Source organism: Achromobacter sp. D7-1 (assembly GCF_059760445.1).
Genome location: NZ_JCBAMT010000057.1, coordinates 1 through 46,286, shown reverse-complemented (window position 1 = coordinate 46,286; position 46,286 = coordinate 1). Strand labels below are relative to the sequence as shown.

At 65.7% G+C, this 46,286-nt stretch carries 43 protein-coding genes; 23 read left to right on the top strand and 20 right to left on the bottom strand.

What is annotated here, in order from left to right; all coding sequences use genetic code 11:
* Window positions 1-81 precede the first annotated feature (81 nt).
* The 3 genes from AC6LKD_RS22045 to AC6LKD_RS22035 all read right to left on the bottom strand — a co-directional run bounded on the left by AC6LKD_RS22045 (window position 82) and on the right by AC6LKD_RS22035 (window position 2,975).
* On the bottom strand, window positions 82-1,281 hold the full coding sequence (locus AC6LKD_RS22045; protein WP_013391396.1) for an MFS transporter: 1,200 nt from the start codon (window positions 1,279-1,281) through the stop codon (window positions 82-84).
* Between the two features lie 98 nt (window positions 1,282-1,379).
* Window positions 1,380-1,886 carry a hypothetical protein gene (locus AC6LKD_RS22040; RefSeq protein WP_498117452.1) on the bottom strand — a complete coding sequence of 169 codons (507 nt, stop codon included), beginning with the start codon at window positions 1,884-1,886 and terminating at the stop codon, window positions 1,380-1,382.
* A gap of 189 nt (window positions 1,887-2,075) precedes the next feature.
* Window positions 2,076-2,975, bottom strand: coding sequence for a LysR family transcriptional regulator (locus AC6LKD_RS22035; RefSeq protein ID WP_088138264.1), 900 nt, complete (start codon window positions 2,973-2,975; stop codon window positions 2,076-2,078).
* A gap of 85 nt (window positions 2,976-3,060) precedes the next feature.
* Between AC6LKD_RS22035 and AC6LKD_RS22030 the strand changes: the two genes are divergently transcribed.
* Together AC6LKD_RS22030 and AC6LKD_RS22025 are read left to right on the top strand one after the other, a co-directional pair.
* The gene (locus AC6LKD_RS22030) at window positions 3,061-3,906 is read left to right on the top strand and encodes an alpha/beta fold hydrolase (RefSeq protein WP_498117451.1); all 846 of its coding nucleotides are present in this window, start codon (window positions 3,061-3,063) and stop codon (window positions 3,904-3,906) included.
* 60 nt (window positions 3,907-3,966) lie between these two features.
* Window positions 3,967-4,932 carry a Bug family tripartite tricarboxylate transporter substrate binding protein gene (locus tag AC6LKD_RS22025; RefSeq protein WP_498117450.1) on the top strand — a complete coding sequence of 322 codons (966 nt, stop codon included), beginning with the start codon at window positions 3,967-3,969 and terminating at the stop codon, window positions 4,930-4,932.
* A gap of 45 nt (window positions 4,933-4,977) precedes the next feature.
* Here the strand turns inward: AC6LKD_RS22025 and AC6LKD_RS22020 are convergent, their stop codons facing one another.
* Window positions 4,978-5,427: an Lrp/AsnC family transcriptional regulator gene (locus AC6LKD_RS22020; RefSeq protein WP_008159001.1), complete on the bottom strand. Its 450-nt coding sequence runs from the start codon at window positions 5,425-5,427 to the stop codon at window positions 4,978-4,980.
* A 129-nt stretch (window positions 5,428-5,556) separates the two neighbouring features.
* On the opposite strand from AC6LKD_RS22020, the gene AC6LKD_RS22015 reads away from it, so the two are divergent.
* The 5 genes from AC6LKD_RS22015 (at window position 5,557) to AC6LKD_RS21995 (ending at window position 15,352) form a co-directional block, all read left to right on the top strand.
* The gene (locus AC6LKD_RS22015; RefSeq protein WP_498117449.1) at window positions 5,557-9,063 is read left to right on the top strand and encodes an indolepyruvate ferredoxin oxidoreductase family protein; all 3,507 of its coding nucleotides are present in this window, start codon (window positions 5,557-5,559) and stop codon (window positions 9,061-9,063) included.
* A 303-nt stretch (window positions 9,064-9,366) separates the two neighbouring features.
* Window positions 9,367-12,297 carry a ribonucleoside-diphosphate reductase subunit alpha gene (locus AC6LKD_RS22010; protein WP_492276908.1) on the top strand — a complete coding sequence of 977 codons (2,931 nt, stop codon included), beginning with the start codon at window positions 9,367-9,369 and terminating at the stop codon, window positions 12,295-12,297.
* Between the two features lie 20 nt (window positions 12,298-12,317).
* Complete coding sequence (locus tag AC6LKD_RS22005; protein WP_498117448.1) at window positions 12,318-13,517, top strand: ribonucleotide-diphosphate reductase subunit beta; 1,200 nt, start codon at window positions 12,318-12,320, stop codon at window positions 13,515-13,517.
* 420 nt (window positions 13,518-13,937) lie between these two features.
* Window positions 13,938-14,609, top strand: a complete 672-nt coding sequence (locus AC6LKD_RS22000) for a histone H1-like DNA-binding protein (RefSeq protein ID WP_498117446.1) — start codon at window positions 13,938-13,940, stop codon at window positions 14,607-14,609.
* A gap of 182 nt (window positions 14,610-14,791) precedes the next feature.
* On the top strand, window positions 14,792-15,352 hold the full coding sequence (locus AC6LKD_RS21995; protein WP_013391387.1) for a YggT family protein: 561 nt from the start codon (window positions 14,792-14,794) through the stop codon (window positions 15,350-15,352).
* Window positions 15,353-15,384: 32 nt separating this feature from the next.
* Here AC6LKD_RS21995 and AC6LKD_RS21990 read toward each other — a convergent pair whose 3' ends face one another.
* The 13 genes from AC6LKD_RS21990 to AC6LKD_RS21930 form a co-directional block, all read right to left on the bottom strand.
* Window positions 15,385-16,830, bottom strand: a complete 1,446-nt coding sequence (locus AC6LKD_RS21990) for a D-alanine--poly(phosphoribitol) ligase (protein ID WP_498117445.1) — start codon at window positions 16,828-16,830, stop codon at window positions 15,385-15,387.
* Window positions 16,831-16,846: 16 nt separating this feature from the next.
* Window positions 16,847-17,974 (bottom strand): MBOAT family O-acyltransferase, encoded by a 1,128-nt coding sequence (locus tag AC6LKD_RS21985; RefSeq protein WP_498117444.1) that lies wholly within the window; start codon window positions 17,972-17,974, stop codon window positions 16,847-16,849.
* Between the two features lie 7 nt (window positions 17,975-17,981).
* Complete coding sequence (locus tag AC6LKD_RS21980) at window positions 17,982-18,191, bottom strand: hypothetical protein (protein WP_013391384.1); 210 nt, start codon at window positions 18,189-18,191, stop codon at window positions 17,982-17,984.
* Window positions 18,188-19,375 carry a D-alanyl-lipoteichoic acid biosynthesis protein DltD gene (locus AC6LKD_RS21975; protein ID WP_498117443.1) on the bottom strand — a complete coding sequence of 396 codons (1,188 nt, stop codon included), beginning with the start codon at window positions 19,373-19,375 and terminating at the stop codon, window positions 18,188-18,190. The genes AC6LKD_RS21980 and AC6LKD_RS21975 overlap by 4 nt, the downstream gene beginning before the upstream one ends.
* Window positions 19,353-19,592 (bottom strand): acyl carrier protein, encoded by a 240-nt coding sequence (locus AC6LKD_RS21970; protein ID WP_006226661.1) that lies wholly within the window; start codon window positions 19,590-19,592, stop codon window positions 19,353-19,355. The genes AC6LKD_RS21975 and AC6LKD_RS21970 overlap by 23 nt, the downstream gene beginning before the upstream one ends.
* A gap of 417 nt (window positions 19,593-20,009) precedes the next feature.
* A complete protein-coding gene (locus tag AC6LKD_RS21965) occupies window positions 20,010-20,513 on the bottom strand; it encodes an outer membrane lipoprotein (RefSeq protein ID WP_013391382.1) in 504 nt (167 codons plus the stop codon).
* A 195-nt stretch (window positions 20,514-20,708) separates the two neighbouring features.
* Window positions 20,709-21,650, bottom strand: a complete 942-nt coding sequence (locus AC6LKD_RS21960; RefSeq protein WP_013391381.1) for a carbohydrate kinase family protein — start codon at window positions 21,648-21,650, stop codon at window positions 20,709-20,711.
* 12 nt (window positions 21,651-21,662) lie between these two features.
* The gene (locus AC6LKD_RS21955) at window positions 21,663-23,084 is read right to left on the bottom strand and encodes a DUF3426 domain-containing protein (RefSeq protein ID WP_498117441.1); all 1,422 of its coding nucleotides are present in this window, start codon (window positions 23,082-23,084) and stop codon (window positions 21,663-21,665) included.
* Between the two features lie 22 nt (window positions 23,085-23,106).
* Window positions 23,107-24,036: a 50S ribosomal protein L11 methyltransferase gene (prmA, locus tag AC6LKD_RS21950; RefSeq protein ID WP_207471042.1), complete on the bottom strand. Its 930-nt coding sequence runs from the start codon at window positions 24,034-24,036 to the stop codon at window positions 23,107-23,109.
* Window positions 24,037-24,140: 104 nt separating this feature from the next.
* Window positions 24,141-25,487 (bottom strand): acetyl-CoA carboxylase biotin carboxylase subunit, encoded by a 1,347-nt coding sequence (gene accC / locus AC6LKD_RS21945; protein ID WP_498117439.1) that lies wholly within the window; start codon window positions 25,485-25,487, stop codon window positions 24,141-24,143.
* A 9-nt stretch (window positions 25,488-25,496) separates the two neighbouring features.
* A complete protein-coding gene (gene accB / locus AC6LKD_RS21940) occupies window positions 25,497-25,952 on the bottom strand; it encodes an acetyl-CoA carboxylase biotin carboxyl carrier protein (protein ID WP_013391377.1) in 456 nt (151 codons plus the stop codon).
* Between the two features lie 87 nt (window positions 25,953-26,039).
* Window positions 26,040-26,474, bottom strand: coding sequence for a type II 3-dehydroquinate dehydratase (gene aroQ / locus AC6LKD_RS21935; RefSeq protein WP_013391376.1), 435 nt, complete (start codon window positions 26,472-26,474; stop codon window positions 26,040-26,042).
* Window positions 26,475-26,563: 89 nt separating this feature from the next.
* Window positions 26,564-27,097 (bottom strand): TlpA family protein disulfide reductase, encoded by a 534-nt coding sequence (locus tag AC6LKD_RS21930; RefSeq protein WP_013391375.1) that lies wholly within the window; start codon window positions 27,095-27,097, stop codon window positions 26,564-26,566.
* Window positions 27,098-27,189: 92 nt separating this feature from the next.
* On the opposite strand from AC6LKD_RS21930, the gene mpl reads away from it, so the two are divergent.
* The 4 genes from mpl (at window position 27,190) to AC6LKD_RS21910 (ending at window position 32,679) form a co-directional block, all read left to right on the top strand.
* On the top strand, window positions 27,190-28,560 hold the full coding sequence (gene mpl, locus AC6LKD_RS21925; protein ID WP_498117437.1) for a UDP-N-acetylmuramate:L-alanyl-gamma-D-glutamyl-meso-diaminopimelate ligase: 1,371 nt from the start codon (window positions 27,190-27,192) through the stop codon (window positions 28,558-28,560).
* 29 nt (window positions 28,561-28,589) lie between these two features.
* Entirely contained in the window at window positions 28,590-29,192 is a 603-nt protein-coding gene (locus AC6LKD_RS21920) for a YqiA/YcfP family alpha/beta fold hydrolase (RefSeq protein WP_492276900.1), read from the top strand.
* A 73-nt stretch (window positions 29,193-29,265) separates the two neighbouring features.
* Complete coding sequence (locus AC6LKD_RS21915; protein ID WP_013391372.1) at window positions 29,266-31,170, top strand: ribonuclease catalytic domain-containing protein; 1,905 nt, start codon at window positions 29,266-29,268, stop codon at window positions 31,168-31,170.
* A gap of 225 nt (window positions 31,171-31,395) precedes the next feature.
* On the top strand, window positions 31,396-32,679 hold the full coding sequence (locus AC6LKD_RS21910; protein ID WP_498117436.1) for an IS256 family transposase: 1,284 nt from the start codon (window positions 31,396-31,398) through the stop codon (window positions 32,677-32,679).
* A 54-nt stretch (window positions 32,680-32,733) separates the two neighbouring features.
* On the opposite strand, the gene AC6LKD_RS21905 is transcribed toward AC6LKD_RS21910, so the two are convergent.
* Window positions 32,734-33,291, bottom strand: coding sequence for a hypothetical protein (locus tag AC6LKD_RS21905; protein ID WP_498117435.1), 558 nt, complete (start codon window positions 33,289-33,291; stop codon window positions 32,734-32,736).
* The gene (locus AC6LKD_RS21900; RefSeq protein ID WP_013396483.1) at window positions 33,291-34,226 is read right to left on the bottom strand and encodes a LysR substrate-binding domain-containing protein; all 936 of its coding nucleotides are present in this window, start codon (window positions 34,224-34,226) and stop codon (window positions 33,291-33,293) included. The genes AC6LKD_RS21905 and AC6LKD_RS21900 overlap by 1 nt, the downstream gene beginning before the upstream one ends.
* Before the next feature lie 167 nt (window positions 34,227-34,393).
* Here AC6LKD_RS21900 and gtdA point away from each other — a divergent pair, with 167 nt between their 5' ends.
* The 12 genes from gtdA to AC6LKD_RS21840 all read left to right on the top strand — a co-directional run bounded on the left by gtdA (window position 34,394) and on the right by AC6LKD_RS21840 (window position 45,472).
* On the top strand, window positions 34,394-35,446 hold the full coding sequence (gtdA, locus tag AC6LKD_RS21895; protein ID WP_498117434.1) for a gentisate 1,2-dioxygenase: 1,053 nt from the start codon (window positions 34,394-34,396) through the stop codon (window positions 35,444-35,446).
* A 77-nt stretch (window positions 35,447-35,523) separates the two neighbouring features.
* Window positions 35,524-36,222, top strand: a complete 699-nt coding sequence (locus AC6LKD_RS21890; protein WP_013396485.1) for a fumarylacetoacetate hydrolase family protein — start codon at window positions 35,524-35,526, stop codon at window positions 36,220-36,222.
* Between the two features lie 17 nt (window positions 36,223-36,239).
* Complete coding sequence (gene maiA / locus AC6LKD_RS21885) at window positions 36,240-36,878, top strand: maleylacetoacetate isomerase (protein WP_013396486.1); 639 nt, start codon at window positions 36,240-36,242, stop codon at window positions 36,876-36,878.
* A complete protein-coding gene (locus AC6LKD_RS21880; RefSeq protein ID WP_498117433.1) occupies window positions 36,875-37,258 on the top strand; it encodes a chorismate mutase in 384 nt (127 codons plus the stop codon). The genes maiA and AC6LKD_RS21880 overlap by 4 nt, the downstream gene beginning before the upstream one ends.
* A complete protein-coding gene (locus AC6LKD_RS21875; RefSeq protein ID WP_013396488.1) occupies window positions 37,251-38,240 on the top strand; it encodes a Bug family tripartite tricarboxylate transporter substrate binding protein in 990 nt (329 codons plus the stop codon). Before AC6LKD_RS21880 ends, AC6LKD_RS21875 begins: the two co-directional genes overlap by 8 nt.
* Window positions 38,241-38,285: 45 nt before the next feature.
* Window positions 38,286-39,638 (top strand): FAD-dependent oxidoreductase, encoded by a 1,353-nt coding sequence (locus AC6LKD_RS21870; protein ID WP_498117432.1) that lies wholly within the window; start codon window positions 38,286-38,288, stop codon window positions 39,636-39,638.
* Between the two features lie 18 nt (window positions 39,639-39,656).
* The gene (locus AC6LKD_RS21865; protein WP_498117431.1) at window positions 39,657-40,868 is read left to right on the top strand and encodes a 3-hydroxybenzoate 6-monooxygenase; all 1,212 of its coding nucleotides are present in this window, start codon (window positions 39,657-39,659) and stop codon (window positions 40,866-40,868) included.
* Window positions 40,869-40,897: 29 nt separating this feature from the next.
* Window positions 40,898-42,073 carry an ABC transporter substrate-binding protein gene (locus AC6LKD_RS21860; protein WP_013396491.1) on the top strand — a complete coding sequence of 392 codons (1,176 nt, stop codon included), beginning with the start codon at window positions 40,898-40,900 and terminating at the stop codon, window positions 42,071-42,073.
* Window positions 42,074-42,140: 67 nt separating this feature from the next.
* Entirely contained in the window at window positions 42,141-43,055 is a 915-nt protein-coding gene (locus AC6LKD_RS21855; protein WP_013396492.1) for a branched-chain amino acid ABC transporter permease, read from the top strand.
* A gap of 11 nt (window positions 43,056-43,066) precedes the next feature.
* Window positions 43,067-44,035 (top strand): branched-chain amino acid ABC transporter permease, encoded by a 969-nt coding sequence (locus AC6LKD_RS21850; RefSeq protein WP_498117430.1) that lies wholly within the window; start codon window positions 43,067-43,069, stop codon window positions 44,033-44,035.
* Window positions 44,028-44,780 carry an ABC transporter ATP-binding protein gene (locus tag AC6LKD_RS21845; protein WP_498117429.1) on the top strand — a complete coding sequence of 251 codons (753 nt, stop codon included), beginning with the start codon at window positions 44,028-44,030 and terminating at the stop codon, window positions 44,778-44,780. Before AC6LKD_RS21850 ends, AC6LKD_RS21845 begins: the two co-directional genes overlap by 8 nt.
* On the top strand, window positions 44,780-45,472 hold the full coding sequence (locus AC6LKD_RS21840; protein ID WP_492274097.1) for an ABC transporter ATP-binding protein: 693 nt from the start codon (window positions 44,780-44,782) through the stop codon (window positions 45,470-45,472). The genes AC6LKD_RS21845 and AC6LKD_RS21840 overlap by 1 nt, the downstream gene beginning before the upstream one ends.
* On the opposite strand, the gene AC6LKD_RS21835 is transcribed toward AC6LKD_RS21840, so the two are convergent.
* A complete protein-coding gene (locus AC6LKD_RS21835; RefSeq protein WP_041654407.1) occupies window positions 45,469-45,840 on the bottom strand; it encodes a glyoxalase superfamily protein in 372 nt (123 codons plus the stop codon). The genes AC6LKD_RS21840 and AC6LKD_RS21835 overlap by 4 nt on opposite strands.
* Window positions 45,841-46,286 lie beyond the last annotated feature (446 nt).

Sequence of the window (46,286 nt, the reverse complement as noted above, 5' to 3'; positions counted from 1 at the left end):
GCCTTGCTCATTCCAGGATGAGCAAGGCCCGCGGTGTTTTCAGTCTGGCTGCCTGTTTGCCTGTTTACTTGCGACAACCCCTCAGGCCTGCTGGATCGCCGCGCGCGCCTTCAACGCACGCGCGAAGAACGCACCCAGCAGCGGCAGCAGCGCCGCCGAGCCGCCGAACAGCGCGCCGGGGCCGATCTCGTCGACCACCGCGCCCGCCAGCGCCACGCCAGCCGCCTGACCCATGAACAGGCAGGATGCGAACCACGCCACCGCCGTGCCGCGTGCCGAGGGCACCATCTGGGTCGCGTTGGTCTGCAAGGTGGCGTGCAGCAAGTAATAGCCGAAGCCCGCCAACACGCTGGCCAGCAAGCTCCACATCCAGACCGGCCCCAGCAGATAGGACAGGAACGCCACGCCCAGCACCAGCCCGCCGGCGATCGCCAGGCCGCGTTCGCCCAGGCGCTTCAGGATGCGGCCGGCCACCACCGTATAGATCAGGCCGCCCACGGCGTACACGGCCACCAGCGCGCCCGCGGCGGTCAAGGAAATATCGAAGCGTTCATGCAGATAGGAAGGCGCGAAGGCCAAGGCGCCGAAGACCAGCAACCCTTCGACGAACACGGTCGCCAGCACGATGCGGGCCCAGGGCGTGCCCAGCACCAGCCGCGCCTGCGCCACGAAACCCTGGCGCACCGCGCCCGGGTCCACCCGGCCCAAGCCCGAGACCTGCTGGCGCCGCACTTCCAGCAATAGCAGCACGCCCACTATCAGGTAGCCGCCGACCAGCGCGGCGAACGCCCAGCGCCAACCCACCGTGTCGGCGAACAGGCCACCAGCCAGCTGGCCGGCCGACATGCCGAGGATGGTGCCGGTCAGGAAGCGCGCCAGGGTCGCCTGGCGGCGTTCATATGGAACGTTGTCGCCGATCCAGGCCATGGACAGCGGCACGATGCCCGCCCCCGCGGCGCCGGACAGGACGCGGCAGAACACCAGCACGTCCAGCGAGCCGGCCATCACGGCGCCGGCGCTGCCCAGGGCGCAGGCAAAGGTCGCGATGCTGACGACGCGGTACTTGCCGTAGCGGTCGCCCAGGGGGCCGAAAAACATCTGCAGCACGCCATAGGCCACGGCGAACGCGGTCACCGCGCGCGCGGCCTGCCCCGTGGTGGTGCCGAATTCCGCCGCGAGCTGCGGCAACATGGGATCACAGATGCGGAACGCGCTGGCGCTGACGAAGGCGGCCAGGGCAAGCAGCGCGATGGCGCGCGCTTCGGAGGAAAGGGCGGGCATGGATGACCGGCGACGGGGCGGTGGCTGAAGACCGCACCTTACCCCAGCCCGGCCGTCCTGGCTTTGCCGCCGGGCAGAATGTCCGCCCGGCGCAACGCTCAGTAAGGCAGGCGGTAGCCCGCGGGCATGCGGCGCGCGGTCATGACCTGGCCGCCGCTTTTGAGCTCGCGCATCGTCAGGCGGGTCTTCTCGACCTTTTCGACGCGGTAGCGGTTCAGGTAGATAGGATCGTTGGCGTCCACGAGTTCACCGGCGGACTTGGTGGTCTGCATCGTGTAGATGCCGTCCGCCACGCTCCAGCAGCCGGTCTCGCGCAGCGCGGGACGCGTCTTGCGGCCGATCTTCAGCAGGGATTCGTAGGCCATGGTGCCGTCGGGGGACAGCACGATCAGCGATTGCAGATCGCCGCTGACGTCGCGCGGGCGGGTGTTCGACAGCCACGTGCCTATCATCGGATCGCCGGCCTTGGCGGGCACGCAGGCCACTGGCTTGGGCGGTTCCGCGGGCTGGGCCTCGGTGATGGTGGCGGGTTTCCTGGCGGCGCAACCGGCCAGGATCAGAACGGCGCAGGCGATGCCCGCCGTACGCAAATACACACTGCTCATGACTTCCTCAACACGTCTGTCGACGCGCCGCGCCGATCATCCCGGCACATCCCTCGCGCAGCAAACATCACGCACTCTAAAGAGCCGTTTGCGAAGAATCAACGGCGATCCGCAGCGCGTGCAATTGCGCAACAGTCGCCCCCGGAATTGGCCTGTTTTATGGCCGTAAATCGCAAAAATGCGTTGGTTTCAAGCGACAGTGCGGCCGCGTTTGGCAGCCTTCGCGCGCAGCATTTCCTCCATGCGCGCGGCAGCCGGAGACAGGCTGCGGCCGGCCAGCCGGGTGATGCCCAATTCACGCTCGATGCGCGGGCCGGACAGCGGCACAAAGGCCAGGCCGCGCGAGTCCGGCGGCACGCCCAGCCGCGCCAACACCGTGACGCCGACGCCGCGTTCCAGCATGGCCAGCAGCGACATCATGTTGGACACGAAGACCTGCCGGTCCAGCATGAAGGCCGCCTGCGGATAGCCGGCAAGCTGGCGGTGCGCGATGGTGCCGACCAGGGGCAGGTCCTCGATCTCGCGCCAGGTCACCGACTTGCGCCTGGCCAGCGGGTGGCCGCGATGGCACACCAGGCCGAAAGCGTCGCGCAGCAAGGGCTCGAACGACAGCCGCCGATCCTGCGACACCGGGCTGCATACGCCCAGCTCCGCCTCGCCCGCCAGCACCATGCGCTCCACGCCTTCCGAGTTGTCGTCGAACAGGCGCAGCGCCACCGCCGGATAGCGCTCGCGGTACACAGCTACCAGTTCCGGCAGCCAATGCGTGGCCACGGTAGCCACCGACGCCATGGTCAAGGTGCCGGCCTCGTTACTGGCCAGTCCCGACAGCGCCCCCGCCACGCGGTCGTGGTGCTGCACCAGTTCGCGCGCCAGCGGCAGGCAGTCCTGCCCGAAACGCGTGAGCGTGCCGCGGTTGCCCGGCTCGAACAGCGGCTGCCCCAGGCGCTGTTCCATTTCGCGGATGGACAGCGACAACGCCGGCTGCGAGCGGAAGGCCCGGGCTGCCGCCGCGCGGAAACTGCGCAGCTCGGCCACCAGCAGGAAGTGGCGATAGTGCGTGATGGAAATCTCAGGCAAGGGGCGCATGGCTGGCATCGATTAGTCAAACTTATCCAATCATATGAAAAATAAAGTTTTCTCATCGAATCACCCCACCTAAGATGACCGCATCATGAATGCCGACTCCTTGCTGTTCCCACCGCCCGCCTGCACCGACCCGCTGGATTTCAGCCTGATCGACCGGCTGCCCGACCGCCCTGCCGGCCAGGGCCGCCTGATCCTCGGCGCCGCCCCGCAAGACGACAGACCCGGCCTGCTGTTGGTGCCCGGCGCCTACCACGGCGCCTGGTGCTACGCGCACTACCTGGATTATTTCGCCCGCGCCGGCCTGGCCTGCGCGGCGCTGGACTTGCGCGGCCATGGAGCCCTGCCGCAGGATGACGCGTTTACGTCGGCCGGCATCGCCGATCTGGGCCAGGATGTCATCAGCGCGCTGGACGCGCTGGCGCGCCCCACGGTCGTCGTCGGCCACAGCATGGGCGCACTGCCGGCGCTGCTGGCCGCCAGCCAGCGCGCGGTGGCTGGCGTGATCCTGCTGGCGCCGTCGCCGCCCGGCGACCTGCCCGGCGCGCAAGCGCTGCCGCCCGTCCCCGAGGGCATGCTTCGCCGCGCGCCGAACGACGCTGAAATCCGCGCGCGCTTTCTGGCGACTTCGCCCGACCGCGACGTCGCGCCGGTATCTCAGCGCCTGTGCGCCGAAAGCCCGCAAGTGCTCAACGACCGCTACCTGTTGCGCGTGCCTGTCGACGCCGCCGCCATCGGCGCTCCCGGCCTGTGCCTGGAAGCCGGACTGGACACGCATGACCGCCACCCGCCCGGCCAGGACCTGGCGATCGCGCGCCGCTTCGGCTTTTCCCACGCCGTGCTTGCCGGGCAGCCGCATTGCATGATGTACGCGGACCAGTGGCAAGTCAGCGCCGCCGCCATCCTGGATTGGCACCGCGGCCAGTTCGGCTGAGCCCCGCAGATCAACCACAACAACGACAACGACGCGCAACCGCGCCATCAGGAGACAAGCATGTCCATACCCCGCTATATCCGTCCGGCCCTGATCGGCGCCGGCCTGCTGCTGGCCGCAACGGCGCACGCCGCCGGCTGGCCCGAGAAGCCCGTGACCCTTATCGTGCCGTCCGCCGCGGGCGGCGCGGCCGACCTTACGGCGCGTACCCTGGCGCAGTACCTGGGCGAGAAGACCGGCCAGACCGTGGTGGTCGAAGACCGCCCCGGCGCTGGCGGCATCGTCGGCACCAACGCCGCCAAGAACGCGGCGGCGGACGGCTACACCTTCCTGCTGTCCACCAACTCCACCCACTCCGCCAACCAGTTCCTGTACAAGAGTCTGCCCTACGACGCGCAGAAGGACTTCCGCCAGGTCGGCATGCTGGGCACCTTCGGCACGGTCGGCGTGGTCTCTCCCGACAGCCCGTACCGCACGGTGCCGGATCTGGTCGACTATGCCAAGAAGCATCCGGGACAGGTCTTCTTTGGCTACTACAGCTCGTCCTCGCAAGTGCCGTCGGAACTCCTGAAGCAGCGCGCCGGCATCGAGATCACCGGCGCGGCCTACAAGAACATCACGCAGATCATCACCGACCTGCGCGGCAAGCAGATCAACTTCGCCTTCGTCGACTACCTCACCGCGATGGGCCAGATCGACGGCAAGGGGCTGGTGCCCATCGCCGTCACCGGCGCCCAGCCGCAAGCGGCCTGGCCCAGCGTACCGACCATGACCACCTACTATCCGGATTTCGTCGTCGCCGGCTGGCTGGGCCTGTCGGCGCCGGCGGGCACGCCGCCCGAGATCGTGGAAAAGATGAACGCCCACATGCAGGCGGCGGTCAAGGACGAGGCCACCGCCAGCAAGCTGCGCGCCCTGGGCCTGACGCCGGAATCGATGGACGTGGCCCGCTTCGACGCCTTCGTGAAGGAAGACACGGCGCGCTGGAAGGAATGGATCCGGATTTCCGGCATCCAGCCCCAATAAACTCGCGGCCCTCCCTATATCTATATAGAGAGGGCACCGCAGCGCCTACAGCGGCAGGCGCTGCTCGTGCTTGATTTCACGCAGCGCGACGATGGTGCGCGTCTGGCGTATGCCCGGCATGTTGAACAGGAAGCGGTGCAGGAACCGGTCGTAGGCTTCCGGGCTTTCCACCAGGATCTTCAGCAGGAAGTCCGAATCCCCCGTGACCGCATAGCACTCAAGGATCTCGGGCGCGTCGCGCACCGAGCGCTCGAAGTTCTCGACCGTATTGGCCGAATGCCGCTCCAGGCTGATCTGCGCGAACATGCAGCCCAGCCCCACCTTGCTGCGGTCCACCTGGGCGCTATAGCCCTGGATCACCCCGCTGGCTTCCATCGCTTTCACCCGCCGCCACACCGGCGCGGCCGACAGGCCCACCTTCTCTGAAAGCTGCTGCGCCGAGGCCCGGCCGTCCTCCTGCAAGGCCTTGAGGATGCCGATATCGGTCTTGTCCATCGCTTAGTCTCCTGGTTTTTGTCGTACACGAAATGTTCATTGCGAATTATAGGGATAGCACGATCCAAAAACGCAATAAACCTGATGGCTCGCGAACCTATCATGGTGCCGAAACCAGGAGTATTCACCATGGACGGTACCCCCGCCGCCGAACCCCAGCTGGACCTCGAGTACCAGCTCGCCGACAACCTCACCCGCAGCTCCGGCCGCATCTTTCTGACCGGCACCCAGGCGCTGGTGCGCATCATGCTCACCCAGGCCCGGATGGACCGCGAGCGCGGCCTGAACACGGCCGGCTTCGTCTCGGGCTACCGCGGCTCGCCGCTGGGCGGCGTGGACATGGCCATGTGGAAGGCGCAGAAGGCGCTGGACGCCAACCAGATCACCTTCCTGCCCGCCATCAATGAAGACATGGCGGCCACCGCCGTCATGGGCACGCAGCAGGCCGGCGTGCGCGCCGACCGCAACGTCGATGGCGTCTACGCCATGTGGTACGGCAAGGGCCCGGGCGTGGATCGCGCCGGCGACGCGCTGCATCACGGCAACGCCGCGGGCGCATCGCGCAACGGCGGCGTGCTGGTGGTGGTGGGCGACGACCACACCGCCGTCTCGTCCTCGATCCCGCATGCCAGCGAGGCCTCGCTGATCGGCTGGCAGATGCCCATCGTGCATCCCGCCTCCATCGACGAATACGAGACCTTCGCGCTCTGGGGCTGGGCCCTGTCGCGCTACTCGGGCACCTGGGTCGCCTTCAAGGCCGTGTCCGAAACCATCGAATGCGGGCACTCCTTCGTCCCCGCCCCCGTCCAGCGCTACGACATGCCGGCGGACCCGGACATGCCGCCCGAATCGCTCGAATACTCCGCGCGCGACTTCCTGTCGCTGGCGATCGAAACGCGCATGAACCTGCGCATGAAGGCCGTGGCCGCGTTCGCGCGCCGCCACAGCATCGACCGCCTGGCCTGTCCGGCGCCCAAGGCGACCGTGGGCATCGTCACGGTCGGCAAGGCGCACCTGGACACCATGGAAGCGCTGTCGCGCCTGGGCGTGGACACCGTCACGGCCAACGCGCCGGTGCGCATCTACAAGCCCGGCCTGACCTGGCCGCTGGATAGCGAGCGCCTGCTGGAATTCGCGCGCGGCCTGTCGCACATCCTCGTGATCGAGGAAAAAGGCGCGGTGGTCGAAAGCCAGATCAAGGACCTGCTGTTCAATATGCCGGAGCGCCCCTCGGTCATCGGCAAGAAAGGCTTCGACGGCGCAGCGCTGGTGCCCTCGGCCGGCCAGTTGCGTCCTTCCCTGCTGGCGCAGCCGCTGGCCAGCTGGCTCAGCCGCGCCGCCGGCCTGCCGCTGGCGGCCGACCTGTCCGCGTTCGCCTGCCAGGCGCCGCTGTCCAACGATGCCGACGGCATGCGCCGCCGCCCCTACTTCTGTTCGGGCTGCCCGCACAGCACCTCGACCAAGGTGCCGGAAGGCAGCCAGGCGCTGTCGGGCGTGGGCTGCCACTACATGGCCGCCTGGATGGACCGCGACACCGGCGGCCTGACGCAGATGGGCGGCGAAGGCGTGGACTGGATCGGCCTGTCGCGCTACACCAAGATGCCGCACATCTTCCAGAACATGGGAGAAGGCACCTATTACCACTCCGGCTATCTCGCCATCCGCCAGGCCGTGGCCGCCAAGGCCAACATCACCTACAAGATCCTGTTCAACGACGCCACGGCCATGACGGGCGGCCAGCCCATCGACGGCCCGATCTCGGTGCCCAGCATCTGCCAGCAACTGCGCGGCGAGAACGTGACGCGCATCGTCGTCACCACGGACGAGCCCGAAAAATACCAGGGCGTGGACCTGGGCGCCGGCATCACGGTGCACCACCGCCGCGAACTGGACGCGCTGCAGCGCGAGCTGCGCGAGATCGCCGGCGTGACCGTGCTGATCCACGACCAGACCTGCGCCGCCGAAAAGCGCCGGCGCCGCAAGAAGAACCAGTTCCCCGACCCGGCACGCCGCATGCTGATCAACAGCGCCGTCTGCGAAGGCTGCGGCGACTGCGGCGTGCAGTCGAACTGCCTGTCGGTGGTGCCGCTGGAAACGCCCTATGGCCGCAAGCGCGCCATTGATCAGTCCAGCTGCAACAAGGACTATTCCTGCGCCGAAGGCTTCTGCCCCAGCTTCGTGTCCGTCATGGGCGGCAAGCCCAAGAAGAGCGCCGCGCCCAAGGCCGACCAGGAACGCCTGCAAAAACTGATCGCGCAATTGCCCCTGCCCGCCATGCCCGTACTGGACCATCCCTACCGCCTGCTGGTGGCCGGCATGGGCGGCACCGGCGTCATCACCATCGGCGCCATCGTGTCGATGGCCGCGCACCTGGAAGGCCTGTCCGCCGCCGTGCTCGACCTGACCGGCCTGGCGCAGAAAGGCGGCACGGTGGTCAGCCACATCCGCCTGGCGCCTGCCGGTGCGCCGGCAGGCCCGGTGCGCCTGGACTGGCAGCAGGCCGACGCCGCGATCCTGTGCGACCCGGTCGCCTCCGTGGCGCCGGATTCGCTGGGCGCGCTGCGCCGCGGCCATACCCAGGTCACGGTCAACAGCTACGTCGCGCCGGTCTCCGACTTCACCCGCAACCCGGACGCGGCCATGCGGCCCGAAGCGCTGCTGGCCAAGATCCGCCACGCGGCGGGCGAATCCAACACCGCCGCGATCGACGCGCATGAAGCGGCGCTGGCCCTGTTCGGCGACAGCATCCTGTCCAATATGTTCATGCTGGGCTATGCCTGGCAGCGCGGCGGCGTGCCGCTATCGCAAGCGGCCATCAACCGCGCCATCGAACTCAATGGCGTGGCGGTGGCCGCCAACCGGGCCGCGTTCGACAGCGGTCGCCTCGCGGCGCACCAGCCCGACGCGCTGGAAGGCGCGCTGCGGCCGCGCGCCCAGGTGGTGCAGTTGCATGTGCCCGAGTCGTTCGAACGCGCCGTCGCCCGCCGCATCGACGACCTCACCGCCTACCAGGACGCCGGCTATGCCCGCCAGTTCCAGGACGTGGTCGAAGCCGTCGCGGCGCGCGAACGTGAACTCGCGCCCGAGGCCAAGACCCCGCGGCTGGCGCTGGCGGTCGCGCGCGGCCTGTTCAAGCTCATGGCCTACAAGGACGAATACGAAGTGGCTCGGCTCTACACTGGCGAGTCGTTCCAGGCCCAGCTGAAGGGCCAGTTCGAAGGCGACTACAGCCTGCGCTTCCACATGGCGCCGCCCATCTTCGCGCGCAAGGATCCGCGCACCGGCGTGCCGCGCAAGATGACGCTAGGTCCGCGCACCATGACCGCGCTGAAAATGCTGACGCGCCTGAAGGGCTTGCGCGGCACCTGGTTCGATCCCTTCGGCCATACCGCCGAACGCAAGATGGAACGGTCGCTGGTGCGCGAGTACCGCCAGACCATAGACCAGTTGCTTGCAGGGTTGACCCGCGACAAGCTGGCCCAAGCGGCTACAATCGCCGGCCTTGCAGAAACCATCCGCGGCTTCGGTCACGTGAAGGCTGCAAACGTCGAGAAGTATCGGACGGAGTTGGGCCGCTTGATGCAAACCTATACGGCGCCTGCCCCGCAAGATATGCCCCTGCGGAAAACCGCATAAACATTCGCTCTGAGCGGCACCTTCCTGGGCGCGCCTTGCTGGGCGCGCCTAGTGCATTTGGTAACAATCTTTTGTGAACTTCGTCTTATCTTCTTCTTGTCCCTGTCGTACTCGATCACTAGAATTAGTGTCCAACGAGGGGTGCTACACTACATGTTGTGGTCGCCTAAGCGCTGATTCCCGTCGGCCACGCCTTTTGGACTAGCCCGTCCAGAACGTTGCGACCCCCTCAAAAGATCCAATTTCGTACCTGACATGACGTCGTCATGTCGCTATCTACGCGCTTTTCGCACAGGAGCTTCCATGCAGACTACGATCGCCTCTGTGACCCGGCCTACGGCCGTGCCGCCCTCGCAAACCGATTCCCCTGCCGACGCCAATGGCGGGCAATGGGCCAGCTACAACATCATTCGCCGCAATGGCTCGGTGGTCGGGTTCGAACCCAACAAGATCGCCATCGCCATGACCAAGGCCTTCCTGGCCGTCAACGGCGGCCAGGGCGCGGCCTCGGCGCGCGTGCGTGAGCTGGTCGAGAACCTGACCAGCCAGGCCGTCAACGCCCTGGTGCGCAACCGCCCCAACGGCGGCACCTTCCATATTGAAGACATCCAGGACCAGGTCGAACTGGCCCTGATGCGCTCGGGCGAACACGACGTTGCCCGCGCCTACGTGCTGTACCGCGAAAAGCGCACGCAGGAACGCGCCGCAGCCGCGGCCGCCGCCGACACCCAGGAGAAGGCCGCCGCCCCGCAGGAGCACGTGCTGAACGTGACCGACGCCGGCGTGCGCCGCCCGCTGGACCTGGCTGAACTGCGCGCCACCATCGAAGCCGCCGGCGAAGGCCTGGCCGAATTCATCGACACGGAAGCGATCCTGAAGGAAACGGTCAAGAACCTGTACGACGGCATTCCCGTCGACGAAGTGTTCAAGTCCGCCATCCTGTCCGCGCGCGCGCTGGTCGAAAAGGACCCGGCCTACAGCCAGGTCACCGCACGTCTGCTGCTGCACACGATCCGCAAGGAAGTGCTGGGCGAGGAAGTCTCGCAGGACGGCATGGCCGCCCGCTACGCCGAATACTTCCCCACCTTCATCGCCCGCGGCATCGAAGGCGGCCTGCTGTCGCCCGATCTGGCCAGCTATGACCTGACCAAGCTGGGCCACGCCCTGAACGCCAAGCGCGACCTGCAGTTCGGCTACCTCGGCCTGCAGACCCTGTACGACCGCTACTTCCTGCACATCCGCGGCACCCGCATCGAACTGCCGCAGGTGTTCTTCATGCGCGTGGCCATGGGCCTGGCGCTGCGCGAAGCCGACCGCGAAACCCGCGCCATCGAGTTCTACGAGATCCTGTCCTCGTTCGACTTCATGAGCTCGACGCCGACGCTGTTCAACTCCGGCACCCTGCACTCGCAGCTGTCGTCGTGCTACCTCACCACCGTCTCCGACGACCTGGAAGGCATCTACGACGCCATCAAGGAAAACGCGCTGCTGGCCAAGTACGCCGGCGGCCTGGGCAACGACTGGACCCCGGTGCGCGCGCTGCGCAGCCACATCAAGGGCACCAACGGCGAAAGCCAAGGCGTCGTGCCGTTCCTGAAGGTCGTCAACGACACCGCGGTCGCGGTCAACCAGGGCGGCAAGCGCAAGGGCGCTGTCTGCACGTACCTGGAATCGTGGCACCTGGACATCGAAGAATTCCTGGAACTGCGCAAGAACACCGGCGACGAGCGCCGCCGCACGCACGACATGAACACGGCGAACTGGATTCCCGACCTGTTCATGAAGCGCGTCATGGAAGGCGGCGAGTGGACGTTGTTCTCGCCGTCCGACTGCCCCGACCTGCACGACAAGTACGGCCGCGCCTTTGAAGAAGCCTACGTGGGCTACGAAGCGCGCGTGGCCAGCGGCGAACTCAAGCTCTTCAAGAAGATGCCGGCGCTGAACCTGTGGCGCAAGATGCTGTCGATGCTGTTCGAAACCGGCCACCCCTGGATCACGTTCAAGGATCCTTGCAACATCCGTTCGCCGCAGCAGCACGTCGGCGTGGTCCACAGCTCGAACCTCTGCACCGAGATCACGCTGAACACCAACGAATCCGAAATCGCGGTGTGCAACCTGGGTTCCGTGAACCTGGTCGCGCACATGAAGCCGGCTGCCGGTGGCGGTTTCGAACTCGACCACGACAAGATCAAACGCACCGTCAGCATCGCAATGCGCATGCTCGACAACGTGATCGACATCAACTACTACGCCGTCGACAAGGCTCGCAATTCCAACGCGCGCCATCGTCCGGTGGGCATGGGCATCATGGGCTTCCAGGATTGCCTGCAGATGATGCGCGTGCCTTACGCATCGCAGTCCGCCGTCGAATTCGCCGACCGTTCGATGGAAGCCGTGTGCTATCACGCGTACTGGGCCTCGAGCCTGCTCGCTGAAGAGCGCGGCCGCTATCAATCGTATGAAGGCTCGCTGTGGTCGCGCGGCATCTTGCCGCAAGACACGTTGAAGATGCTGCGTGATGAACGCGGTGGTCATGTTGAAGTCGATGAGTCGAGCACGCTCGATTGGGATACGTTGCGCGCGCGCATCAAACAACATGGCATGCGCAACTCCAATTGCATCGCAATCGCCCCAACCGCGACTATTTCCAATATCATTGGCGTATCTGCGTGCATCGAACCCACTTTCCAGAACTTGTACGTCAAATCGAATCTCTCCGGCGAGTTCACGGTCGTTAACGATTACCTCGTGCGTGACCTGAAGAAACTCGGTCTCTGGGACGAAGTCATGGTCGCCGACCTCAAGTACTTCGACGGCAGCCTGTCCCGCATCGATCGCGTACCTTCCGAACTCCGCGACCTCTACGCCACTGCGTTCGAAGTCGAACCGAGCTGGCTGGTTGAATGCGCGTCGCGCCGCCAGAAGTGGATCGATCAAGCACAGTCGCTGAACATCTACATGGCCGGCGCGTCGGGCAAGAAACTGGACGACACCTACAAGCTGGCTTGGAAGCGCGGCCTGAAGACGACCTACTACCTGCGTACCCTGGGCGCCACCAGCGCCGAGAAGTCCACGGGACGCGGCGGCGAATTGAACGCCGTTTCCGCAGGAGGCCAGTCCACGTCCGCCGCTGTCGCTGCTGCACCTGTTTTGCCGGAACCCGAAGTTCTCGGGGCGGTTTGCACCATGCGGCCGGGCGACCCCGGCTTCGAAGAGTGCGAAGCCTGCCAATAACCGCCTCCGGAGAATGAATCATGATTAATTGGGAAGACGACACCATCGCCACGCAAGCTGCTCAATCGCCCGCACCTGCGGCGGGCGGGCAGGCTGCGCCCGCAGTCCGGGCGGCGACCGGTGTTTTCGGCGACACCGCCATGCCCACGCCCGCCGCGCCTGAACACGCGGCCGGCCTGGCCGCCAGCGGCGCCGCCACCTCGCAACGCGTGAAGGTTGCCGACAAGCGCATCATCAACGGCCAGACCGACGTCAACCAGCTCGTACCGTTCAAGTACAAGTGGGCGTGGGAAAAGTACCTGGCCACTTGCGCCAACCACTGGATGCCGCAAGAGATCAACATGTCGCGCGACATCGCCCTCTGGAAGAACCCGAACGGGCTCACCGAGGACGAGCGCCGCATCGTCAAGCGCAACCTGGGTTTCTTCGTCACCGCCGACTCGCTGGCCGCGAACAACATCGTGCTGGGCACCTACCGCCACATCACGGCGCCCGAGTGCCGCCAGTTCCTGCTGCGCCAGGCGTTTGAAGAAGCGATCCACACGCACGCCTATCAATACATCGTCGAAAGCCTGGACCTGGACGAAGCGGAGATCTTCAACGCTTACAACGAAGTGCCGTCCATCCGCGCCAAGGACGAGTTCCTGATCCCGTTCATCGACGCGATCGCGGACCCCAACTTCAAGACGGGCACTCCCGAAGCCGACCAGACGCTGCTGAAGTCGCTGATCGTCTTCGCTTGCCTGATGGAAGGCCTGTTCTTCTACGTTGGCTTCACGCAGATCCTGGCGCTGGGCCGCCAGAACAAGATGACCGGCGCCGCCGAACAGTACATGTACATCCTGCGCGATGAATCCATGCACTGCAATTTCGGCATCGACCTGATCAACACCGTCAAACTGGAAAATCCGCATCTGTGGACGCCGGAATTCCGCGAAGAAATTCGAGAACTCTTCCGCAAAGCGGTCGAACTCGAATACGCTTACGCCGAAGACACGATGCCGCGCGGCGTGTTGGGCTTGAACGCACCTATGTTCAAATCCTACCTGCGCTTCATCGCCAACCGTCGTTGCCAGCAAATCGGTATCGAACCGCTGTACCCCCAGGAAGAAAATCCCTTCCCGTGGATGGCGGAAATGATCGATCTTAAAAAGGAACGCAACTTTTTTGAAACTCGCGTGATCGAATACCAAACCGGTGGCACGCTGAGCTGGGAGTAAAAGCAGTACGTCATCAGGCCCGGCGCGGGCACGCTCCAGAAGCAAGGAGCGTCGCGTTCGCGACAGGCTTGATGACGCTCTCCCTGGTCAGGGTGTTTTGCCGCTGGGCCGTCTCAAGGAAAAGCGCACCCCCTCGGGGGCAGCGAGCCGAAGGCGCGGCGTGGAGGCATTTCGAACACGTAGAACAAGCGGTCGGCGGCCTGTGATCAGGTCGCCTGCCGGCGCCATTTGAAATGGCTCGCGCCATAGGAGCGGGGGCCATATCAAATGGCTGTGCCGAATTCATTAGCGCAAACCGTAGTAGCTGTTGCTCGCACAGAACAGCGGCTTGCGCCGATGAATAGCCCGGGCACGATGCGCCGTTGGCGGATCGGGGCACGGGTTTAAGTTCTGGGACCCCTGAACCTAAGGAGCATGACCATGGCAACAGCCAAGAAAGCCGTAAAGAAAGCGGTGAAGAAGCCCGCCGCCAAGAAGGCAGTAGCGAAGAAGGCCGCACCGGCCAAGAAAGCTGCCGTCAAGAAGGTAGCCGTCAAGAAAGTCGCTGCCAAGAAGCCGGCAGTGAAGAAGGTTGCCGCCAAGAAGCCGGCAGTCAAGAAGGTCGCCGCCAAGAAAGCGGTAGCCAAGAAGGCCGTCGCCAAGAAGGCCGTGGCCAAGAAAGCGGTAGCCAAGAAGGTCGTCGCCAAGAAGGCCGTGGCCAAGAAAGCCGTCGCCAAGAAAGCCGTAGCCAAGAAAGTCGTCGCCAAGAAGGCTGTCGCCAAGAAAGCGGTAGCCAAGAAGGCCGTCGCCAAGAAGGCTCCTGCTGCCAAGAAGGCGGTTGCCAAGAAGGCCGTCGCCAAGAAGGCGCCTGCTGCCAAGAAGGCTGCTGCCAAGAAGGCCCCCGCTGCCAAGAAGGCTCCCGCTGCAGCCAAGCCTGCTGCCGCCAAGAAGCCTGCTGCCGCCAAGAAGCCTGCCGCCGCCAAGAAGCCCGCTGCGAAGAAAGCCGCTCCGAAGAAGCCCGTAACGCCGCCGTCCACGGCTGCCGCTCCGGGCGCGAAGACCGCGCTGAACCCCGCCGCGTCGTGGCCGTTCCCGACGGGTGGCCGTCCCTAATCCGGACGGTTCGAAGCGCTAGCTTCGCAGAGCCGCCTGGCCTAGGCCGGGCGGCTTTTTCATGTCCGCCCGGTCCGCAATCGGCCGGCCTCTCCCCAAGACGTCGAGCACGCGCTGCCTGCCGGCGATTTTTCGCTTGGGCGTGCGACAATTGACTCCTCTTTTTCAGGGTGACCGTGTCCATGCTCGATGAAATCTTGCGCTTCCTTCTCGAAATCGTGTTCACGCTGTTCGGCGCGGCGCTGATTGCCCGCGCCTGGATGCACGCGATACGGCTGCACCCCTTCAACCCCTTGTCGCGCTTCATCTACCAGGTCACCAACTGGCTGGTGCTGCCCCTGCGCAAGATCATTCCCGCCAGCAACAAGATCGACTGGACCAGCCTGGTCGCCGTGTGGCTGTCCGCGCTGATCTATCTGGTGCTGGTCTGGCTGGTGGCAATCGGCGCGCTGATTCCGGTGGAATACCTGCCCAAGGCCATGGGCTCGGCCCTGATCATGGCCATCAAATGGGCGCTGAATCTGGTGGTGTGGCTGACGCTGATCCAGGCCGTGCTGTCGTGGGTCAACCCGATGGCGCCCATGATGCCGCTACTGCAGGCGCTGACCGCGCCCATGCTGGACCCCATCCGCCGCCTGCTGCCGCGCACCGCGATCGACTTTTCGCCGCTGGTGCTGCTGATCGTCGCGCAGGTGCTGCTGATGGTGTTGTCCAACATCAGCCAGCGCATGATGGGCCTGTAAAGCAGCGGGGCCGCACGCGGCCCCGCAAGCGCTTACGCCGGAATGCCGGCGTAGATCTCGACCAGCTTCTTGCGGTCGATCTTGTGGTTGTTCGACATGGGAAGTGCCGGACAAGCCACCAGCTCGGACGGCACCATGTAAGGCGGCAGACGCTGCGCCAGCCGCTCCTTCCAGCCCGCCAACGCGTCCGGCGCCAGCATGCACGGCGCCTGCCCGGCCTCCACCCCCGCCACGAATCCGATCAATCGCACCGCCGTGCCGTCGGGCCTGCGCAGCACCGCGCAGGCGCCGCCCTCCACGCCTGGCAGGCCGTGCAGCGCTTCATCGATCTCGGCCAATTCGATGCGATAGCCGTTCAGCTTGATCTGGTCGTCCATGCGGCCGCGGCAGAACAGCAGGCCGTCGCCCTCCATCTGGCCCAGGTCCCCCGTGCGAAAAGCGCGGCGGCCGTCGGCGTAGATGTAGAGCTTGGCCTGGTTCAGGTCGGGGCGGTTCAGATAGCCGCGCATGACGTGGTCGCCCACGATGCAGATCTCGCCTTCGTCCACGATCAGCACACTGTCGGGCTTGGCATGCCCCACCGGCAGCGGATCGTGCGCGGCCAGGACCGCGTCGGTGACCTCGATCCAGGTGGTCGCCACGGTCGCTTCCGTGGGGCCGTAGGTATTCAGAATGACGGCCTCCGGGAAGCGCTGGCGCAGTTTCTTGGCCAGCGCCGACGGTAGCGGTTCGCCACAGAACAAGAAGGTGCGCAGCGTGGGCAAGGCGGCTGGCGAGAAATCGCGGTTGGCGAGTTGCTGGTGCGCGAATGACGGCGTAGACACCCAGGCGGTAACGCCGTGTTCGGCCAGGCGCGCCATCCAGGCTGCCGGCGCGGCGATCTGCTCACGCGCATTCAGCACGCAGCAGCCTCCTGCGGCCAGGGTGGCGAACACTTCGTACATGGACAGGTCGAAGCTGAACGGCGCCTGGTTCATGAACACGGGCGCCTCGCCCAAGCCGAAGCTGCCCAGCATCCAGTCACCCAGCAGGCCGACGCTTTCACGGCCGATCTGCACGCCCTTCGGATCGCCCGTGCTGCCGGACGTGAACATGACGTAAGCCAGGCCGCGCTCGGCCAGCATGGCGCCCTCGCCCGGCGTGAAGCTGCCGCTGGCGGCATCGAACACGGCGGCGGCGCGCACGATCTCGACGATGCGGCGCAGGCGCTCCTGCGGATAGATCGTGTCCACCGGCACGAACGGCGCCCCGATCAGCAGGGCGCCGACCATGGCGACGAAGAAGGACGCTTCCTTGTGCCCGTAGATGGCCACCGGCACGTCCGGCGCCACGCCATGCCTGCGCGCCGCTTCAGCCCAGGCGCCGGCCTCGTCGCGCAGTTGCGCCCAGCTCAGGCTGCGGTCGGCGGCGACGACAGCCGGCGCATCGGGCGCGCGCTCGCCATCAGTGAACTGGAAAGACTTCAGATCGAAACGCATGCCGAAACTCCCGGCGTCAGATGGGGCTGCGGCCACTGAACACGTAAAGCGCCAGCGCAGCAAGAATCAGGGTGAACACGCGCCCGAGAAAGCGCATGACGGGTTGCGCCAGCGCGGCCTGCAGGGCCGGACGGGTGCGGGCGGCGTTGATCAGCAGGTTGTGGCCCACCGAATACGCGCCGAACATAAGCCCGCTGACGATGTAGTGCAGCGACAGGCCGTTCCAGACGCCCATGGCCAGCAAAGTCGCGAAGATGCCGATGTTCTGCGCCGCCATGCGATGGCGTCCGAAGAACTTGGTCTTGCTCAGCGCCTTATAGATGGGCATGAACACCACGTCGCGCAGCCACTCCGACAGGCTGATGTGCCAGCGGCGCCAGAAGTCCTGCGGGTTGAGTGTGGCCAGGGGATTGCGGAAATTGATCGGCAAGGTGAAGCCGAACAGCATGCCGATGCCAATCGCCATCGTGGAATAGCCGGCAAAGTCGAAGAACAGATAAGCGCTGTAGAGCGAGGCGTTGAGCGCCACCCCGGTGAAGGAGTAGTCGTGCGCGTCCAGCGTCGCCAGGCCGTAGCGCCAGATCAGTTCGGCCACGCCGAACTTCTGGATCACGCCCAGCATGATGAGCTCCAGGCCGCTGAGCCAGGTGTTCAGGTTCACGCCTTCATAGCCGCGCTTGAGGTCCGCCTGGAAATTGCGCCAGCGGTACATCGGACCGGCCAGGAGCGTCAGCGGAAAGAACAGGTAGATGAAGTAGTCCAGCGGCGACACGCGTTCATTGCGTTGCGCGAACAGCAGCACGTCGATGGCGCGGAACGTGGCGAAGGACAGCCCCAGCATGGCGCCCAGGTGCGAAACGCCCGTCTTCACCAGCAGCAGCGGCGTCATGGTGATGATCACGGCCAGCCAGGTGGGGATGTAGTTGCGGCGCATGGCCCACAGCGCGCCGCCCGAAATGGCGAGCAAGGCGATGGGCTGGTAGGGACGCGCCCAGAACACCGCCATCCACACCCCCAGGCAGATCACGCCGATGATGTGGCGATAGCCGATGCGGAACGGCATGCCGAAGGAGCGGTAGGCCAGCAGGCCCAGGCCGCCGCACAGGGCGCCGCCGAAAAAGCTCAAGCTTGCAAACAATTCCATGGCGGGCTCAGAACTGTTGGTATTGGAATTCGACCTTTATCGGCCCGCCGCTGCCCGTGGTGGGCTGCGCCTGCAGCACGAACACCAGGATCAAGCCGATATACAGGCACAGATGCCAGAAGAAGCGGCGCCCCCAGGCGGCAGCCGCCTTGCGAGAATCCTGCGCGTCGTCGGCACGGCCGGCTTCAGGCGCGGCCGCGGGAAGAGTCTTGTTCATCGGGAAAAGTACTCCGCAATGCCTTGATCGGCCATGGCCCAGCCGAGTTCGGCCAGATGCATGTCGTCGCGCAGCATGCCCGGCTCGAACGGGATGCTGTAGAGATCCAGGCAGCCCATCCGATAGCGCTCGCACATGCCGGTGATGGCGGCCACCACTGGATCGAAGCGTTCCACGTCCAGGATGAGCTTGGGATTGAAGGGCTGGATGACGAAGTAGGCGTGAACCTTACGCTTCTGCAGCAGGGCCATCACGCGTGACAGATCGCCGAGTTCCGCGCGCGTGATCGGATCGACGTCGGCGAATTCGTTGCGGGCCGGCGAATACAGCGGCGCCAGGTACTGCTTGTAGTAATCGTCGCGCACGTCGTAGGGATTGTGCCCGCCCAGGTCCTGCTCGACCGCGCGCGCCTGATGCGTCAGGCGGCCCCACTGGCCCTGATCGAGGCGCGCGGCCGCCGGCCAGGACACGTAGCGGTGCGCGGGCACGGACAACTTGCTGCGGGGACGGTCGGGCGCCGGTTCCTTGCGTGCATGCCACCAGAGCGCCAGCTTGTCCTTCAGCTCCGCGACCTGGCCATTGGCGATGAGCCACAGCAGGCCCCAGTTGGCGTTGTCGCTGATCCAGGTCTGCATCTGCTCGCGCGTGCTGGGCTGGTCCCAAAGCCGGTCCCAGACCGGTCCGGTGACGTGCTCGGCGAACGCGCTGCGCGGCAACTGGCCGCCCGAGGCAAACCAGGCCGGCGACAGCATGATCACCAGCCGCGTATTGGGCGTGAGCGAATCCGCCACCGACTCCAGCACGCTGACGATGCCGTAGGACTGGAACATGGCGTGGCCATAGGCCAGCGTCGGCACCTTCAGCTCTTCGGGAAAGAAGCGGTAAGGCACGAAACGCAGGTCATGGCTGGACAACTCGGACGAGCCCAGCACGACCAGCGTGCCGTCGCTCAGGGCGTTGCCCAGGCGGTTCAGGTTGACGTGCTGGGTGCCCCAGTCCGGCCCCAGGTTGGGCAGGTAGTTGCTCTTGGCGGCTGCGGAAACCGAAGGCGCCGACATGGGATTGACGACGCGGCTGAGCAAATCGTCCGCGCCGCAATACGTACCCACCGCCAGAGCCACCGCCGTCGCGGCAGCCGCGACGTGAGACAACAGCCGGGTATTACGAAGTATGGGCAGCGACATAGCCGGCAAGCGTGCGGACCGACTGTAGGTGCTCCGCGATCTCGGGAGCCGGGATGCTGCAGCCGTACTCCGACTCGACCGCCAGCGTGATGTCCACGGCGGCGAGCGAATCGACCAGGCCAGTGGCAATCAATTGCGTATCGGGGGTGACTTTCTTCATGACGATCGACTCGACGATCTCGCCGATCTTGGTGTGGAGTTCTTGCTCGGTATGCATAGATAGTGCGGCGTTACGGGCCTGGTTGGCCAAACATCCCCCGCCCCGGGATTCAGGACGACGAGATTACAAAGAAACGGCTGAAACCGGGCTGAACATTCAGCCCCCCAACGAACGACGTTTCAGATGCACTCAGTTACATGATTTTCGCAATGCGACGTCGATCGCAGGCGCAATCATGGCACCACGCTCGTCAAATCGCCATTGAACTTATGGAGGAAATGGCGAGAAAAGGCTGGCAAACGTAACGTTCGCGGGTAATTCCCCAGGTACCGCGTTGCGGCTTAGCGACAGATTCTTACGCTTGCAGGGCTGACTCAGCCCTGCCCCCGTTATGGGCGCATAGGCGTCGACAATAAAAAAGCCCCCTGACGGGGGCTTGGTCTGATCGCGCCGCGAGCGGCGCTGGACCAGTACTTACATCGGCGTAACACGGGTCGGGCCGGAGCCGCTGATCACCTGCACACGCTGGCCCACGCTGATGGGCACGTCCGCTTCCTGCGCGACGACGCGGGTTTCGCCGTTGTCCAGACGCACGGTGATTTCGTAGCCGGAGTTCTTGCCGGTCTGGTTCTCGATGGCGTTGCCCGCCAGCGCGCCCAGGATGACGCCGCCCACGGTGGCGATGGTGCGGCCGGTGCCGCCGCCGATGGCGTTGCCCGCCACGCCGCCCAACGCACCGCCGGCCACCATGCCGACACCGCTGGACTTGTCGTTCTGGATCACGATGGGACGCACGCCGGTGACCGTGCCGGTACGGACGATCTGTTCGCGCTGCGCCTGGTCATAGCTGTAGACGCCGCTGGACGCGCTGCGATTGGCGCAGCCGCCCAGGACCGCCATCGAGGTCACGACGGCGGCGATCGCCAGCCAGCGCCCCGCGCGCGGCGTCACCAGGGAAAAAGTTTTGCTTTGATTCATTTGGACTCCTCGATCGGCCGTTGCCGACGATGTACTCATCATACCCTGGCCCCGAATCGGGGCCAGCGATGCTGCAACACACTGAAACGCACCGCCAGAAGCTGAAAAACCCGGCTGGGAAAGGCGCTAGAACTCGCCGCCTTCACCCCTCTCCCACGGTTCGACCGCGGCCCAACTACCGGGTTCCCGAGGAGTTCAAACAGGTAGGTGGATGCCGTAGGTCGCGTGCAGCACGGCGTCGATCTCGGCGCGCGAAGGAGCATGGTTTTGCGGCCCGCGCGAAGCGATCTTGATGGCGCCCATGACGTTGCCCAGGCGGCAGCTGTCTTCCCAGTTCCAGCCGCTGGTCAAGCCGTAAAGCAGGCCGCCACGCTGCGCGTCGCCGCAGCCGGTCGGGTCCACCACCTGGGCCGCGCGCACCGGCGCGATCTGGATGGTCTTGCCCTCGGTCAAGAGCGTGGCGCCTTCCGCGCCGCGCGTCACCACCACGGCCTGCAGCGAGCGGGCGATGTCTTCCATGCTGCGGCCCGTGCGCTGTTCCACCACGCCGGCTTCGTAGTCGTTCACCGTCAGCGCCTGCGCCAGCTTGAGCATGCGCTCCAGGTCCGCGCCGTCGAACAGCGGCATGGCCTGGCCCAGGTCGAAGATGAACGGGATGCCGCGCTTATGCAGGCGCTCGGCGTGGGCGAACATACCTTCCTTGGCATCGGGCGCGACGATGGCCCAGGCTGCGTCGGCGTCGCTCAAGTCATTTTCCGCCGCGTGCGCCATGGCGCCGGGGTGGAAAGCCGTGATCTGGTTGTCGTCCAGGTCGGTGGTGATGAAGCACTGCGCGGTAAACGTGTCCGGAATCACCTTGACGCGGCTGACGTCGATGCCCAGCCCGGCCATGCGCTCCATGTACTCGCCCGCATCTTCGCCCACGGTCGCCACGGGCACGGGTTTGCCGCCCAGCAGATTCATGCTGTAGGCGATATTGCCCGAGCAGCCGCCGTATTCCTTGCGCATGCTGGGCACCAGGAACGACACGCTCAGCGACTGGATACGGTCGGCAAGAATGTGCTCCTTGAAACGCCCTTCAAACACCGCGATGGTGTCGAACGCCATCGAACCGCAAACCAGGACTGGGGTTGCCATGCTAGTCATCCCTTAAGGAAAGAATTTATTGAGTTGAAAGCCATTGACCTGGACGCCAGTCACTTCAATCGGCACGGAAATCTTCAATTCGGCCTGGGGCGCGAAAGGACCGCGCAACTGCTCGGGCGTCAGATAATCCTCGGGCTTGAGCGCGCGGCGCACCACCACCGTATCCGACAGATCATTCAAATCCAGCACCAGAGCGGGCCAGTGCTGCGGCTTGTCATGACGGTTGCGCATCACCACCGTCAGCACCAGGCGGCTGCGTCCATCATCGATCGCCGCTGCGCCGGTCGGCGGCTGCAGCGACGAGGAGGTAATGTGGATGAGTTCCAGGCGGCGCGCATAGCCCACGGTGCAGCCCAGCGGCTGGCACGCGGTCTCCAGCACCGGCCGCAGAAGGGGCACTGAATTGGCGATATCGGTGCGATACACGTACACCAGTTGCAGGCCCAGCGCGATCAGTCCGATCAGGCAAGCGTAGCCCCACAGCTTGCGCAACAGACCATGACGCTCCTCGCGGTCCTGGTCGAGGAATTCAGGCGGCGCGCGGCCCACGTCGGTGGCGCTGGAATAGCGCGTGCGCGTGTCGCCCAGCACCGGTTCGCCGGATTCGTCGCGGTCCGGGCCGTGATGGTCGCTGTAGTCGTCGCGCTCGTGGTCCTGGTGCTCGTCGGCGTACTCGTTGTCGTATTCGTCGTCGCGCTCTTCGTCGCGCACGTCGGCGCGAGCACGGCCGATGGTGAAGGCCGGCTCCGCATGCGCGCCGCGCGAGACGGCATCGGGGCGATAGGCGGGCTGCGTCGTCGCGGGGACGGTCCAGCGCGGCGGATTTTCGTCCTGCGCGGGAACGTCGTCGGCCGGACGATGAGCGGCGCGGTGCTGCGCGGGGCCTTCGGCCCAGTCATCGACCAGGTCATCGGCCAGATCGTCGTCTTCGTCCTGCTCGCGTTCGTGCGCGTCGTGCACAGGCTCCGCACGCCGCCGGATGTCGTCGCGGCCGCGCAGCACGGCGGGTGGACCCTCTGGCGCACGGTAAGGCGGCGCCATGGGCGCGCGCGCGGGTTCCGGTTCATCGTCCCACGGCGCGGTCTGTGAAAAATCTGCCGCTGGCGCGGGAGGCGGAGCCGGCCGCGCGGTCTGGAACGGCGGTGCGGCGGGTGGCTGCGGCGCAAGCGAAGCTTGCGGCGCGACGGGAGCTGCGGGCGTCGCCAGGACCGGCGCGGCCTGGCTGGCGGCCGGCGTCAACGGCATCGCCGGCGCAGCGGGCGGCACGGATTGCGGCGTCGCGCCCGCGGCCGGCAGCAGGCAGGCGCGCCCGTCGAACACGGTCGAGCAGGCGCCGCAGCGCACCAGGCCATTACGGACCCGCAACTGGTCGGGCACCACCTTGAAGGTGGTGCCGCACTGCGGGCAGCGGGTGGTCAGGGCCATGGCACTATCCTGCCGGCGGCGCTCAGGCCTTCTGGCCGTGCAGGCACACCCAGCCGTCGCGCGCCCGCCAGACTGACATCGCGATCCAGGGCGCGTAGGCGGCGGCCACTTCCTCAGCCTGCCGCTCCAGCACGCCGGACAGCACCAGATGGCCGCCCGCGGCGACGCGTCCGGCCAACATGGGCGCCAACACCTTCAGAGGGTTGGACAGGATGTTGGCCACCACCACTTCGAAGGTGCCTTCGGCCAGCGCGTCGGGCAGCATGGCTTGCAGGTCGACGTGGTTGACCTCGGCATTGAAAATCGTGCTCTGCACCGCCTGGGCGTCGATATCCACCGCCTGGGTCGGACCCGCGCCCAACTTGCGCGCGGCGATCGCCAGGATGCCCGAGCCGCAGCCGTAATCCAGCAGCGTGGCGCCCGCCGGCAATTCGGCTTCCAGCCAGGCCAGGCACAGATGGGTCGTGGGATGGCTGCCGGTACCGAATGCCAGGCCCGGATCCAGCTCGATGTGGATCGCGCCCTCCTGGGTGGCGGCATCCGGCTCGAACGCCGGCACATCGGGATTGTCACGATGCCAGCTGGGCACGATCCATAGGCGTTCGGCGATATGGATGGGGCCGAACTGCGACTGCGTCAGTCGCACCCAGTCGGCGTCGGGCACGTCGCGCAGGCTCCAGCCCTCGAACACGGCGGGGTCCAGTTCACCGGCCGCGGCGGCCTCTTCCATGATCTGCGCGGGATCGGCCCCGTCGGGCAGCAGCGCGACAACGCGGTTGCGGTCCCAGGCCTGCACGTCGGGCTCGGTGCCCGGTTCGCCGAACAAAGGACGCTCGTCGTCGGTGCCCAGGTCGGCATCTTCGACGGATACCGACAGCACGCCTGCTTCCAGCAGAGCGTCCGAGAGGGCTTCGGCCTGCGCCTCCAGGCAATGGAGCACGAGTTCACGCATGATGATTCTTCCATCTGGTCAACGGGCCGCGGCTTGCGCCGCGGCCCGTTGACCGTAAAACAAAAACAGGAGCGGCCCGGGAGCGGAAAGCCCCCGGATCGCGGTCAGGGACGCTGAGCCAACTTGTGTTCCAGGTAATGGATGCTGGTGCCGCCTTCAATGAAGCGGGCGTCCTGCAGCATTTCGCGATGCAGCGGGATGTTGGTGGAAATGCCTTCCACCACCATTTCCGACAACGCGGTGCGCATACGGGCCAGCGCCTGGTCGCGCGTATCGCCGTAGGTGATGACCTTGGCGATCATCGAATCGTAGTTCGGCGGCACGAAATAGCCGTTGAACGCATGCGAATCGATACGCACGCCCGGGCCGCCCGGTGTGTGCCAGTTGGTGATGCGCCCCGGGCTGGGCACGAAGCGGAACGGATCTTCCGCGTTGATGCGGCATTCGATCGCGTGGCCCTTGAATTCGATGTCGCGCTGGCGCAGCGTGAACTTTTCGCCGGCGGCGATCAGGATCTGCTGCTGAACCAGATCGATGCCGGTGATCAGTTCGGTGACCGGGTGTTCGACCTGGATGCGGGTGTTCATTTCGATGAAATAGAACTCGCCGTTTTCATACAGGAACTCGAACGTGCCCGCGCCGCGGTAGCCCATCTTGCGGCAGGCGTCGGCGCAACGGTCGCCGATGCGCTCGATCAGCCGGCGCGCGACGCCAGGCGCGGGCGCCTCTTCGATGACTTTCTGGTGGCGGCGCTGCATGGAGCAGTCGCGCTCGCCCAGCCAGACGGCGTTGCGGCCGCCATCGGCCAGCACCTGGATTTCGATATGGCGCGGGTTCTCGAGGAACTTCTCCATATAGACTTCCGGGTTGTTGAACGCGGCGCCCGCTTCCGAGCGCGTCATCGTGACGGCGTTCAGCAGCGCGGCCTCGGTGTACACCACGCGCATGCCGCGGCCACCGCCGCCGCCTGCCGCCTTGATGATGACCGGATAGCCGACTTCGCGCGCAATGCGGATGATTTCCTGCGCATCGTCGGGCAACGCGCCTTCCGAACCCGGCACCACCGGCACGCCGGCTTCGATCATGGCGCGCTTGGCGCTGACCTTGTCGCCCATCAGGCGAATAGTGTCCGGACGCGGACCGATGAAGACGAAGCCGCTCTTTTCGACGCGATCGGCGAAGTCGGCATTTTCGGACAAGAACCCGTAACCCGGGTGGATTGCCTCGGAATCCGTGACTTCGGCCGCCGAAATGATGGCCGGCATGTTCAGGTAGCTTTCACGCGACGGCGCGGGCCCGATGCACACAGATTCATCGGCCAGGCGCACGTACTTGGCTTCGCGGTCAGCCTCGGAGTGCACGACCACGGTCTTGATGCCCAGCTCGCGGCAAGCGCGCTGAATGCGCAGGGCGATTTCGCCCCGATTGGCGATCAGGATTTTTTCGAACATTTTCAGCTATCAGCCAATGACGAACAGGGGTTGACCGTACTCGACGGGCTCGCCGTTTTCGACCAGGATTTCTTTGATGACGCCGGACTTGTCGGCTTCGATCTCATTGAGCAGCTTCATGGCTTCAATGATGCACAGCGGGTCGCCTTCCTTGACGGTGGCGCCGACGTCGATGAACGGCGCCGCACCCGGGTTCGGCGCGCGGTAGAACGTGCCGACCATGGGGGCCTTGACGACATGGCCCTGAATCACCGGCGCGGCTTCCGCGGCGGGTGCGGCTGGAGCCACGGCCTGGGCCGCCGGCGCGGCCGGCACGCCGGCTTCGGGGTGGTGGTAGGCGACCGGCTGCAAGGTCTGCGAGAACTTGACGATCCTCACCTTGCCTTCGCCTTCGGTGATTTCCAGCTCGGCGATGCCCGATTCAGCCACCAGGTCGATCAGGGTTTTGAGTTTTCGGAGGTCCATAGAAGCTGCTTCCCGAGATAGTGTCGGCGACGTCCCAGCGTCGGGTCCGCGCCGTATAAGATGTAAATGCTGTGGTTTGGTGCGAGATCAGTGCCGCACTGCGTAACGCAGAGCCGCCTCGTAGCCGTCCGCGCCCAGGCCGCTGATGAGGCCTACCGCCAAGTCGGACAGATAAGAGTGATGCCTGAAGGGCTCTCGCTTATACAGATTGGACAAATGTACTTCAATAAATGGGATCGCGACCCCAGCCAGCGCATCGCGAATTGCGACGCTGGTGTGCGTATAAGCCGCCGCGTTGATGATGATGAAGTCCGTGCCGTCTTGCCGGGCCGCCTGAATGCGGTCAACCAGTGCGCCTTCGTGATTGCCTTGCCACGCTGTCAGCGTGGCGCCCAATTCTCCTGCGAGCAACTCCAGGCCCTCGTTGATCTGTTGCAGCGTGAGGCTGCCGTAGATGTGAGGTTCCCGGGTGCCGAGCAGGTTCAGGTTCGGGCCATGCAATACCAGTATGTTTTGCGCCATGCGCTTGCCAATGAGTGGTTTGCCAATTGTTGGCAAAACAGCCGATAAACCAGCTTTTTACGCCAATTCCTACTATTTGTCCAACAGACTTACGCCTTTAAACCAGACAGGGTGCGGTCCAGATCATCGGGTTGGATTTCACCCAATATCTTCCGGTTAATACCGCCATCTGCATTGAAAACAATAGTAAAAGGCAGGCCTCCGCTGGGATTTCCCAGCTTACGCAGAGTGTCGATGGCACCTGCGCCTATTACCCAGAGGGGATAGGAAACCTGTACTTTCTCGACAAATTTTTGCATGTTCGCGGCCGAATCGACACCAATGCCGACAAATCGCACATGCGGGTATTTTTTCTGCAAGGCGTCGAGTTCGGGCATTTCTCGGACGCATGGCGCGCACCAGGTTGCCCAGAAATTGACCACGATGGGCTGGCCTTTCCAGCCTGCCAGGGTATGGGACGCCCCGTTCAGGTCGGGGAGCGGCATCTGCATCAGGCCGGCGACGGGATCGCCGGCGTCGGCCGGGGCCGAGGGCGTCGAGGTCTTGCGGCCCATCAGGGTATAGCCGCCCGCAACCGTGGCGGCTATGGCCACGCCGGCGGAAAGAAGTAGGCGTCGATTCATGGCGCGATCATAACCGCTGCCGCCGTTTCGCGCCGCGCCCGCCGCAGTCCGGCGCCTCTCTATATATACAATGCAGGACAGGAGAGTTTTCAATGCACCTGCATATTCTTGGCATCTGCGGTACGTTCATGGGCGGCTTGGCGCTGATCGCGCGCGCCGCCGGCCACAAGGTCACCGGTTGCGACGCGGGCGTGTACCCGCCCATGAGCACGCAACTGTCCGAGCAAGGAATCGAGCTGATCGAAGGTTTCGGCGCCGAACAACTGGCGCTCAAGCCCGATCTGTACGTGATCGGCAACGTGGTCAGCCGCGGCAATCCGCTGATGGAGGCCATCCTGGAATCCGGCGCGCGCTACGTGTCCGGCCCGCAATGGCTGGGCGACAACATCCTGCCCGGCCAGCACGTGCTGGCGGTGGCGGGTACCCACGGCAAGACCACCACCAGTTCGATGCTGGCCTGGGTACTGGAAGCCGCGGGCATGGCGCCCAACTTCTTGATCGGCGGCGTGGCGCAGGACCTGCATGTGTCAGCGCGCTTCGACCCGTCGCGCCGTCCCTTCGTGATCGAGGCGGACGAATACGACACCGCTTTCTTCGACAAGCGTTCGAAGTTCGTCCATTACCGCCCGCGCACGGCCATCCTGAATAATCTTGAATACGATCACGCCGACATCTTCCCCGATCTGGCCGCGATCGAAACCCAGTTCCACCACCTGGTCCGCACCATACCCGGCTCGGGCCGCATCGTGCGCCCGGCACACTGCGCCGCGCTGGACCGCGTGATTGCGCGCGGATGCTGGTCCGAAACCGTCACGTTCGGCGCCGATGGCGCCTGGCAGGCGACGGCGCCGGACGCCGAGGGCGCGTTCAGCGTGCTGCGCGGCGGCGTGACCGCTGGCACCGTGCGCTGGAACCTGAGCGGCGAGCACAACCGCATGAACGCGCTGGCGGCGCTGGCCGCCGCCGAACATGTGGGCGTGCCGGCGGCGCAAGGCATCGATGCCCTGACCCGCTTTGCGGGCGTGAAACGCCGCATGGAATTGCGCGGCACGGTCAACGGCGTCAAGGTCTACGACGACTTCGCGCACCACCCCACGGCCATCGCCACCACCCTGGAAGGCCTGCGCCGCCAGGTCGGCGCGGCCCGCATCCTGGCGGTGCTGGAGCCGCGCTCCAACACCATGAAGCTGGGCACCATGGCTGCCCGCCTGCCCGAGGCCCTGGCCGACGCCGACCTGGTGTTCTGCTTCGGCGCCCATGCCGGCAAGCACGCCCTGGGCTGGAATCCGGCCGAAGTGCTGGCGCCCCTGGGCGACCGCGCTTCCAGCTACGATGACATCGGCGCGCTGGTTGCCGCCGTGGCGGGCGCCGCCCGCCCGGGCGACCAGGTTCTGGTCATGAGCAACGGCGGTTTCGGCGGCGTGCACGGCAAGCTGCTGGACGCCCTGCAGGCGCGCGCCTGATTCCGGCAACGACACCGCAAAGGCGAGCCATGATTCTTTATCTGCACGGTTTCCGTTCCTCGCCGACCTCACTCAAGGCCCGGATGATGGCCGACGCCATGGCCGAGCGCGGCCTGTCGGCGGCCTGGGCCTGCCCTCAACTGCCCGCCAGCCCGCGCGAAGCCATCGCTCTGGCCATGGGCATCGCCCGGCGCCAGTTGGAAGGGGCGGACTCGCCCCGGGCGCTGACCGTGATCGGCTCTTCGCTGGGCGGCTTCTATGCCACCTGGCTGGCCGAACAGCTGGGCTGCAAGGCAGTGTTGCTGAATCCGGCGGTCGAGGCCGCCCGCGACCTCGCCACCCAGATCGGCGAACACCGCATGTATCATTCCGACGCGCCGTTCGTCTTCCTGCCCGAGTACGTGGACGAACTGGCCGCCATCCACGCCCCACGCGTCACCCAGCCCGACCGCTACTTCCTGTTGGCAGCCACCGGCGACGAGGTGCTGGATTGGCGCGAAATGCGCGACCGCTACGCGGGCTGCCGCCAGCGCATCGTGCAAGGCAGCGACCACGGTTTGTCCGATTTTGCGGAATGGATGCCCGAAGTGCTTGAATTCGCCCTTGGCGACAAGCAGGTTCGCCCCCAATAATCAGTATCAAACATCAACACTCTATAAAGCTGCGCAAGGCGGCGCATGCGTGCCGCCCAGGACGATCCCCACCATGTATGTGTTTTACGAAGACGACGGCAGCTTCAAGGCCGGCAATATCCTGTCCGAGACCGATGCCAGCCTGCAGGTGGAATCGGAATCCGGCAAGCGCAGCAAGATCAAGCGCGCCAATACCTTGTTCACCTTCGCGGCGCCCGAACCGGCCGCGCTGATGAGCCAGGCGGCCGCGACCGCCGAAACGCTGGACCTGCAGTTCCTGTGGGAATGCGCGCCGCAGGAAGAATTCGACTCTCCCGCCCTGGCCGCCGACTACTTCGGCCACGCCCCCACGCCCGTGGAACAGGCCGCCCTCTTGATGCGCCTGCACGGCGCGCCGGCCTATTTCCACCGCCGCGGCAAGGGGAGCTACCGCCCCGCTCCACCCGACATTCTGGCCGCCGCCCTGGCCGCTCTGGAAAAGAAACAGCGCCAGGCCGAGCAGCAGCAGGAATGGGTGGACGAAATGGCCGCGGGGCGCCTGCCCGAGCCCATCGCCCAGGCCGCGGAATCGCTCCTGATCCGCCCCGACAAGAATTCGCAGCAATGGAAGGCGCTGGACGCCGCCTGCGCCAAGCTGGGCAAGAGCCCCGACCGCCTGCTGCTGGAACTGGGCGCCTGGCCGCACGCGCTGGCGCTGCACAAGCGCCGCTTCCTGGCGGTGAATTTCCCTCGCGGACTGGCATTCCCGGACCTGGAACTGCCGCCCATCGACCGCGAGCTGCCGCTGTCCGACGCCGAAATCTATTCGGTGGACGACGTCACCACCACCGAAATCGACGACGCCCTGTCCGTCTCCACCCTGCCCGACGGCCGTCTGCGCGTCGGCGTGCACGTGGCGGCGCCGGGCATCACCGTGACCCGCGACAGCGATTTCGACAAGCTGGCGCGCGCCCGCCTGTCCACCGTCTACATGCCGGGCGACAAGATCCCGATGCAGCCGGACAGCATCATCCAGGCGTTCTCGCTGGACGCCGGCCGCGAAGTGCCGGCGCTGTCCCTGTACGTCGTGGCCGATCCGGAAACCGGCGAAATCATCGAATCGGAAACCCGCCTGGAACGTATCGTGGTGCGCGAGAACCTGCGCCACAACATGCTGGACGCTCAGGTCACGGAAGCCAGCCTGTCCGATCCGTCGGCCGACCTTCCCTACGGCCACTGGCTGCGCCCGCTGTGGAAGCTGGCGCAGGCCCTGTCGGCGCAACGCGAAAACGTGCGCGGCAAGCCGGAGAACAATTCCCGGGTGGAGTACAGCTTCTACCTGGATGGCAACCCCGACGATCCCGACACGCCGGTGCGCCTGGTGCCGCGCCAGCGCAACGCGCCGTTGGACCGCATGGTGGCGGAATACATGATCCTGGCGAACAACCTCTGGGGCGGCCTGCTGCACCAGCATGGCGTGCCGGGCATCTACCGCTCGCAACAGGCGGGCCGCGTGCGCATGAGCACCCAGGCCTTGCCGCACGAGGCCATCGGGGTGCCGCAATACGCCTGGAGCACCTCGCCGCTGCGCCGCTACGTGGACCTGGTCAACCAGTGGCAGCTGATCGCAGCAGTCGAGCACGGCGTATCCGCCCGCCTGGTCGCCCCGTTCAAGCCGCGCGACGCGGACCTGTTCGCCATCATCGGCGCCTTCGACGCGCAATACGCGGCCTGGGCGGAGTTCCAGAGCGCGATGGAGCGCTACTGGTGCCTGCGCTGGCTGAAGCAGCACAACGTGACGCGTACCGTGGCGCACGTGCTGCGCGATGACCTGGTGCGGTTCGCGAACGCGCCGCTGGTGACTCGCGTGGGAGGGATGCCGGAGCTGGAACGGGGGACTGCGGTGGAGATCGATATTCTGGGGATGGATGAGTTGTCTCTGGAGCTGGATTGCCGGTATATCGGGGAGATTAGTCCTGCTGTGGGTGGGCAGGAGTAAGGTTTTCTTCTCAGGGACAGTTGAGATCAGCCAAGGAGGGCCAAGTAGGTCCCTCCGCTGATCTGCTGTCGAATTCCTGGAGAGAAATTCTGGAGGCAGGTCAACCCAAGCGGCTCAGTTGGATGTACGTCCAACTTTCAGGAGTCAGCTCACGATAGGGCGTTTTCTATGGGAGTGTCAGGATTTTTGTGTGCAGGCCTATGATGGTTTTCAAGGAGACCGCTCATGGCACGCAATCCGAAGTCCGCAAAGCAGTCCAGCCCGCCGGCGCTACCGGCCAGTGCAGAGCAGTTGCTCGATGAACTTGTAACCGGGCCGATGACAGCCGAGGCGGTGCAGGACACGTTCATGCTGTTGAAGAAGGCGCTGATCGAGAGAGCTCTGGGTGCCGAACTGGGCCGACACCTGGGCTACCCGGCGGGCCAAACTCGACCGCAGGCGTCGACCAACCAGCGCAACGGCAAGAGCAGCAAGACGGTGCTGACCGATGACGGCCCGCTGAAGCTGGATATTCCCCGGGATCGGGACGGCACCTTTGCGCCGATCCTGATCCCCAAGCACGCACGCCGGTTTACCGGTTTTGATGACAAGATCATCGCGATGTACGCCCGTGGCATGAGCGTGCGCGAGATCCGGGCGTTTCTGGACGAACAGTACGGCACCGACGTGTCGCCGGAGTTCATCAGTTCGGTGACCGATGAGGTCATGGAAAAAGTGCAGACCTGGCAGAACCGGCCGCTGGAGCCAATGTTCCCCGTGGTGTTCTTCGACGCGCTACGGGTCAAGATCCGCGACGAGGGCTTGGTGCAGAACAAGGCCGTCTATCTGGCGTTGGGTGTACTACCCGATGGCACACGCGAGATTCTGGGCCTGTGGATCGAGACCACCGAAGGCGCGAGGTTCTGGATGCGGGTGTTCAACGACCTAAAAACGCGAGGCGTCCAGGACATCCTGATCGCGGTGACTGACGGTTTAAAGGGGATGCCCCAGGCGCTGGAGGTCGTGTTCCCGGCCACCACGTTGCAGACGTGCATCGTGCATCTGATCCGCAATAGCTTGGGTTATGCAGGCTGGAAAGAACGCCGGACAATCGCCACGGCGTTGCGCCCGATCTACGCTGCGGTCAGCGCCGAGGCCGCACAACAGGCTCTCGATGAGTTTGCCAAGAGCCCGTGGGGCGTGAAGTACCCCTTGATCGTCAAGGCCTGGAAAGGCGCCTGGGAACACGTCATCCCATTCTTCGTGTTCCCACCTGCGATCCGACGCGTGATCTACACGACGAACGCGATAGAGAGCGTGAACGCGCAGCTACGCAAAATCATCAAGACACGCGGCCACTTCCCCACCGACGACGCGGCGATTAAGCTGCTCTGGTTGGCGCTGCGAAACATCACCGTCAAATGGGGTTCGGCCACACATCATTGGACCGAGGCTATGCAGCAGTTCGCCATCCTCTACGAAGACCGATTTACCCGGAACCGTATCGACCCGCAACTGGGCAGCCAGTAAACAATGCAATGTCAGAACAATGCCTAAAACACAAAATTTCTGACATTCCCTTTTCTATTGAGCGCCCCTCCCCCCACGCTCCATATACCGACGAGCCATCTGATACCCAGCAAACACATAAAACCCATTGCTATTAAGCACCAGCCAAGCCCCCAACCCCGCCAGCAAAGCCACCACAGGCCCGACAGCCCGCACATCCCCCTGCGTCCAGGCAATCACCCCCAGAAAGCCAACAGCGATCAACCCCAAGGCCAGCCGCTTCAGCACCACCAGCCCGAACGCGTGCCCGCCCATGAACGCCACCACGCCGATCGCCAACGCCAAAGCCGTCGCCGCGCAAACCAGCACCAGCGCAAACGCCGCCAGCGCCGGCCCAGCCACGCGCAGCAACAGACTCAGCACGCCTATCCCCACGCCCAACCCGCCCGTCATCACCAGCACCGCCAACACCAGCGGCGACCACATCCCCGGCGGCGCGCGACGCGCATCCATATCCGCCACGAAGCGATGCATCGCCGCCGATATGGCTGGCCCGTCCTGCTGCGGCAACGCCGCCTCCAGCTTGCGGCACTGCGCGATCAACGCATTCAGCCCCGCTCGCGGCGCGTCCATCAAGACCTCGCCGCGCCAGGCGCATGTTCCGCCACCGTGTTCCGCAACGCCGCCATCGCCTCCTCCACCGCAATCGGCCTGAACGCGTCCTCGCGCCAGTACATCGCCACCGACCCGAAGCCCGACAGGCGCACCGGAATGATCCGCATCGCCCGCATCTGCGAAAACCGCAGCGCCGCCCGATGCGAAGCCACACCGATCATGTCGCTGTTGTTGATCAGCGTGAGATTGATGGTCACCGAATTGGATTCGACATGGTCTGGCGGCGGCGCCTGCCCCGCCGCGGCCAGCGCCGCGTCCACCGCATTGCGGATGGGCGTGCCCTTGGGCCACAGGATCCAGCGGTAGGACAGCAGATCCGGCCAGGACGGCTGCTCGATCGCGAATAGAGGATGGCGCGGCCGCGCCACCAGGTGTATGGGTTCCAGGTACAAGGCCTCGAACCGGATGGCCGGGTCGTGATGCTCAGGCGCGGAACGCCCCACCACAATGTCCAGGTCGCCCTGCGCCAACTGCGCCAGCAGCAGATCGGTCGTGCCCTCCACCAGCTTCACCCGCGCCTGCGGCATGCGTTCCAGCAGCTTCATCACCGCCAGCGGCACCGTATCTGACGCCGACGCCCCCGATGCGCCTATCACCACCCGGCCGCCGCCGCCCTCGCGCAGCGCCGCCATGTCCGCGCTGGCGCGGTCCAGCTGCGCTTCCACCCGCTGGGCATGCGTGATCAGCACGTCGCCATGCGGCGTGGGCCGCAAGCCGCGCGCGTGCCGTTCGAACAGCGGCAGCCCGATATCGTCTTCCAGATCCTTCAGCCACTTGGACAAACCCGGCTGCGTCGTGTTGAGCATCGCCGCCGAATGGCTGATGTTGCGGGTCTGGGCCAAGCTGAGCAGCATTTTCAGATTGCGCAGGCGCAACCGGTGGGTCCAGTCCATGCAGGCCCTCGTCTCGTCTATGTATATTCTTATTGATATGGATAATAAGATAATTTCATTTCAAAACACATAGCTCCTTACGCATAATCGTCTCCATATCAGGACCAGCCGCGAACCTAGCGGCGGCCACGCGAAGCCGGCGCCAGCCGGACATTCCGGAGACAAGCATGCCCGACGGCCACACCCCCGGCGCCGACCGCGCCGCCTATTACGCACGCATCGCCAGAAAGCACATGGCCCCCCTCTGGGAGTCGTTGCACAACCTGGTGCCGCGCGAGCCCGCGCCGCGTTGCGTCCCCGCCATCTGGAAGTACGAGGACGTGCGCGACGACGTCATGGCGTCCGGCTCGTTGATCACGGCGGAAGAAGCCGTGCGGCGCGTGCTCATCCTGGAGAATCCCGGCCTGCCCGGCCAGGCCAGCATCACCCAGAGCCTGTATGCCGGCCTGCAGCTGATCCTGCCTGGCGAGATCGCACCCAGCCACCGCCACACGCAGTCAGCGCTGCGCTTCATCGTCGAAGGCCGCGGCGCCTATACCGCGGTCAACGGCGAGCGCACCACCATGCACCCCGGCGACTTCATCATCACGCCGTCCTGGACCTGGCATGACCATGGCAACGCCGAGACCGCCGAAGGCGGCGAACCCGTCGTGTGGCTGGACGGCCTGGACATCCCGCTGCTGCGTTTCCTGGATGCGGGCTTCGCCGAAAACTATCCCTCGGCCACGCAGCCCGTGACCCGCCCCGAGGGCGACAGCATGGCGCGCTACGGCCACAACATGGCGCCCGTGCGCCATCAGATCGCCAGCGGCACCTCGCCCATCTTCAACTACCCCTACGAGCGCAGCCGCGAAGCGCTGGACCAGCTCTACCGCCATGGCGAACTGGACCCCTGGGACGGCGTGAAGCTGCGCTACCTGAATCCGGCCACCGGCGGCTATCCCATGCCGACCATGGCGACCTTCATGCAATTCCTGCCCGCCGGCTTCCAGGGCAAGACCTTCCGCAGCACCGACTCCACCGTCTACAGCGTGGTCGAGGGCCGCGGCACCGCCCGCATCGGCGACCAGGAATTCCATTTCGGCCCACGCGACGTCTTCGTTGCCCCATCCTGGCAGCCCGTGCAGCTGGCCGCGCTGGACGACGCCACCCTGTTCAGCTATTCCGACCGCCCCGTGCAGGACGCGCTGGGCGTGTGGCGCGAAGCGCGCGTCGGCTGAAGCCGGCGCTCTCCTTCTTCTTCCGTTTCAGGCCGGGGCCATGCCAGGCTCCGCCCCGCATTCATCAAAGGTGACCCATGTCTTTCGTCTTCGATCCCGCCGCCCCCGTCGCCGTGCCTGTCGCTGGCAGCCAGGACAGCTTCCCCGTGCGCCGCGTCTATTGCGTCGGCCGCAACTATGCCGCCCACGCCCGCGAAATGGGCTTCGACCCGGACCGCGAACCGCCGTTCTTCTTCTGCAAGCCGGCCGATGCCGTGGTGCCGGTGGCCGAAGGCAGCACGCTGTCGCTGCCCTATCCTTCCGAGACCGCCAATCTGCACTATGAGATCGAACTGGTCGCCGCCATCGGCAAGGGCGGCGCCAACATCCCCGTTGAACAAGCGCTGCAACACGTATGGGGCTATGCCGTGGGCCTGGACATGACCCGCCGCGACCTGCAGATGAAGATGCGCGAAGCCGGCAGGCCCTGGGAACTGGGCAAGGCCTTTGACCTGAGCGCCCCCATCGGCCCCTTGTATCCCGCCGCTACGGTCAATGGCATCGACCAGGCCGCCATCTGGTTGCAGGTCAATGGCACCGACAAGCAGAGAAGCGACATCGGCAAGCTGATCTGGTCCGTCGCCGAGACCGTCGCCTACCTGTCCAAGTACTTCCGCCTGGAAGCCGGCGACCTGATCTACACCGGCACGCCCGAAGGCGTGGGTCCGGTGGTGCGCGGCGACAAGATGGTCGGCGGTGTGGACGGCCTGGGCACGCTCAGCGTGCAGATGGTGTGAACCTGCCAGGAAACCGCATGCAACTGCACAGCTTTTTCAACAGCTCCACCTCCTACCGCGTGCGCATCGCGCTGGCGCTCAAGGGCCTGCCCTACGAGTACCTGCCTGTGAACCTGCGCAAGCAGGAACAGCGCGCCCCGGACTATGTGGCCAAGAATCCTTCTGCGGGAGTGCCCCTGCTGATCGACGGCGACACCCAACTGTCGCAGTCGCTGGCCATCATCGACTACCTGGACGCCACCCATCCGGAACCGCGCCTGATCCCGGCCGGCACGCTGGAGCGCGCCCGCGTGCTGGAGCTGTCCGACGCTATTTCCTGCGACATCCATCCGGTCAACAACATGCGCATCCTGCGCTATCTGCAGGACGTGCTGGGCGCCAGCGAGGAACAGAAGAACGCCTGGTACCACCACTGGATACGCGAAGGCATGACGGCCGTGGAAGCGCTGTTGGTGCGCCACGGCCACGGCGCCTACTGCTATGGCGACGCGCCCACGCTGGCGGACTGCTGCCTGGTGCCGCAGGTGGCGAACGCCCAGCGCATGGGTTGCGACCTGTCCGCCTACCCACGCGCACTCCGCGTGTACGAACACTGCAACGCGCAGCCCGCCTTCCAGCAGGCCGCTCCCACCCAGCAACCGGACTACGCCAAGTGAGCCACCAGGAACCCGACACCCAGGGCGCGCCGCTGCGCGAATACACCGATCCGTCCTACCGCCCGCTGTGCGCCAACCTGGCGGACGTGCGCGCCAACATCGACCGGCTGGACGACCAGATCGTGCGACTGATCGCCGAACGCGCCATGTACGTGAAGGACGCCGCGCGCTTCAAGCGCGACGCCTTCCAGGTGAGCGCCCCTGCCCGCCAGGCACAGGTCTTCGAAAAAGCGCGGCTGCTGGCCGAGCGCCACAACCAGGGCTTCGCCAACCTGGACCAGGTAGTGGACGCCACCTACCGCGCCATGGTCGCGGCCTTCATCGCCAACGAACAAACCTACTTCAACACCATGAAGGATGTCGGAGACACCCATGCATAAGCCCTGCGCGCGCCGTATCGCTGTCCATGCACTGATCCTGGGACTGGCCGCTCTGACGCCGCTCGCAGCCGCGCAAGCCCAGGCCTGGCCGGCCCAGCCGCTCAAGGCCATCGTGCCCTTCGGCCCTGGCTCCAGCCCCGACCAGGTGGCGCGCATCGTCGGCGAGAAGGCCGGCGCCATCCTGGGCCAGACCATCGTCATCGAGAACAAGCCGGGCGCCAGCGGCAATATCGGCACCTATGCCATCGCCAATGCCAAGCCCGACGGCTACACCTTCGGCGTGTCCATCACCGGCCCGCTGGTCAACAACACGTTGCTGTTCGACAAGCTGCCCTATGCGCCCGCGACCGACCTATCGCCGCTGACGCTGGCCGTGCACCAGCCCAACGTGCTGGTCGTGCCCGCCTCCGCCGGCATAGCCAACATCGGCCAATTGCTGGACGCGCTGAAGAAGAACTCGGACAAGTACAACTTCCCGTCCACCGGCGCCGGCACGGTGTCGCACCTGGCCGTGGAGCTGATGCTGCAGCAGACCGGCGCGCGCGCCACCCACGTGCCCTATCCTTCGTCGCCCGCCGCCCTGACCTCGCTGCTGTCCGGCGACACGCAGTTCGCCGCGCTGCCGCCGATCGCCGTCATGCCCATGGTCAAGGACGGACGCTTGAAGGCGCTGGCCGTCACCTCGTCCAAGCGCTCCGCGCTGCTGCCCGAGATCCCGACACTGGCCGAAGTCGGCGTGCAAGGCATCGAAGGCTCGGCGTGGATCGGCTTCGTGATCTCATCCAAGGTCCCGGCCGACATCCAGAAGAAGCTGTCCGATGCGCTGATCCAGGCCATCCGCGACCCCGAGGTCACCAAGCGCCTGCAAGCGCAGTTCATGGATCCCGCCGCCACCACGCCCGCCGAGTTCCGCGCCTACATGGACGACGAGCTCAAGCGCTGGGAGCCGCTGATCAAGAAGCTGGGCATCAAGGGCCAGTAACCCACAGCCCGCCTCGCGGCGCAATCCAAGCAAGGAGAACATCGGATGCTCATCACCGAACCCGCCCGCCAGGTCCCGCTCTACGGCGAGTATGACGTCGTCGTGCTCGGCGGCGGCCCCGCCGGCCTGTTGGCCGCCGCCAGCGCCGCGCGCAACGGCGCCAGCGTATTGCTGGTGGAACGCTACGGCTTCCTGGGAGGCATGGGCACGGCGGCCGGCGTCTCCAACTTCTGCGGCTTGCACGCGAACATCCGCGGCAACATCCGGCAAGTCGTCCACGGCATGACGGACGAATTGCTGGACCGCATGCGCGCCCTGGACGGGCTGAACGATCCGCATCTGATCCTGGGCAAGATCCACGCCCAGGCCTACGACATCTCGGCCTTCAAGTGCGCCGCCGACGGACTGGTCCAGGCCAGCGGCGCCCAGGTACTGTTCCATGCCCTGGCTACCGGCGTAGCCCGCGGCGCGGACGGCAGCGTCGACGCGCTGTTCCTGGAAACCAAGTCCGGCCGCTGCGCCGTGCGCGGCAGGATCTTCATCGATTGCTCGGGCGACGCCGACATCGCGCAGTGGGGCGGCCTGCCCTTCGAGAAGGGCGACGAGCACGGCGGCATGCTCTATCCCACGCTGATGTTCAAGGTCGGCAACGTCGACGGCGCCCGCGCCCAGGAAGCCTGGAAGACCATCCCGCAGCTGATGGACGAGGCCGCGGCCAGCGGCGAATTCACCTTCCCGCGCCGCGGCGCCATCGTGCGCCCGCAAAAGCACGACTACGAATGGCGGGTCAACGTGACCCAGCTGGCCAACGCCGACGGCAGCGCGGCCGACGGCACCGACGCCAATTCCCTGTCCGCCGGCGAGCTCGAAGGCCGTCGCCAGATCGTGCAGTACCTGGCCTTCCTGCGCGCCAAGGTGCCGGGTTTCGAAAATGCCTACGTGCTGGACATCGCCCCGCAGCTGGGCATACGCGAGACGCGCCGCATCGTGGGCGAAGCCATGCTGAGCAAGGACGACGTGCTGGGCTGTGCCGACTTTCCGGACAGCATTGGCGTCAACGGCTGGCCACTGGAAATGCACACGGCCGGCGACGTGCAATGGCTCTGGCCGCCCATCCCGGAATCGCGCGGCTACAACCAGCTGCCGTTCCGCATGATGGTGCCCAGGCGCGCGCACGGCGTGGCCGGCAACGTGCTGGTAGCGGGACGCTGCGCCTCCATGACGCACGAAGGCCAGTCGGCCGCGCGTGTCAGCGGCAGCTGCTTCGTCATGGGCGAGGCGGCGGGCACGGCCGCCGCGATGGCGCTGCGCGCCGGCATCGCGCCGGGCGACGTCCCCATCCCCGCCCTGCAGGCGCAACTGGTGAAGCAAGGCGTGTTCCTGGGCGGCCAGGACTAAATGGCGCGGAGGCCACACATGAACGCAACGCAGACAGGAAAATCGGTCATCGTGGTGGGAGGCGGCATAGGCGGTCTGGCCGCCGCACTTGTGCTGACCCGGCAAGGCATCGCGGTGCAGCTGCTGGAACAGGCTGCCCACATCGGCGAGATCGGCGCGGGCATCCAGCTCGGCCCCAATGCCTTCGCGGCATTGGACGCCCTGGGCGTGGGCCAGACCGCGCGCAGCCGCGCCGTGTTCACCGACCACATCATCATGATGGACGCGGTGGACGCCAAGGAGGTGGTGCGCATCGATACCGGCGAGGGCTTCCGCGAGCGCTTCGGCGGCCCCTATGCCGTGATCCATCGCGCCGACATCCACCTGTCCATCCTGGAAGCCGTGCAGCAGAATCCGCTGATCAGCTTTCGCACCTCTACCCAGATCGCCTCCATGTCGCAGGACGACAAGGGTGTGGAAGTGGTCGACACGCAGGGCAACCGCTACCGCGCCGACGCGGTGGTGGGCGCGGACGGCGTGAAGTCCGTGATCCGCGAGCGCATGGTGGGCGACCCGGCGCGCGTGACGGGCCACGTGGTGTACCGCGCGGTGGTCGAGCGCGACAACATGCCCGAGGAACTGCGCATCAACGCCCCCGTGCTGTGGGCCGGCCCGCACTGCCATCTGGTGCACTACCCCTTGCGCGGCGGCCAGCAATACAACCTGGTGGTGACTTTCCATAGCCGCGAACAGGAAGAATGGGGCGTGCGCGAGGGCAGCAAGGAAGAGGTGCTGTCCTACTTCCAGGGCATCCACCCGCGTCCGCACCAGATGCTGGACCGCCCCACGTCCTGGAAGCGCTGGGCTACCGCCGACCGCGAACCCGTGGAACGCTGGGGCCAGGGCCGGGTCACCATCCTGGGTGACGCCGCGCATCCCATGACGCAGTACATGGCCCAGGGCGCCTGCATGGCGCTGGAAGACGCGGTGACGCTGGGCGAGGCCGTGAAGCATTGCGGGCACGACCTGGAGGCCGCATTCCGCCTGTACGAATCGGTCCGCATCCCGCGCAGCGCGCGCGTAGTGTGGTCCACGCGGGAGATGGGCAGGCTGTATCACGCGCGGGGCGTCGAACGCACCGTGCGCAACATGCTGTGGACCGGCCGCAGCCAGTCCCAGTTCTACGACGCGTTGCAGTGGCTGTACGGCTGGAAGGTGGAAAACTGCCTCGCGGGGCAATCCTCTCAATAGAAAAAATGCAGGCACCCAAGGAGACAACCATGAGAAAAACCGCAATCCGCGGCAGCGCCGCCCTCGTGCTTGCGCTGACCGCGTTCGCGGCCGGCGCGCAGCAGAAGCCGGTGGACATCGGCTTCATCGGCACCCTGTCCACGCCCGCCGGCTACATCGGCGAAGACGAGCGCGACGCCTTCATGCTGGCCGTAAAGGAAGGCGGCGGCAAGCTGGGCGGCGTGCCGGTCAACGTGCGCGTGGAGGACGACGCGCTCAAACCCGCCAACGCCAAGCAAATCGCCGACAAGATGGTGCAGGGCGGCGTGCGACTGTTCACCGGCATCAACTTCTCCAACGTCATGGCGGCCGTCGGCCCGACCGTGCTGAACGCGGGCGCGTTCTACGTCAGCCTGAACGCAGGCCCCTCCAACTATGCCGGCAAGGCCTGCAACCCGAACTACTTCTCGGTGGCGTTCCAGAACGACTCCTACGCCGACACCGCTGGCCTGGCCGCCAATGAACTGGGCGCCAAGCGCGTGGTCATCATGGCGCCCAACTACCAGGCCGGACGCGATGCCGTCGCCGGCTTCAAGCGCACCTACAAGGGCGAGATCGCCGACGAGATCTACACCAAGCTGGAGCAGGCCGACTTTTCGGTGGAGCTGGCGCGCATCCGCTCGCTCAATCCCGACGCCATCTTCCAGTTCCATCCGGGCGGCGCCGGCATCAATCTAACCAAGCAGTTCGCCAACTCTGGCCTGGCCGACAAGATCCGCATGATCACGCCCATCTACTCGATGGATGACCGCATGCTGGCCGCGACCGGCAACGCCGGCAAAGGCTTCTACCTGAGCTCGCTGTGGAGCGCGGACCTGGACAATCCGCAAAGCAAGCATTTCGTCGACGCCTTCACCAAAGCCTATAACCGCGCGCCCACCGCCTATGCGGCGCAGGCCTACGACACCGCCAACCTGATCGGCTCGGCGCTGAAAGCCGTGAATGGCGACATCACTGGCCGCGCCGACGACTTCCGCAACGCGCTGCGCCGTGCCGATTTCCCCAGCGTGCGCGGCAAGTTCAAGTTCGGCCCCAACCAGCACCCGATCCAGGACTGGTACCTGCTGCACATCGAAGCCGGCCCCGACGGCAAGCTGGTCTACAAGAACCTGAAGGTCATCGCCCGCGACCACACCGACGTGCACGCCGTCGACTGCAAGATGTAAGTCCGCGCCGCGCCGGGCGGATTGCACGCAGTCCGCCGGCTGCCGGCTCACTCCACAAGGAGTCCCCATGCTGATGTTCCTGGAGCAGGTCCTCAACGGCCTGCAGTACAGCGCTTTGCTGTTCCTGTTGTCGGCCGGCCTGACGCTGGTGTTCGGCATCATGAACGTCATCAACCTGACGCACGGCTCGTTCTACATGGTCGGCGCGTTCTGCGCCGCCAGCGCGGCCGCCGCTACCGGGTCCTTCGCTGCCGCGTTGCTGGCGGCGTTGGCTGGCGCGGCGCTTTATGGCCTGGTGGTGGAACTGCTGGTGATCCGCCATCTGTACCGCCGCGACCACCTGGACCAGGTGCTAGCCACGCTGGGCCTGACATTGTTCACGAATGAGATGGTCACGGTGCTGTTCGGCCGCAGCCCGCCCTTCATGGACATCCCGCCGTTCCTGTCGGGTTCCGTGGAGATCCTGCCAGGCCTGAACTATCCCCTGATGCGGCTGGCCTTCATCGGCGCCGGCGTGCTGGTGGCGTTGGGGCTGTGGCTGCTGATCTCCCGCACGCGCGTCGGCATGCTGGTACGCGCCGGCGCCGACGACGGCGAAATGGTCGACGCGCTGGGCGTGAACATCCAGCGTCTGTTCACCTTGATCTTCACGCTGGGCGCCCTGCTCTGCGGCTTCGCGGGCGTGATGGCCGCGCCGCTGCTGGCGGTGGAAATAGGCATGGGCGAACGCATCCTCATCACCACCTTCGTGGTCATCGTGGTGGGCGGCGTGGGTTCGGTGCGCGGCGCGCTGGTCGGTTCGCTGATGATAGGCATGACCGATGCGCTGGGCCGCGCCTACATTCCGTTCTGGATGTCGCGGCTGCTGCCGCCCGAGCTGTCGGATTCGGCAAGCTCCAGCCTGGTCTCGGCCAGCATCTACATCCTGATGGCCATCGTGCTGCTGTTCAAGCCGCGCGGCCTGGTGCCGGCGCAGCGATAAGGACGACACCCATGAGCAGAAAAATCATCGTCAACACGATCGGACTGCTGCTGTTCGCCCTGGTGCCGGCCATCGCGTCGGCCACCGGCGAGAGCTTCCTGATCAACCTGATGACCCGCTTCCTCATCTACGCCATCGCCGCCGTCAGCCTGGACCTGATCCTGGGCTACGGCGCCATGGTCAGCTTCGGCCATGCGGCCTTCTTCGGACTGGGCGGCTACGTCATCGGCATCGCGGGCTTTCACCTGGCCCAGGGCGACACGCTGTTCGGCTGGAGCGGCAGCAACGCCGCGTTGGTCATGTGGCCGCTGGCAGTCGCCAGCGCCGCGCTGGCGGGCCTGGTAGTCGGCTTCCTGTCGCTGCGAACCTCGGGCGTGCAGTTCATCATGATCACGCTGGCCTTCGGGCAGATGCTGTACTTCATCCTGGTCGGCCTGATGGTCTATGGCGGCGACGACGGCCTGTCCATCGACGCGCGCAACACCCTGCCCGGCCTGGACATGAACAGTCCCACCACTTTCTACTACGTCTGCCTGGCGCTCATGACAGCCTGGGTGCTGGCATGCCGCCGCATCGTCAACTCGCCCTTCGGCATGGCGCTGCAGAGCATCAAGCAGAACCCGCGGCGCAGCATCGGGTTGGGCTTCGCGCCGCTGCGCTACCGGCTCACCGCCTTCGTGCTGTCAGCCGCGGGCACCGGCCTGGCGGGCGCGCTGTGGGCCAACTATGCGCTCTTCGTCAGCCCCGACATGTCGGCCTGGCAGAAGTCCGGCGAACTCATGGCCATGGTGATCCTGGGCGGCATGGGCTCGATCTTCGGCCCCGTGCTGGGCGTGGCCGTGTACCTGGGCCTGGAACAGGTCGCCACCGCGTGGACCGAACACTGGATGCTGATCCTGGGACCGGTGCTGGTGCTGGTAGTGCTGTTCGGCAAGCGCGGCGTCTATGGCTGGCTGGTGGGAGGCAAACATCATGACTGATCACCCCAAGCTGGAAATCCGCGACCTGCAAAAAGCCTTCGGCGCGGTACGCGCGACGCAAGGCGTCAACCTGCAGGTCCGCCCCGGCGAACTGCACGCGCTCATCGGCCCCAACGGCGCGGGCAAGACCACGCTGCTGTCGCAGATCAGCGGCGAAATCCTGCCCGACGCGGGCGCCATCCTGCTGGACGGCCACGACATCACCCGCATGCCCGCCCACAAGCGGCCCGCGGCCGGGCTGGCGCGCTCGTTCCAGATCAGCCAGCTCTATCCCGCCTTCACCGCCGAGGACAATGTCGCCATGGCAGTGCAGGCGCACAGCCCAGGCGGCTTCAATCTGTGGAAAAACGCCCGCCGCCAGCCCCAGCTGCGGCAGCCCGCCAGAGAGGCGCTGGAACGCGTCGGCCTGGGCGGTCGCGCCCACGTGCGGGTATCGGAACTGGCGCACGGCGAAAAGCGCCAGCTGGAACTGGCGATGGCGCTATCGCTCGATGCCTCGTTGCTGTTGCTGGACGAACCCATGGCCGGCATGGGCGCCGAAGAATCACAACGCATGACCGCGCTGCTGCAAGAGCTGAAGGGACGTTACGCCATCCTGCTGGTCGAACACGACATGGACGCCGTCTTCGCCCTGGCCGACCGCATCACCGTGCTGGTCTACGGCAGAACGATCTTCACTGGCACGCCCGACGAGGTGCGCCGCCACCCCGACGTACGCGCCGCCTATCTGGGCGAGGAGGACTGATGCTGCAAGTCAAACAACTGCAGGGCGGCTACGGCGCCAGCAAAGTGCTGTTCGGTGTGGACCTGGACATCGCCACACGGCAGGTCGTATCCCTGATCGGGCGCAACGGCATGGGCAAGACCACTACCGTGAAAACCATCATGGGCATGCTGCCCACGCAGGGCGGCAGCATCCTGCTCGACGGCCAGCCCATAGAAGGCCACGCCCCGCACCGCATCGCCCAATTGGGCATAGGCCTGGTACCCGAGGGCCGCCGCGTCTTTGGCTCGCTATCGGTGGAAGAAAACCTGATCGCCACCGCCCGCAATACCCGCGCCGGCTGGCACGTCGGCCGTGTCTTCGACCTGTTCCCCCGCCTGAAGGAACGCCGCGCCCAATCCGCCCGCACCCTGTCCGGCGGCGAACAGCAAATGCTGGCCGTCGGCCGCGCCCTGCTCATCAACCCGCGCCTGCTCATCCTGGACGAAGCCACCGAGGGCCTCGCGCCGCTCATCCGCCAGGAAATCTGGAACTGCCTGCGCCGCCTGAAGGAAGAAGGCCAGACCATCCTGGTAATCGACAAGAACCTGAAGGAAATGGCCACGCTCGTCGACCGCCACCACGTCCTCGAAAAAGGCCGCGTCGTCTGGCAAGGCAGCCCCGCGGAACTCGCCGCGCAGCCGGAACTGGCGCAGCGCTACCTGGGCGTCTAGGGCGTCTGGTCGGACGATTCGCAGAAGCTCAACCGATTCCCGAACGGGTCGATGACCGCCATCACCCGCCCCCACGGCATCTCTTCCACGCCGGGCCGCATATAGCCATAGCCCTTGGCGTTCACCTCGGCATGAAACTCATCCACGCCCCGCATCCGCACGAACACCGCGGACCCGGGCGTGGCATCGCCGTGGTGTTCGCTCAGGTGCAGCGTCAGGTCACCGCGATGCACTTGCGCGTACAGCGGCATGCCCGGCTCGAAGCGATGCTCCCAGTCCCACTCGAACCCCAGGAAATCCAGATAGAACTCGCGCGCCTTCTCCACGGAGAAAATGCGCAGGATGGGAATGGCAGCTTGTAGGTGCATGACGGCCCTCGGCGATAGGTGGAGGACTATCAGCATAGATCACGGGACGCGTTCGGCGGAGACAGCAACAAGAAAAAACGAACCCCGACCGAGCCCCGGCACCTACACCTGCACGGCCTTCACGGCCTTCACGATACGCACGACGCGCCAGGCAACACCACGACGCAAGCCACCGCGTAAGCCCCAAAAGGCCGCCCGCGCGGCCGGCCTGGGGCGGGCCCCGCAAGACACGCCACCCCACACAGACATCGGCAAGAACCAGAAGAACGCCAATCGCCCCCGCTGACGTCAAGTTTCAACCGCCAGAGCCCGTCGCGTCGGCGGCCCGCGGTGTGCGGGGCATCGATAAGCCCGAGGGAATCTGAAGGAACCGCCGCAGGCGGTGACGAAGATGACGAAGGGGAAGTCCGGAGCGAACGCTCCGGACCGCAATCGCAGCCCCGCAC

Bases quoted from the DNA above. Each gene is read 5' to 3' on its own strand.
- AC6LKD_RS22045 (WP_013391396.1), bottom strand. From the start codon at position 1,281: ATGCCCGCCCTTTCCTCCGAAGCGCGCGCCATCGCGCTGCTTGCCCTG.
- AC6LKD_RS22040 (WP_498117452.1), bottom strand. From the start codon at position 1,886: ATGAGCAGTGTGTATTTGCGTACGGCGGGCATCGCCTGCGCCGTTCTG.
- AC6LKD_RS22035 (WP_088138264.1), bottom strand. From the start codon at position 2,975: ATGCGCCCCTTGCCTGAGATTTCCATCACGCACTATCGCCACTTCCTG.
- AC6LKD_RS22030 (WP_498117451.1), top strand. From the start codon at position 3,061: ATGAATGCCGACTCCTTGCTGTTCCCACCGCCCGCCTGCACCGACCCG.
- AC6LKD_RS22025 (WP_498117450.1), top strand. From the start codon at position 3,967: ATGTCCATACCCCGCTATATCCGTCCGGCCCTGATCGGCGCCGGCCTG.
- AC6LKD_RS22020 (WP_008159001.1), bottom strand. From the start codon at position 5,427: ATGGACAAGACCGATATCGGCATCCTCAAGGCCTTGCAGGAGGACGGC.
- AC6LKD_RS22015 (WP_498117449.1), top strand. From the start codon at position 5,557: ATGGACGGTACCCCCGCCGCCGAACCCCAGCTGGACCTCGAGTACCAG.
- AC6LKD_RS22010 (WP_492276908.1), top strand. From the start codon at position 9,367: ATGCAGACTACGATCGCCTCTGTGACCCGGCCTACGGCCGTGCCGCCC.
- AC6LKD_RS22005 (WP_498117448.1), top strand. From the start codon at position 12,318: ATGATTAATTGGGAAGACGACACCATCGCCACGCAAGCTGCTCAATCG.
- AC6LKD_RS22000 (WP_498117446.1), top strand. From the start codon at position 13,938: ATGGCAACAGCCAAGAAAGCCGTAAAGAAAGCGGTGAAGAAGCCCGCC.
- AC6LKD_RS21995 (WP_013391387.1), top strand. From the start codon at position 14,792: ATGCTCGATGAAATCTTGCGCTTCCTTCTCGAAATCGTGTTCACGCTG.
- AC6LKD_RS21990 (WP_498117445.1), bottom strand. From the start codon at position 16,830: ATGCGTTTCGATCTGAAGTCTTTCCAGTTCACTGATGGCGAGCGCGCG.
- AC6LKD_RS21985 (WP_498117444.1), bottom strand. From the start codon at position 17,974: ATGGAATTGTTTGCAAGCTTGAGCTTTTTCGGCGGCGCCCTGTGCGGC.
- AC6LKD_RS21980 (WP_013391384.1), bottom strand. From the start codon at position 18,191: ATGAACAAGACTCTTCCCGCGGCCGCGCCTGAAGCCGGCCGTGCCGAC.
- AC6LKD_RS21975 (WP_498117443.1), bottom strand. From the start codon at position 19,375: ATGTCGCTGCCCATACTTCGTAATACCCGGCTGTTGTCTCACGTCGCG.
- AC6LKD_RS21970 (WP_006226661.1), bottom strand. From the start codon at position 19,592: ATGCATACCGAGCAAGAACTCCACACCAAGATCGGCGAGATCGTCGAG.
- AC6LKD_RS21965 (WP_013391382.1), bottom strand. From the start codon at position 20,513: ATGAATCAAAGCAAAACTTTTTCCCTGGTGACGCCGCGCGCGGGGCGC.
- AC6LKD_RS21960 (WP_013391381.1), bottom strand. From the start codon at position 21,650: ATGGCAACCCCAGTCCTGGTTTGCGGTTCGATGGCGTTCGACACCATC.
- AC6LKD_RS21955 (WP_498117441.1), bottom strand. From the start codon at position 23,084: ATGGCCCTGACCACCCGCTGCCCGCAGTGCGGCACCACCTTCAAGGTG.
- prmA (WP_207471042.1), bottom strand. From the start codon at position 24,036: ATGCGTGAACTCGTGCTCCATTGCCTGGAGGCGCAGGCCGAAGCCCTC.
- accC (WP_498117439.1), bottom strand. From the start codon at position 25,487: ATGTTCGAAAAAATCCTGATCGCCAATCGGGGCGAAATCGCCCTGCGC.
- accB (WP_013391377.1), bottom strand. From the start codon at position 25,952: ATGGACCTCCGAAAACTCAAAACCCTGATCGACCTGGTGGCTGAATCG.
- aroQ (WP_013391376.1), bottom strand. From the start codon at position 26,474: ATGGCGCAAAACATACTGGTATTGCATGGCCCGAACCTGAACCTGCTC.
- AC6LKD_RS21930 (WP_013391375.1), bottom strand. From the start codon at position 27,097: ATGAATCGACGCCTACTTCTTTCCGCCGGCGTGGCCATAGCCGCCACG.
- mpl (WP_498117437.1), top strand. From the start codon at position 27,190: ATGCACCTGCATATTCTTGGCATCTGCGGTACGTTCATGGGCGGCTTG.
- AC6LKD_RS21920 (WP_492276900.1), top strand. From the start codon at position 28,590: ATGATTCTTTATCTGCACGGTTTCCGTTCCTCGCCGACCTCACTCAAG.
- AC6LKD_RS21915 (WP_013391372.1), top strand. From the start codon at position 29,266: ATGTATGTGTTTTACGAAGACGACGGCAGCTTCAAGGCCGGCAATATC.
- AC6LKD_RS21910 (WP_498117436.1), top strand. From the start codon at position 31,396: ATGGCACGCAATCCGAAGTCCGCAAAGCAGTCCAGCCCGCCGGCGCTA.
- AC6LKD_RS21905 (WP_498117435.1), bottom strand. From the start codon at position 33,291: ATGGACGCGCCGCGAGCGGGGCTGAATGCGTTGATCGCGCAGTGCCGC.
- AC6LKD_RS21900 (WP_013396483.1), bottom strand. From the start codon at position 34,226: ATGGACTGGACCCACCGGTTGCGCCTGCGCAATCTGAAAATGCTGCTC.
- gtdA (WP_498117434.1), top strand. From the start codon at position 34,394: ATGCCCGACGGCCACACCCCCGGCGCCGACCGCGCCGCCTATTACGCA.
- AC6LKD_RS21890 (WP_013396485.1), top strand. From the start codon at position 35,524: ATGTCTTTCGTCTTCGATCCCGCCGCCCCCGTCGCCGTGCCTGTCGCT.
- maiA (WP_013396486.1), top strand. From the start codon at position 36,240: ATGCAACTGCACAGCTTTTTCAACAGCTCCACCTCCTACCGCGTGCGC.
- AC6LKD_RS21875 (WP_013396488.1), top strand. From the start codon at position 37,251: ATGCATAAGCCCTGCGCGCGCCGTATCGCTGTCCATGCACTGATCCTG.
- AC6LKD_RS21870 (WP_498117432.1), top strand. From the start codon at position 38,286: ATGCTCATCACCGAACCCGCCCGCCAGGTCCCGCTCTACGGCGAGTAT.
- AC6LKD_RS21865 (WP_498117431.1), top strand. From the start codon at position 39,657: ATGAACGCAACGCAGACAGGAAAATCGGTCATCGTGGTGGGAGGCGGC.
- AC6LKD_RS21860 (WP_013396491.1), top strand. From the start codon at position 40,898: ATGAGAAAAACCGCAATCCGCGGCAGCGCCGCCCTCGTGCTTGCGCTG.
- AC6LKD_RS21855 (WP_013396492.1), top strand. From the start codon at position 42,141: ATGCTGATGTTCCTGGAGCAGGTCCTCAACGGCCTGCAGTACAGCGCT.
- AC6LKD_RS21850 (WP_498117430.1), top strand. From the start codon at position 43,067: ATGAGCAGAAAAATCATCGTCAACACGATCGGACTGCTGCTGTTCGCC.
- AC6LKD_RS21845 (WP_498117429.1), top strand. From the start codon at position 44,028: ATGACTGATCACCCCAAGCTGGAAATCCGCGACCTGCAAAAAGCCTTC.
- AC6LKD_RS21840 (WP_492274097.1), top strand. From the start codon at position 44,780: ATGCTGCAAGTCAAACAACTGCAGGGCGGCTACGGCGCCAGCAAAGTG.
- AC6LKD_RS21835 (WP_041654407.1), bottom strand. From the start codon at position 45,840: ATGCACCTACAAGCTGCCATTCCCATCCTGCGCATTTTCTCCGTGGAG.